The organism is Rhodococcus sp. BS-15 (assembly GCF_000813105.1).
Classification (GTDB): domain Bacteria; phylum Actinomycetota; class Actinomycetes; order Mycobacteriales; family Mycobacteriaceae; genus Rhodococcoides.
This window is the reverse complement of the sequence record NZ_BAOX01000003.1, coordinates 1-57,671: the sequence shown is the minus strand read 5'-3', so window position 1 is coordinate 57,671 and position 57,671 is coordinate 1. Positions and strand designations below refer to the sequence as shown.

Here is a 57,671-nt window from a genome sequence, read left to right as displayed (position 1 = left end):
AATCCGAAGCGGCCGGGTTCGCCGACCGCAATGAGGGGTGCTTGCAACGGCCCGGTGCCGCGAGCACTCGCAGCGAAACGACCTGTTGACGAAAAAGCGACCAGCGGAATGTGCAACTACTTAGGTTGCTCGTCCAGAGGTTGCTCGGGCAGACCCACGATGGTGCGGTATCAGACTCATGACTCTTCATGCGTACAACTATGTGGACATCGCCAGGACGATGTAATCTTTGGCCAAGTCAAGTGTGAGGAGACCGATGGTCAAGGTAGCGGTAGTCCAAATCGATTACGTCCCCAGAGTCATGACTAACCAGCTAAGACTCTGGCACCGGAGGAGCCACTATTTACGACCGAAGACCTCATTAACGGGACAACAGATGTCCGGCCTTTCTTGGATTCTCAAATTGGGATAGATATAACGGAAGCAATCGATTCTATTATCGATACAAATATCCGTGAGTACGAGGACTATATGCGGCTGAAAATAGGCCAGCTCCTCACGTTTATGATCAAAGAGAAGGCCGATATTGCAGTATTTCCCGAAAATTCGATACCCCCGTCCGCGCTGCCAGTACTCATTGGTCACAGAGATAGGATCGCGACCTTCGCAGGCTTTGGGTACATTCGACCCGAGGACGTAGTGCACCTGAAACAGTCGGGCGTAATTGACGCACATAAGTTCATCCAAAGAAATATTGCGGTGTTCGTTCCGGTATCTGGCGATCCAATAGTTGTTTCCAAGAAGCACGACGCGCAGGGCGAAGTTATGGATCCGGGAGAAGGGCGAACCGTAGTTGATTTCGTAGATTCGAAAGATAATCGAATTCGGGTTGGTCTTGCCATTTGTATGGACCATCTAAGGCAGAAAGGCGATGCTGAATCGGACATGGACCTAGTCTCGGCGCTATCAAAGTCGACGGCGGAATTTACTGGCCCGGTGCCGAGGAGGCCCACGGCCGTCGCGAATCATGCCGCGTTCGGCGGGTCGATTGTCTCCGCGGCATTCATGTCGGCCATCGACTTCGTAAACAGCAGGGGAACCGATCCGCTACCTCCAGGTGCGGAAGGAATACTGATCGTCGAGTGGAATGGCTCACCAACAGTTCCGAAGGGTCTGCAATCAGTTAGGAACAGTCTGACGGTGCGATCGGCTCTATTGTATGACGACAACGTCGCGTCGGATCTCGGGGAGCTCAAAGGAATCGCAAGCCTATCTGACATGATGAATGAATGGCCAAAAAGTAAATTTCAGGACCCGTCTTTTACCGGCCAGGTCGCCGGGGCGTTGGCATACGCTGAGTCAAATTCGTCCAACCCAATACTCGTAGACGCGCTGAAAAATCTGGAAAGACGTTCCAGGCGGGCAAAAGGTGACTCGGCGGACTGGTCCCTTTATACAAGGCATTTGCGACTTAGTGAAATTCGGTCCCCGATTGATGTAAGATATAAGGCACTTGACCGTTTGCGCAAGGAATTGTTGAGGATGGTCTCCGGCGGTGCGAGATGGGATCGATGCTTGACGAAGTTACCCGGACTCAGAACAGGATACGGCCTAAGCACTCAGACCGGAAGCTGACTGCACGAGGTGGACGGAACGGCGCGGTAGATGGAGCTGGAACAGATTCCGGTCGCCATGTCTTACTTGCCCTCAGGCTCGGCAACTACACCGGCGAAGATGCGGCCAAGTCGTTAAGCGATCAAGCTCACATACTTCAATTACTTGCCACCTACGAACCTGGGCAGGTTGAACTTCAGTATAGATTGTGGACCGAAAGATCGTCAGCGGGCGATTTGGTTCCGTTTTTCGATGTGTACCTAATTTGTGCGAGCGAGAGCGAATCAATTCAAACTGAGCTGATGGCCTCCATTGGGCAATTGATGATGATCTCGTTTAGGCAAGGATGGAGTGTTTCATCTCTTGAGCTGGTCGAGCCGCCGGCGCAGGATCATGTTTATGAACTCCCCCAATCGGGGAACGTTGTCCCAAAAATACAAGACGACTGGTCTTCAGTGGTCGACTATCTGCGTGTCTTGCCTGAGCCCTCCAGTCTAGTAATCTTCGTAACTCCCGTCGATGGACTGGTGCAATCAAATGTTCCGACTCCGCATCTCGACGTTGAATATTCCAGCGCAGAGGAAAAAGTTGCGAACAGTATTTACTTAAAAAGCGCTATGGCAGAACTCGATGCGGTTCGAGCGCTAGACCTCAGTACGTCAGTTACTAGTAACGCGGAAATTCAAACCTCGGTTCTTCGGGTAGTTGCAGGAAAGCTGTACGGGTTGACGCCACCGAATTCTCAGATTGATGGCACGCTCCGTTTAGGCCTGGCACCGTCTCAAGTGCTTCGCATTGCGCATCCTCCATACGGACACATTGAGGGTAGGGGTCTAGCGCAGCGGCGACGCTTCACTCGAAGTTTACGGCAAGTTCCGATCGCAACCTCCGGTGTATCACTTGGCACTGCGGTATCCGAATCTGCCACCGGCGACCAGGACGTGCACCCGCGACTGAGTGACGAGAGCCGTCTACAGCATTTGTATATCGTAGGACGCACAGGCTCGGGTAAGAGCAACTTACTCAAGCACCTTGCCAGGCAGGATATCGAAGAGGGCCGTGGCCTCGCTGTCATCGATCCGCACGGCGATCTAGTCGAGTATCTTCTCGGCCATGCGGGCAAGAGAAAAGACGAAGTACTTCTGCTTGACTTTGGCGACCCCGAATGTATCCCGGTGATTAATCCGCTGGATCTCGATGTTCACGATGCCAGCGAACAAGCTTTGGCTATCGAAGATTTTATTCGTTTGATCACTCGTCAGTCGTTCCATGAATTCTATGGGCCTCGTTTTGAGGCGCTCGTTCGGCTAACGCTGCGCTCGATGGCTTCGTCTGGCTACCCAATCGAAGAAAGGACGGTGGTCGAGCTTTCACGAATACTTCAAACCAAAGAACGCAGATTGTGGATAAAGAATTCGCTGACCGACCAAGATTTGATCAGTGAATGGCAAAACTTCGATCGTCAAGGTGATCAAGAGGTAGCGCAAGTTCTAAACTGGGCCTTGTCGAAGTTTAGCGAAATGAATGGGGATCATCTTCTCGGGCAGGTATTGGGCGGTGGACGTAGCACCGTCAGCATTGACGATGTCGTGTCGGAGTCGGGTATTCTTCTTGTGACTATTCCGGAATGGGAGATGAGCAGGTCGGCTTCAACCCTACTCGGATCGTACATTCAAGAATGTCTGCGCAAGGCAGTCTTCCGTCGTGCACGTCTAAATCGGGGAAAGCAACTTAAACCGTTCTACCTGTATGTTGATGAATTTCAGAACTTCGCAACAACAGATTTTGATGAGATGGTAGCTGAGGCCCGTAAGTTCGGGCTCGGGCTCACGCTTGCTAACCAAAATCTTCGCCAGTTAGAGGAGTTTTCTCGCTACAGTGGTACGTCCAGCCGCAGGCTGCTCGAAGCCGTAGTAGGGAACGTCCTAAACATGGCTGTCTTCGGATCGAGCCCGGAGGATAATCGATATTTTGCCGACTATCTGGGATTGAAGGCAGAGTCGCTGACGCGTCTTCCACGATACACGCCTGTAGTCAGCGCGCTGGTGTCCGGGGAACAGTCTCTTTTTACAGTCAAAGTGCCAAACGCCTCAAGTAACGAGGGGTATTCGGAAACTAGGCGTGAGATTCGTGAACGGCACAGGTTATTGGGACGCGTTAAGAACCGGAGCGACCTTAGTGCCGGGATTGTGGAGCGGGAATCCTTGATTGAGAGCAGCGTGGTGCGCGCGCGTGAGCAGCAGCGTCGGGCACGTAATGAACAGAGGAAGCCTGCCGCCACCGACCGATCGGCGACACCATCTTTCCTTGACGAGTGGCTAGAGAAGAGGAAGAAACTGAATCAGGAAACCGGAGCGGTGAGTCAGAACCAGAAATCGGCGCCTCGCAATAGCGATGGTGTTCGTTTAACTAAGCACTCGGAAATTCAGCCGGGCTCGGCTAGCACTAAGGGTCAGGAGTCTGAAAAACACAGTGCTGAATCGGGGGACAATGAATGACCTCTGATTTGATCTAGATCGATTCTGCAAATCGGAGTTATACATCTTAGTGGAAGGGTTGACATACATGGCGGCGGTACTATGGGGAATTCCGGTTGGCGTATTGTCGTCCATTTTCACCTGGTGGATACTTTGGCACGCGATTGCGCCTCGGGGGCAGTATTCTTCGGAAGTCTGCGTTTTCAGTCCGCCACCTCGAAACGGCGGACCGGATGAAATGAGAGTCAAATTCGTAAACCGGAGTAGAAGGCCGCTGATCGATGTTTCGTTTTCGGTATTTCTATTTGTACCTGGTGGTAATGAAGATGTAGGTAGCCAGTCTTTGGTCAGAGTGCCGATTTTGGTCGATGAGTTTGCGTTCATTGGCACAGCGAACAAGAATAGCCGCGTGTCCGGCGTATTGAATCTCAGCTATCGAACTTTGGTCTTGCGACCTGACTTAATGGTGCCGTCTGCGCTCAGGAGGTTGTCGGAGCCGCTTAGATCATTTTTTGAATCCGGGGACCTGGTGGGCTTCGTTGAGTTTTGCAACGTGAATACGCGGGCGTCTTTGCAGGTTGTTTGCTCCACCTCGGACGGCTTGACTGGGGCCAGAAAGGCGCTAGTGTCTCCCCGCTACGGCGGTGCCAGCTTTACATTTGGGAAATTTGAGCGAGGTCGATCGCTTAAGTCTACTATCGTAGATTTGGGTGGTTCTATTGATTGAGGAGGCTTTTGACGACAACTACCTGGTCGAATGCGGTTTAGGAGATCTCCCCAACTGGTTGCGGCCGCATTTTCTTGAGTTCGTTTACGAGACGTTCGAGTTACGCGTCGGCGACAAGCTATCTGAGGGGTTAACGAATGAACAGCTGGATGAATTTGAGAGCATTTTTGACTCAGGTACGCCAGGGGACGAACGCGCCCTTGAATTTCTTCAGCTAAACGTTCCGCAATATAAGGAGACAGTGGCCGAGATGTTTCAGCTTTTGAAATTAGAGATCAAGGTGTGCGCGAATGACATTTTGAAGTACGAAAACGGTTAACCCTAATCTGTACTTCACGCCGACGCGACGGTTGAGCGGCTGGAGACGGAGGTTCGTTCCTGTCACATTCGATGGAGCTGGTATTTGACGAAGGGGTAGAAGTCGACCGCGATGGGCGGCGGCAGGCACCAGTCGGCAATGCCGCTGCCTAGGATGCTCCCTGTTCGTCGAGCGCGTTTGGTGCACGTTCATGGACCGGCAATTCTCACCTCGACCCGGATCGTGACCTGCGACTAATGCTCGACTCGACTACTATGGAGCGGGGATCTCGCGAATAACGACCCGGAGTGGAGCGAAATTCGCTGACCCCTTAGCTGACCTGACGAGCCCATTCTGGACGAGGAGCTCCGTTTCGAGGCCTGGTGTGCACCACGTCCTCGGCCGTGACTATCACGTCGTCCACATGGGAGCTTTTACGACAACTACGCCGTCTGCGTCGCCGACGACGACGTGACGGGGGCAGACGACGACACCTCCCCTGTGCAACACATTCGTTCAGGCGGCCCAGTCCGTTCTTGTACGGTCCGGCTGGTTGCGCAGGGCTCGATGCCGGGGCTAGCGTCGAGTGCGACAGTTCCACCGGCAGTTCTGGTCACGAGACTGCTGATCGCCAGCACGGCGCAGACTCAATCGGCGCGGGTGAGCATCTTCACGTGCGGGATTCCCGCTTCCAGATACTGCTCTCCCACTCGAACGAATCCGAAGCGCCCGTACCAGTTTTCGAGGTGCGCTTGCGCGGAGATCTCGACCACCCCGGGGTATGCCGTCAGTGCGGCCTCGACGAGTTGTCCTGCATAGCCGCGGCCACGACCCTGAACGGCGGTCGCGACGCGTCCTATGTGGACCGCGTCGTCGACTAGCACGCGCAGGGTGGCCAACACTTTGCCGTTCTCGTCGTGGATCCAGAACAACTCCGTCGTCGGAAGCAGGTCTGCACCATCGAGTTCCGGCTCGTCGACGATCTTCTGTTCGTGTACGAACACCTCGACCCGAAGCGCCATGATGCGGTACAGGGTGCTCGGGTCTACGCCTGCAAGTGGAGCATGGTGGAGATTCGACATGGAGGTCCTTCTTCGATCATCGAGGTGGGATCAAGAGGTGAACTCTCTCGACCAGGTCCAGTGCAATGTCGGCATCGACGCCTTCGAACACCGCACTGTGGATCCCCCGCATGGCGCCGGTGAGCAGATGGGCTGCAGCGAATACATCTGTGTCGCTATGGATTTGCCCTACTTCCAAGGCGGACCGGAGCAACTGGGCAATCGCGTCGACGAAACTGTCGTGCCAGCGTTCTGCCGAGCCCTCGGATCTCGGTACTCCCAGATTGCGGAACAGGACGTGGGTTCGTGGGGTGTCGTAGATGCTCGCTGCCGCGATGCGAAGGAATGTCTGCAGCTGCTCGAGTGGGGTGCCCGGCCAAGTGGCGGCCGCCGATTTTTCGTGAATGCGGCCGATCAGCACGGTGGCGGCGTCGTCGACGGCGGCCTGGAAGAGTTCACGTTTGGTGGGAAAGTGGTGGAACGCGGTTCTCGGCGCGAGACCGCATCGGAGAGCGACACTTTCGATCGTGATGTCCGCATAATCGGAGTCTCGCAGCAGTTCCTGGGTGGCCTCGATCAGTCGGGCCGCTGCGGGCCCGGGTTCGTCGGTAGCCGAAGACCCGGCCCAGCGATAGAGCGTCGTGGTGTGGATGCCCAGCGAGGACGCCACGTCCGCCGGGCTCTCGGAACCGCCGAACGCACGGGCGACCGCATCCTGCCTATCGGCGAGTGTGAATCTGGAGACCCTGGCCATGGTCGTGACACTACATTCCTCGTCAGGTGCCGAGTTCGGCCCGAGCCTAGCGGAGCATCCGCGCGAGGGTGGGCAGTAGAACTCGCGCGGGGACGAGACCCGCCGCGATGGCCTGAACAGTGTTTCGTCGGCCCGAAATCACCTGCGGGCGAGACCGTCTGGCGTCGAGTGTGCGCATCGCAGTAGCAACGACCTCGGTCGGTGTTTGGTATGTGCCGGCTGCTGCAGCGGTGTCTCCGATGACGTCGAAGAATTCGGTGCGGGTCGGGCCGGGATTGAGCGCGAACACTCTGACGCCGTGTTGTCCTGCTTCGTACCACAGGGACTGGCTGAAACTGAGCACGAATGCCTTGGCGGCCGCGTACACCGCGAGTGACGGGACGGGCTGGAACGCAGTCGTGCTGGCGACGTTGACGATGGTTCCGTCCCCTCGGTCGATCATGTCCGGTAGGAACGCCGAGCAGATGTCCACGACAGCGCGGATGTCGACGGCAATGAGGCGCTCGAAGTTTTCGGCATCGCCGTCTGCGAATGGTCCCTGTACCGCGAACCCTGCATTGTTGACGACGAGATCGATCTGCTCGGGCACGGCCTCGCGCAGTCGGCGTCCGCTCGCTTCCTCGGACAGGTCCCAGGACACTGTGCGGCAACGGATTCCGTGGTTTTGCTCGAGCTCCTTCGCCAAGGTGGTCAGGCGGTCTTCGCGTCGAGCTACGAGTACGAGATCGGAGCCTCGGGCGGCCAGTGCTCGGGCGAACTCGGCACCGATTCCCGAACTTGCACCGGTCACCAAGGAGCGGCCCGGTCGGTAGCGAGAATCTCGGCGGTTCATCGGTCCGAACCGACGGGCGCGCGCCCGAGCTCGGCGGCCGAGCGGCGTGCGAACTCCTCGTACGACGTCGGTGCGTGACCGAGCAGAGTCGGAAGAACCGTCAGGTCTCCGGCCGGGAGGCCGTGGCCGTCGTAGTGGGTCATCATCGTGCGGTACGCCTCGCGTGCATCGGCGGGCCAATTCTTCATGTCGCGAGGGTTCGACGCGGCCTTGGCGCCGCGCACGAGGTGGCCGATGGAGTTCAGTTTCGTCGATTGCACTGCATGCCCGACGACCGAGGCGAGTGCGGGCAGCACGTTCAGTTGGTTCGTCAACGACGATGGGGGGATCCGAATGGCGGTGACCCGGTGGCCCAGCACATCGGACCAGATCTGCGCCATCTCGTGTCGTGTCAGTTCGACGGTGGACAGGTCGTAGACGCAGCCGGTGTGCGGGGATGGGTCGATGAGGATGTTCGCGGCTGCTTCGGCGACGTCGGCGACATCGACAACGCCCATCACGCTGTCCGGTGAAACCGGGTACGGCATGACTCCGGCCTGCAGGAATTCCCACACTTCCAGGTAGTTCTGCATGTAGTGCGACGGTCTGAGAACCGTAGTGGGAATTCCACTGTTCCGCAGTATTCCTTCGGCGATGTCCTTCTGGTGATGGTGCGTCAATTGATGCAGGTTCGGATGGATCACGGAATGGAAAACTATGTGCTGCAGCCTGTTTGCCGGTCCCAGTTCGATCATGTGATCGATGATGGGCTTCTCGTCGATGATCTGAGTGGGTGCTGCGTGGTAGAGGACGTCGGCCCCGGCCAAGGCCCTGCGAAGCGTGTCCTCCGATCTGAGATCGCCCACGACAACCTCGACGGCCCCGTCCTTGCGGGTGGTCGCAGCTTGCGCGCCGTTCTTGACCACCGCCCGCACTGGCACGTCCTGTATGGCGAGCTGTCGAACGAGCAAGCGGCCGACACCACCCGCGGCACTGGTCACTGTGATCATGAGGCCTCCTCGACGGTGCGCTCGGCGGATGCGGAGCGTTGTTGCGAATATTGCATAATGAATGCAGATAACGCAAGAGCGCTACGGCCCCAGAACTGAAAAATCCGGTGCAGCTGACCGCGCTGTGAGCGCGGCTAGCTGCACCGGATTCGGAGTGGAATCCAGCCTCAGTCGGTGGTCGTGCGTGTCGACTCCGCTGGTCGCTCGGCCGGCCGCGGTTCGATCGAACGTCGAGACCAGTAGCTGGCGAGTAGTGAGCCCGAGACGTTGTGCCACACCGAGAAGATGGCCGCGGGCAGGGCTGCCGCGGGGCTGAAATGCACCGAGGCCAGAGCCGCGGCCAATCCGGAATTCTGCATGCCGACTTCGATGCTGATCGCGCGTCGGCTGGCGACGTCGAGTCCGCACGCCTTGCCGATGCCGTACCCCACGGCGAGTCCCAGCGAGTTGTGCAGCACGACGGCCAGGACGATGAGGGCTCCGATGGACAGCAGTGTCGGTGCACTGGCGGCAACCACGAACAGCACCACCGCGGTGATCCCAGCCACCGACACCAGCGGCAGAGCGTCGAGCATGCGATCGATCACCGCGGGAAACAGCAGGCGCAGAACGACGCCCAGTACGACGGGAACCAGCACGATCTGCAGAATCGAGACGAACAACCCGCCCGCATCGACCGGCAGGAATTCACCGGCGAGCCACAGCACGAGCAGCGGCGTGAGAACAGGTGCGAGCAAGGTGGACACCGACGTCATGGCCACCGACAGCGCGGTATCGCCCTTGGCGAGGTAGACCATCACGTTGGACGCAGTGCCGCCCGGAGCCGAACCGACCAACACCATCCCTGCGGTCAGTGCGGCAGAGAGGCCGAGTAGATTGGCGATGCCCAGACCGAGTAGCGGCATCGCGAGAAACTGCGCGGCGACACCGAGCAACAGTGCCCACGGTCGTCGAGCGACGACGTCGAAGTCGGACAGACGCAACGTCATTCCCATGCCGAGCATGATGATGGACAGCAGCCACGGAACGGCCGGAGTGCCGCCGCTGAACGTGTCGGGAGTGATCAGGGCCAGTGCTCCTGCGGCCACGACGATCAGGGCGAACCACTTGCCGGTGAACTCGCTGATGGATTTCAGCTTGGGCATGCGGAGTCTCCTGTGCGGTCGGGGCACGGTCCAGGGCGGGCGCGCAACCCACCGAGCGTAGCGGCAGCCTGGACGGGCAGGTGCTCACGTTGCAGACACTCGAATAGAACAAGACCAATCGGACTCGTTCTGGCAGTATCGACCTTGACGTGAACCGCTGCCGGCCACAAGCGAAGGACGACGAACGCATGACGCCACCGTGAAGAAGCTCTCGACGGTGGCATTGCTGATCCTGTTGGGCGCAGCCGGGACGTACAACGGACTGTCGTTGGTCTCCGACCCCAGCGGGCGGTCACTGGGTTTGAACGTCGGAATGCTCCCCGAATGGCATACCTGGGACTACCGCATATCCGGGTTGTTCGTGCTGATCTTCCTCGGCCTCGGACCGTTGATCTGCGTGGCTGCCGTGCTCGTCGACGCCTCCGAAGCTGCCGTGTGCGTCGCATTGGTGGGGTTGGTGACCATCGCGTGGGTGGTGTGGCAGATCGTCGTACTCGACGTCGACGCTCCGCTCGCCCAAGTTCCCCTCACCCTGTTGGGGGTCGCATTGACTGTCCTCGCAATCGGCGAATTCCGTGCGCGTGCCCGTGATCGGAGCCGGCGGTAACCGGACCTGAGCGTTCAGTATCGAGTCGAGTGCGCGGGTTCCCGCGTGCACGGTGCGATCGTGAACGATCAGGTGCGCTTCGCCAGCAAAAATTGCAGCGCTACGAACCCCGCACCACGTCGTAGGCCGGCTTGGGGCTGAAGTCGGTGCGCAGTAGTCCGTAGTTCTGCTCGGAATCGGCGGGGTCGGTGCCCGAGTCGCGCAGCGAGTGCACGAAGACCGGGCCGACGTACGGCAGCGACGACGCCTTGGCCAGGCTCGAGCCGATGATCGCGGCCTGTGCGTCCTCGGTGACGGCCATGGGACCGTTGCCGGTGGGTGCGCCGAGTTCGGTGATCCAGATCTTCTTGGCACCGTCGCCGTTGGCCACCATCGTGCCGTATGCCTGATCCACCTGTGCCCATTGTCCGTTGGGGTCGTTCTCGACGGTGAAGGGGAAGGTGTAGGGGTGCATGGCGACGGCGTCCATGAATCCGCCTGCTCCGGCGGCGTACATCTGCTGCAGGAAGGTCACCGGCGCGGTGGTCCAGGCTCCGGCGTTGATGGTGGTCGCCAGCCCGGCGCTCAGCACGGTGGCTCCGGCGTCGGCGTTGTGGATCGCGGGGTAGGCCGCACGCAGCATGTTCGTGTAGCGGACGGCGTCGACGGGTGCGAAGAACGTCGGGATGTTCGGCTCGTTCCACACCTCGTAGTGGTCGACGCGCTCACCGAGGTGCGCCGCAGCTGCGCCGGCGAATGCGCCGAAGGCGTTGGGATCCAACGGAACTGCACCGGGCAGTGGTGAGGCGATGCCGCCCTGCGCCCATCCGGGGGTTCCGCCCAGCACGGCCAGTACCGAGTAGCCCTGCGCCGTTGCAGCGTTGATCACGCGATCGGTGTTGCCCCAGTCGAATACGCCCGGTGCTGTCTCGATTGCCGCCCAGTTCACGACCACCCGTACCCACGATGCACCGATGTCGCGTCCGGCACCGAGCTCGTTGTTCAGCGTTGCGTCGTCGAGCGTCAGAAATGGCGCTCCGCCGGTGAATCCGAGTCCGGCGGGCGGGGCCGCGTGTGCGACGGGTGCAGAGAGGCCGACGGCGATCGCGGCGGCTGCGGCAACGGTGAGCAGACGGGAGCGGAGGGTCATGGCGATCATCCTAAGGTGCTCGTGAGCGGGGGCGCTGATCAGTGCTTCGACGGTGGAATGGGGCACGCGGTCGTTCCAGCGCGCGGTGTTCAGCTCGTAGATGCGCTCACCTGCCTTGACGGCGGCGGTGCGGTCGAGCAGGTAGCGGCGGCACTCGGCGACGAACTGCTCGGTGTCGTCGAACGTGGGCAGCTCGAAGATCGAGTCGAGCGACCCGACGGCCGCCGAGGTTCCGACGACGGGTAGTCCCTTGCTGGCGGCGTCGAGGATCTTTACGCGCACGCCGCCGCCGGTGGCGACCGGGGCGATCAACGCTCGGCAGGTGCCGAGGAATTCCTGCAGATCGTCGACGAAGCCGAGATCGCGAACTCCGGCTGGATAGACGGGATCTTTGGCACCCGGGGCCTTCGCGCCGATGATGCACAGTTCGGCACCGTCGATGCCGGCAGAGATCGCCGGCCAGTACTCGAGCGCGATCTTGAAGGCTTCCTGGTTCGGCGGCCAGTCACGAGTTCCCATGAACACCAGACGCTTCGCGGTCTCGGACAGGTCCAGCTGCGGCGCGGGTTCGAGAGTGAGGTCGATCCACCGAGCGTCGCGCACGCCCTTGCTCCGGTACATCTGCGCTTCGTCGGCATCGTAGGTCCCGACGGCATCTGCCGCGCGGGCGACGCGAATCTCGTCCCGCAGGATGCGTGGTGCCTCGATACGGCCGATCAATCCGCGCGTCACCTTCCACACTTGCGACTCGGTGTTGACGGTGTTGATCGCGAACGGTGACCCCAGCTTGGACGAGCGGAGGAACGATTCGGCCATGTAACTGTGTTCGGCCACATACACATCGGAGGTGGATGCGTCGATGGCGTCGCGGAAGGCGTCGACGTCGTAGCGTCCGTGCACCACCGAACGCGTCGGCCGCAGCGACTTCATCAGCAACCCCACATCGACCGTGGGCTTGGGGACGCGCACCACGTCGGGGGCCACGTCGGTCTCCTTGGACAGGCAGATCGAACGCACCTCGAACGCCTCGCGGGCGAGCTGCATCATCAAGCGCGACAGCGCGATATCGCCGCCGTGCTCGGTGACGGGGTCTTTGGACAGCAGGAATGTCGCGCGTCTCATTGTGTCACTTCTTCTTTCACCGGATGCCGATACAGGGCGCGCATGAACCAGACCAGCAGCACGGCGTCGGTGACCACCGAGGCCACGGCCGCGCCGACGGCACCGAAGGGGAACAGGCACAGGACGAGAACCATCTTCAGCGGTGCCAGCGTCGCTGCGGCCATCACTCGTGTGCGGTCGCGGTGCTGCAAGTAGAGCACGGTGGTGAACACATGGTTCATCACTCGCATCACCACGAACAACGACATCACCACGAGGCGCCCGCGACCTGCGGGGAGGCCGGTGTGAAGAAGAGCAGCAGACCGGCTACCAACAGCAGGGAGCCGGCGGCGCAGCCGAGAACCGCGGTGTGCTTCAGGGCCGGTCCGGCGCTGACGAGTCCGTCTGCTGCACGCAGCTTCTCGTGGAAGGTGTTGCCGAAGGCCTGGCCGATGAAGGCCACCGCCCAGGCCGTCACTGCAGCGACGGAGTAGTAGCCGGCGATGGTGGAGTCGGTGAGGAAGCCGAGCAGCAGCACGTCGCCTTGGATGTAGACCGCGTTGGCGAGGTTCTCCGAGATCAGCATCGACATCTCGCGCCACGATCCGGGGATGCGCGGAGCAGCGACGCGCGTCCGGACGGCGGCTAGCACGGCGATGACGAAATACGGTGCGGCGTAGAGCAGGCTCGCGACGGTCAAATTCGGGTCGGGCACGGCGAACAGGTAGGCCGTCGCGAGCGCGATGGACGTGGCTTGGCGTGCTGTGTCCAATCGCTGGGTGAGATCGGGGCGGCCGTCGCGTAGTGCCCTGCTCTTGTACGCATTGAACACCAGCTCACCGCCGCCGATCACCAGGGCGAACCAGGCGATGTAGTTCACCTGCACCAGGCACAGGCCGCCGACGATGAGAACGGCCCCGACGAGCACGCGAGTAGTGCGCTCGCCCAGAAACTCTCGTTCGGTCACGCGGATCGAGCGCACGGTGAAGGGGTGATCCAGTGGTGCTGCGATGATCGCGGCGAGGGCGAAGGCCATCGCGTACTGGCCGTAATCGGAGATCCCCAGTTTGGCGATCAGCGCGATGGTCCACAGCAGCCCGATGCCGCGGCCGCCGTAGGTCCACAGAGCAGCGATTCCGGCCTTGAGAAGATTGCCGTTCATTGCGCCGCCCACACGGAGACGAAGTCCTCGACGACGAGCTCTGCGGTGTGGGAGATGCGAAGCGCCTCGACCTCGCGTCGAAGTTTGCCCAGCGCAATCGGATCGGTGATGAGGTCGGCGGTGGCGTCGGCCAGTTCGGCGACACCCCCGTCGACCACCAGGGCTCCGCTGTCGGACTCGGCGAGAGCGCCGACCTTGAGGCACGTCACCGGGGTCTGATACGCGATTGCTCGCGTCACGACCGAGGACGCGGGGAACGCATCGCCGTAGATACTCCGTTTGCCGTAGGGCAGGACGAGTGCGCGGATGGACGCGAAGAAGGCATCCTCGTCCGGTCCGTTCACTTCGCCGAGGATCTCCACGCCGTCGACGGGGTCGAGCAATTCGGTTCCCCGGCCGGCGATGCGGATCGCGATATCGTCGGGGAGGCTGTCGCGAAGTTGCTGAATCTGGTCGAAACCTTTGCCCCGATAGACCAATCCGAAGAGCCCGACCGCCAGCGGCCGATCCTCGGCGGGGGCGATGTCGGGCCGCGCGGGAACGAAGAGGGCGCTGGCCTTGGCTGTGGCGTCGGGATACTCGCGCGCGAGTGAATCAGCACCGGAGCGGGTGAGGGCGAACAGTGTTCGGCTCCCGGCCACCCGGCGTTCGAGCGAACGCCAGGCCGACCGAAGTGGGTAGTGCAGGCCGTGATTGAGCACTTTCTTACCGGCGAGGAATTTGGTTCGCGCGGGCCACCAGACCAGTCCGGGCGGGTCGTGCACCGTCGCGGTCACAACCGGGTCGCCGGTGAGTCGGGAGGTTGCCCAGAACGGCATCACCGAGCCGCCGCTGAGTTCGCAGTGCACGATGACGCGACCCGGATCGGCGTCGACGAGTTCCTGAATCGCTGTGCGGTGGCGCAGAATATCGCGCGCCGAGTGCGATCCGGGTCCCTCGTGGCGATACTCGATCACCTCGGCGAAGTGTGGCCGAACGGCGTCGGCGAAGTCGTCGGCATAGTCGCCCACGCCGCCCACCCCGGATCGGGGGGCGACGTAGACGAGTCGGCAGTCTCGCAGGATCATCAGTAGAACAGTGGCCGATACTTGGGGCGGTAGGCGAGAGCCTCGGGATCACGCATCGCTCGCACCTTTGCGGGCACACCGGCAACCACTTCGAGGTCGCCGACATCCGATCGCACCATCGAGCAACCACCGACGACGGCACCGCGGCCGAGGGTCACACCGCTGAGAAGCGTGCTGCGGCTGGCGATCCACACGTAGTCGCCGATGACGCAGGGCTCGAGGATCGGTGTGAACTCGGGGGAGTTGTGGTCGTGGTACCCGCCGATGATGTGGGTGTCGCTGGCGATGACGACGTTGCTGCCGATGGTGATTCCGCCACGGGCGTCGAGCATGCACCGGAACCCGATGGCGCAGGCGTCACCGATGGTGAGGCCCTCGGGATCGAGGATGGTGGTGCCGCGGAAGATCGAGGTGTCCTTGCCGATCGTTGCACCGAAGGCGCGCAGAAAGTTCTGCCGAATCCAGTGCGACGGAATGTAGGTGACGATCATGTTGAAGCCGAGTGTGCCGATGCGATTGCGCAGCTTCCGCTTGAACGTGATGTCCTGCATCTTGTAGTTCGACACGTCGTAAGTCTCGTTCTCGGGCTTTTCCACCGCTGTCATGCTGCAATCTCCTCGGTCATGTCGAACTCGATCATTGCTTGGACGACCTGATCGAAAGTCTTCGTCGGTTCCCAACCCAACAGGTTCCGGGCCTTGGAGGCGTCGCCGACCATTCTGGCCGAATCGGACGGCCTGAGCATCTCCGAGTCAGTGCGCACGTAGTCACGCCAATTGTCGATGCCCACCGCCTCGAACGCCGTCGATACGAAGTCGGCGACGCTGTGGGCCTGGCCGGTGGCGACGACGAAATTGTCGCCCTTGCCGTACTCGGCCATCGCTGCCATCGCGTTCACATAGTCCGGGGCCCAGCCCCAATCGCGCACGGCAGTGAGGTTGCCGAGTTCGAGCGTGGACTGGTTCCCTCGAGAGATGGCGACCGCGGCCTTGCTGATCTTCCGGGTGACGAACGAATCCGGCCGCCGCGGTGACTCGTGGTTGTAGAGAATGGCATTGGTTGCTCGAGTCCTCGTGATCGATAGACGTCGACCATGTGGTGACTGAGAGCCTTCGATGCACCGTAGGGCGATGTGGGTGCGATTCGGGTCGTCTCGCTCTGCAGCGAGACGCCGGATCCGGCGAAGATCTCGGCACTGGATGCGTTGATCAGCACGATCCGCTTTCCCGACGCCTCCTGCTGGGTGAAGCAGGCATCGAGCAGAGCGGCTGCAGAGACGCCGTTGACCCTGGTGGTCAGTACCGGGTCGTTCCACGACTTCCATACCGACGAGATCCCGGCGAGGTGAAAGACATAGTCGGGGGCGGTTTCGGTGATCAGTGCCGTGGCGGCTCGGTGGTCGCTGAGGTCGGTCTCGTGCTGTTCGACGAGTGGGTTCACCGGCTCCGGTGTGCCGCCAGGCTTGGAGACGCCGTGAACTGTCCAGCCGCGGCCGAGCAGAAGTTCGGCGAGGTAGCTGCCGTCCTGGCCCGCCACTCCGGTGATCAGGCGGTCGGGTGGGGCCCGGCGTTCACGCGATCTTGACGGTGTCGGGGGACTGTTCGACGAGGTCGTTGCGCACCATCATCGCGACCAGTTCGGGGAAGGCGACCTTGGGCTTCCAGCCAAGAGCAGCTTGCGCTTTCGACGAATCGCCGACGAGAAGGTCGACCTCGGCGGGCCGGAAGAAGCGCGGATCGATCTTGACGTAGGGCTCCCAGTCCGTGATGTCGACCGCTGCGAAGGCGTGATCCAGAAGTTCTCGAATCGAATGCGTCTCGCCGGTGGAGATCACGTAGTCGTCGGCCTCGTCCTGCTGCAGCATCAGGTACATGGCTTCGACGTAGTCGCCGGCGAAACCCCAGTCGCGCTTGGCGTCGAGATTGCCCAGCGAGATCTCGGTCTGCAGCCCGAGTGCGATGCGCGCGACGGCCTGGGAGACCTTTCGTGTGACGAATTCCGGTCCACGGCGCGGTGATTCGTGGTTGAAGAGAATTCCGGAGCTGGCGTGCATGCCGTAGGACTCGCGGTAGTTGATGGTCATGTAGTGGCCGTAGACCTTGGCGACACCGTACGGCGAGCGTGGCCAGAGCAGTGTGTCCTCGCGCTGCGGCACCTGCTGGACTTTGCCGAACATTTCCGAGCTCGATGCCTGGTAGAAGCGAACCTGCTTGCCCGCTACCTGCTCGTACAACCGGGTCGATTCGAGCATGTTCAGTACTCCGCCGCCGGTGACGTCGGTGGTGAGGCGGGCGTTCTCCCAGGAGTACGCGACGAAGGAGACGGCTCCGAGGTTGTAGACCTCGTCGGGATCGGCGACAGCGAAGGCGCGCATCAGCGCGGACAAGTCGAGTAGGTCTCCGTGCAGAATCTCGACCTGGGGTAGTACTCGTTCCAGCATGGGGGCTTTCGGATTGTTCTGTCCGCGAAGCAGACCGAACACTTTGTAGCCCTTGCTCAGCAGCAGCTCTGCGAGATAGAGGCCGTCCTGTCCGGTGATGCCGGTGATCAAAGCGCGCTTGTTCATCGCGACGCCGTCCTCTCGATTCGTTCTGCATTGATCTCGGATACTGCTGAAATGAGCTCGGCAGCGAAGCGTTCTTCGCTGAACTGCTCCACGTGTGCCTGGATCTTCAGTGGTTCCCAGGCCGTCCGTTCGAGAGCGGTGACCGCGTCGCGAATCGAATCTGGTTGTGGCTGATCGAAGTACACCCCTGAGACGCCTTCCTCGACCGTGTCGAGAAAGCCGCCCCAGCGGAGCACGACGCTGGGCTTGCCGTGGTAACCCGCTTCGATGGGGGTCAATCCGTAATCTTCATAGCTCGCGGCGATCAAACCGTTACACCCTCGGTAGAGCCAGGTCATTTGGCCCGACGTCAGATCGCTGAGCATGAGCACGTTGTCGGACTTCAGCTTTCGCAACCGGTCGGCCTCGGGGCCGCGGCCGACGACGATCAACTTGCGGTCGGTGCCGGCAAATGCGGCCATCACCTTGTCGACGTTCTTGTACGGCAGCAGCCTGGAGATGCACAGGTAGTAGCCGGTGCCGTCGAGCCACGTCGCTGCCTCGGGGATCGACTGTGGTGGTGCCGTCTCCACGGTGAACGGGGCAGGCACCACCGTCGACGGGATGCCGTACGCGTCGGTGATGCGCTGCTGTATCACGGTGGAGATGGCCAGGTAGCGATCCGCCGACAGTGCAGCGCGGAGGTCCCATCGACGTAGTGGCCACGAGAGGGCCTTGAGCGCAATGCGTTTGGCCGGGCTGCGACTTTCACCCAGGTACATCTGTGATTCGTACAACCAACGCGCAGGTGAATAGCAGTAGACAAGTTTGCGTCCGGAGGTGTGGAAGCCGTGCGCCCAGCCACTGGTGCTGGTGAGCACCACGTCGGCGTCGATCTCGATGGACGAGGATGCGAAGGGCAGCAGGGGAAGTGCGGCGCGGTGATTCTTGCGCAGGAAGCCGATGCGGTTCAACGTCGACGGGCGCACGTCGAGTTCGGAGAATTCGGGGAACGTCGTGGACGGTTCGAAGAGCGTCGTGTAGATGGGGGCGTCGGGGAAGGCGCGGGCCATGGCCAGGACGACCTTCTCGGCACCGCCGCGCTGCGTGAGGTAGTCGTGCGCAATCGCGACGCGGAGACCGTCGGTCATGTTGCCACCCGGATGCGACCGAATGAAATCAGTTGTGACACAACACTATCTGTATTCATGAGCTACCCATCGTGTCGGTCCGTACTCGAGTCGAGCTAGAGGGCATCCCGAACGCCTGTAGACGCTCCGGCGCGCAACGGTGCACGACGAGAGCGTCGAGATTTCAGGCGTCCCCCCGACGAGACGTGCGAACACTGGACATAATCCTGCCACGAAGAGTCATTCGTTCGCGCTATATGAATATCCGTTTCGGCAAGAAATAGATAGCATTAAGTGAGGTGGTTCACAAAGCAAAATAATTGATCGGTAAAACGAAACCGCGCCTTTGCGTAGAGTTAACGTAACCGCAACGATTGCACCGGGAAATGGGCGCACTTCACCCTATCAAAAGGGGCGTGCGGTTTGTGAATTATCAATCAATCGATCGAATGAATTCAGCGGGTGACGGTCGCTCCCACGTACGGTGTCCACGTGATCGTGCCGTACTGGAACGTCACCCGTACGCCGCCGCCGTACTGTGGCATCTCGTCGCTCGTTGCGGGCCCCAGGGTGGGATCCCAGGCGCTGAAGATGCCGCCACCGATGTTGCGGGTACCGCCGATGGCGGTGGAGAACACACGAAGGCCGAAGGGGCTGTCGAAATCCTGGTACGTGCCGTTGAACGGCGTGGTCGGGAGAAATCCGGTGGCGCGGATCGATTCGGCCACAGCGCGAGGAACGGCGACGAAACCGGTCGGCATCTCGTAGAGAACCGCGTCCTGTCGGTACTGCGCCCACGTATCGCGCACGGGGAACACCGGTCCCAGTACCGCTCCGGAGTTGTTCGGAGCAGCAGCGAATCGGTTGTATTCGGCAGTGCGTGGGATGTTGTTCTGCAGCAGGCCCATCAGGCCCCACAGCGCCGGTTTGGCACCCCAGTTGCTCTCGAGCAGGCCGAACGTGTCTTCCGGATCGTTGCTACCGGTCGCCTTGTCTCGCATCGTGTACAGGAAGATCGGGCCGGTGTAGGGCAGCTCGCGCCACTTCTGGATGAAGTCGGTGATCATCGCGTTCTGCTGATCTCCCGATACCGCGGTGGTGGGAACGCCGTACTCGGTGGCCCAGATCTTCTTGCTGCCGTCGCCGTTGGCGACCATGGCCGCGCGCATGTCCATGACCTGCCGGGCCGGTGAATGATCGACGTAGGGACCTTCGGAGAACTTCAGTGAGTATTGATACGGGTGGTAGGAGAGGGCGTCGAAATTGCCTGCTGCTCCCGCGGCGTACATCTGGTTGGTGAAGTCGACGGGGTTGACGATGCCCCAGCCCTGTTCGGCTGCGCCGAGGACTCCGCCGACGACCGTCGCAGCCGAGTCGGCAGCTTTGATCTTGGGGTATGCAGCCTTGAGCAGGTCGGTGTAGCCGGCCGCGTCGGGTTGCGGCCCGTAGAACATGGACCCGTTGGGCTCGTTCCAGATCTCGTAGTCGGCAACCTTGCCCTTGTAGCGGGCGGCGACCTTGCCGGCGAAGTCGCCGAACGCTGCAGGCGAGGCCGGGCGGGTGCTGATGGGTTGGTTGACCGGGGAGGTCGCCCACGGCGGGGTGTAGGCGATGATGCCCAGCATCGAGATGTTCGCTGCTCGAAGCTTGTTCACGACGCGATCGACGGCCGTCCAGTCCAGCTGATTCTGGGTGTATTCGACGCTCGACCACGGAATGGCGATTCGCATCGAAGTGACGCCCATTCCCGTTATGAATTGCACGGTGGTGTCCAGCTCCGCATCGGAGGCCCACAGCAGTCCGCCGCCGTCGGAAATGCCGACGCCGGGGGGATTGGGGGCCGCTTCGGCGCGTGATGGGCCGACGAGGTGGTCGGGCGAAGTGACTATGGACGTGACTCCGAAGGAGAGCCCGGCAGCGACTATCAAAACGGTTGTCGCTGACATTACTGCGCGAAAGCCACCGCGAAAGTGAACCATCTTCAATTCTCTCCACCAGGGGGTCCGTACCAACATTCGACGGGCCGGTTCGGGAATCATTGCACCTTCAATGCGGTTTTGTACAAATCACAAAAAGCGGACCGATAATTATGAAACTGCTGGTCGAGTACCTTCGGCCGAAAGCAAGCTTTTCGTTTTCGTATCCTCGATGTTGTCGCCATCCGGACTGGTTTCCGTCGTTTTTTCCCACGCGTAGACGACGAATGCGAGCATCACGGAAAATGTCGCTGTGGTGGAGGGATTGCTGACGACGGGAAAGTCGAGCTGCAGGGCGACCACCGAGAAGCCGATGAATGTGCCGCCGTAGAAGCCGAGTTCCCAGCGTCCCGATCGCAGCATTCGGTAGCCCACAACGGCACCGGCAACGAGAATTGCGGTGAAGGCGAGGCCGGTGAAAATGCCGCCGCGGTAGACGGTCAACAGTGGCGAGTTCGCGACGAAGTTCACCTCGAACGCGGTGGCCGGATCGACGAATTCGGGCCGGCCCCAACCAAGGCCGAACAGCCAGTGGCCCTGCATGTGACCGGGGAATTCGGCGAGTGCATCGCCGCGTGCGCTCGAGCCGGCGTCCTCGTTGCCGAAGGACGAGAAGACGCGGCTGCGCACGCTGGGTACTGCGAGCGCTCCGATGAAAGCCGCTACGAATGCGCCGACGATCGCCAGGCGTTCTCTGGTGCGCAGTTGTTGGAACGCGAACATCAGCAGTACGCCGAACACCACCGAGAACAGGGCTGCTCGCGACAGCGTCAGCACGATCGACAGGAACAGCAGGGTTGCGAGAGCCGTACGCAGGTATCCACGCAACAACAGGATGCACAGCATCAGTGCGAGGACGAAGCCGATTCCGGCTGCGTTGGGGTCGATGTACGTCCCTGCCAGGCGAACCGAGGTGGCTCCGGTGGGGCTGTAGACGAATCGCGTGCTCTCCTCTTCGGCGCCGTATCCGAGGATCGACAGGTAGCGAATCAGCTTGCCCGCGGGATCGCCGACGAAGATCAGCAACGCGAATGCAGCCGCGGCCGACGCTGCGTAGACGTAGATCCTGCCGAACACCGTCATTTCATCCCTCGGCATCCGCAACAGGCACACCACCACGAGGGTCGAGATCAGCCATTTACCGAATTCGAAGAAATCGCCGAGTCCGGTCGCCGTGACGACGACCGACAGCGCGGACAGCACGATGAGCGCAATGACGGTCGTTTCGGGCCATGTGATGCGGCTCACTGCCGTGCGGTGAATCACAGTGGCGAAGATTGTCGCGACACCGAACGTGAAGACCAACGGAACGGGTGTGCCCGGTACGTAACCGAAGGGGAGCGCGCCCAATGAAAAGGCAAGAGCGCGAGTCAAATACAGTGGATGACGTAGGCCGATGTACGCTCCCACGGTCAGCGCGACGAGGGCGAATGCGCCCAATTTCGCTGGAGTTCCGCCGACGATCATGGCGAATGTAACGAGAACGGGGATTGCCACGATGGCGACCCATCCGACCCGCTGCGTGATGCTCATGGGTCCTGATGTTGTCACGCTTTCATCTACTCGCAACATGTACGCCGTGCCGAATCCTTCGCTGCGCTTTATTCTTTCCCCTTGACCGACGGTTATTCGATAGGAGCACTCGTGGAGATTCGAGAGTATTGGCGGATCCTTCGCGCGGGTTGGTGGATCGTCGCTCTCGCGACGGTCATCGGCGTCGCCGGGGCTTATGCCTACACGTTCTTCACGACGCCTCAGTACCAGGCGTGTGCCCGTCTGTTCGTCACCACCGAAGGTGGCAGTTCCGTCGGTGAGGCGTACCAGAACAACCTGTTCTCGCAGGAACGCGTGTCCTCCTACGCCGGGTTGGCCACCAGTACCCAGGTTGCGCAGCGAGCCGTCGATCAGTTGCAGCTGCCGGGGTCTGCGGCAGATCTGCGTTCCAGGATCACGGCTACGCCGATCGAGAAGACGGTGTTGCTCGACCTGTGTGCCACCGATGCCGATCCCGCGGTCGCGCAGGCACTGACCAACGCAGTCGCCGGGCAGCTGACGCAGGTGGTGCAGGAACTGGAAACATCGCAGCGCGGCGGTGATCCCGCGGCCGGTGCCACCATCGTCGATCAGGGCGACGTCCCGTCGGATCCGATCGGCATGGGCCTGTTCGTCACCCTCGGTCTCGGCGGCGCTATCGGTTTCGTCGTCGGCCTCGCCCTCGCGCTGCTCCGTGGCCTGGTGGATCGCTCCATTCGCGATCGTCCACGCGCCGAGGACGTCTCGGGCCGCGTCGTACTCGGAGGCCTCCCTGCCGACGGGACGCGACCCAAGGTTCCGGTGGCGTCGATGGCGACGATGGGTGAACCACTGCGCATCCTGCGCACCAACATCCGGTTCCTCGGCGGCGGCTCGCCCCCACGCGTCATCACCATCACCAGTGCGGCCGCGGGCGAGGGACGCACCAGCACGGCCATCGATCTCTCCGCCGTTCTCGCCGAGGCCGGGCACACGGTGTTGCTCGTCGGCGGCGACTTGCGAAGCTCGACCCTGGGTAGCCGCTTGGGTATCGAACAGGACAGCGGCTTGTCGACCGTCCTCTCCGGCGAGCACAGCGTCGAGGATGCAATCCAGAAGGACGTGTTCGATGGTGTGTCGGTGCTTCCTTCGGGGCCGGTGCCGCCGAACCCGAGTGAGTTGCTCGGATCGGACCGCGCCCAGGAGCTGCTGAAGGAGCTGCGCGGCGACTACCGCTACGTCATCGTCGACACCCCGCCTCTGCTCGAGGTCACCGACGGCGCGATTCTCACTGCATTGGCCGACGGCACAGTGGTTCTCGCGCGTACCGGCCGCACCACGCGCGACAAGCTGCGACGTGCGATCAAGGTGCTCGACGGTGTCAGCGGAACCGTACTGGGCGTGGTGACCACCTTCGAACCCTCGGGTCGACGCCTGCTCGGTGGCAACTCCGCATCCTCCGAAGACTCCGACGAGACACCCGCTGCTGCAGAGAGTTCCATTGCCCCGTCCACGGAAGAAGCTCCGTCTGCGCCTGCCCACTCCGTCGCCGTCAGGCCGAAGCCGGCGACGAACGACTCTGCGACCTCCTCGGCGAGCAGAGGATAGCTTCGATGTCAGGTAGGTGGACGGTCCGAGTCGCGTCCTGGTGACCGCAGCCGTGGTGTCGATCTCCTGCTCGCAGCAGACTCCGATCGTCCTGCCGTCCGGCGCGCCGACGGCTCCCGTCACGGCCGCTCCGGTGACGTCCGAACCGCCGCCACCGTCCAATTTCGGTGGTACCGCGCCGGGTTCGTTGATCTCGGCCGAGCCGATCGAGGACATCGCAGCAGACATCAGCGAGTTGGGTGCCACTGCCACTCGCGTGGTGTACCGATCGACGTCGGGAGTCACCGGGGAGCCCACGGATGTCTCGGGCACCGTTGTCATCCCCGGTGGCACTGCACCCGACGGGGGTTGGCCGGTGGTGTCCTACGGCCACGGCACGACGGGTGTCCTGGAGGCGTGTGGGCCGTCGAGTTACGCCAACCTTCTCGGCAGTGCCCCCATCGTGGCGGCATTGGCGCTCAATGGCTTCGCAGTGGCGATGACCGACTATCAGGGGCTCGGGCTCAGTGGGTCGTATCACCCGTATCTGGACTCGAAGACGTTCGGCTACAACATGATCGATGCTGTTCGTGCGGCCAGGAATTTCATGCCCACTCTCAGCTCGCGTTGGGCCGCCTACGGTGTTTCGCTGGGCGGCATGGCGGCCTGGGCGGCAAGCGATCGCAATGCCGAGTACGGGGGCGGGCTCGAACTGGTGGGCACCGCGGCGATCGTTCCGGTATCGGACATGTCCGGCTTGGCCGATGCCGCTGCGAATCAGACCCTGACGCGGGCTCAGTACCCCCTGTTGATGTATGCGCTGAACACTTTGGCGATCAGCCATCCCGAGCTGAACCTCGACGATTACCGATCCGGCCTGGCGCGGGAGCGGTGGGACGACTTCATGGAGTGCGTGCCGCCGAAGTCGGACCTGGTGCCGGGTCTGTTGGCGGGTCTGCAGGCTGCAGACCTGACGCCGGTCAGCGTCGAGGCGACCGATCGTCTGCGCGGACTTCTGTCGGATATGGCTCTGCCTCAGCAAGGTTCGTCGACGCCGCTGTTGGTGATGTACGGCAGCGAGGACGATCTGATCCTTCAACCGTGGACCGAGAAGGCGTTGCAGCGCGCGTGTGATTTCGGCGACCTGGTCGAGTACGAGGTCTATCGGGGTGAGGGGCACGGCAACCTCGACAGCACTCGGTCGGTGCCGTGGGTCAAGGGTATGTTCGCCGGCCAACGGCCGATCAACACGTGCGAGTTGAATCGATGATCGCCCCCACGGGTGTCCCGACCCTCAAGGACTACGGCCGTATTCTGTTGTCGGGTTGGGCTGCGATCCTGGCCGCTGCCGTACTGTCGGCGGGCGTCGCGTGGTTGGCGACGCAGTTCGTCGAGCCCACGTACACCGCAGCGTCTCGGGTCTTCGTCACCGCTCCTGGTCCCACGTCGCCCAGGGCGTCGACCGAAGGAAACCGGTCTTCGTTGGTACGCGTCGAGTCCTACGTGGTGTTGGCAACGGGCGAGCAGGTGTTGCGCCGCGTCATCGCCTCGCAGGGGTTGTCCGTCGAACCCGACGAGCTGAAGCAGGACATCACGGTTGTGCCTACTGCAGGCTCTGCCTTGATCGAGATCTCGGTGGTGAACTCCGACGCGACAAAGCTCGGGACATCGCCAATTCCGTTGCAGTGCAGCTCATCAAGCTCGTCGGTGAGATCGACCTGGGTGCCAACGGAGCGGTGTCGGAAGTGTCGCTCATCGACGCGGCCACCACTCCCGATTCGGTCACCACACCCAAGCCGACGAGCAACATGATTCTGGGGGGAGTGATGGGCACGATTGCGAGCAGTGTGCTGGTTCTGGCATTCGGAATTGCACGCGACTCGATCGACCATCGCGATCAAGTAGAGAACATCGTGAAGCAGGCGACCGCTCACATGCGGACGCCTGCTGTAGAGGGGGTCCGATGACACTGTCGCGAACGCGTCGAGTAAGCCGAGCGAGCGGTGCCTGCGCACTGGCGCTGATCCTGGTGACGTCGGGGTGTTCCTCCGACGACCCGCCTGTCGATCCGTACTCGCTGTCGCAATCGGCAGCGTTCGGTGCCACGCTCGACGCCGATTACGGTGCAGCAGGCCCCGGTTCGCTCGAGAGTGCGCAACAACTGCTGACCATCGATCGCCGGGTCAGTGCTGTCTCCTCGATTGCCGCGCGAGTGGTCTACTCGTCCACCTCGGGGGTGGACGGTTCACCTCAGCGCGTCTCGGGCACGATCTTCGCTCCGGAAGGCACTCCGCCCGAGGGCGGTTGGCCGATCATCGCGTACGGACACGGCACCACCGGCGTGCTCGAGGACTGCGCACCGTCGGCCGATCCCGAGTTGCTCGGCAGCTCGCAGATCGTTGCAGCGCTGGTGCGCTCCGGAAACGTCGTTGCGGTGTCGGACTATCAGGGTCTGGGACTGGAGGGTTCCTATCATCCCTATCTCGACGCCCGTACCGTCGGCAACAACCTCATCGACTCGGTGCGTGCCGCCCGCAAGCTGATACCCGAGGCGTCCACGAAGTGGGCGGCGTTCGGCGGGTCCCAGGGCGGTCAGGCATCATGGGCTGCAAACGAACTCGCGAGCAGCTACGGCGAGGGCCTCGAGCTGGTCGGCTCGGTCAGTTTGGTACCGGCGGCAGATATGGTCGGTCTGGCGGAGGCTGCTGCGAACGGCACGCTCACCGTCGACCAGAAGCCACTGCTGCAGTGGGTTCTGGTCGGCCTCGCCCAGTCTTACCCCGAGCTGGACCTGGACGACTATCGCCGGGGCATCGTCGCCGAGAAGTGGGACGAGCTCTCGGCGTGCGGCGGCGTTCTCGCTGCCGACCGCACGTCCCTGGCGGCGCAGATCAGCGACGACGATCTGCGTCCGGCAACTCCCGAGGCGACGGCGAAGCTCGCGGACTACCTCCGGGAGATGAGCTTGCCGATGTCTCGCGCCACCGCACCGATGCTGGTTGTCTACGGTGGCAAGGACACGTTGATCTCGCAGTCGTGGACCGAGTCCGCCATCGCGGCCGGCTGCGCCAACGGGGACACGATTCAATCTGTGCTTCAACCGAATTCCGGTCACGCAGACATCGACGGTGCTGCTGCGTTCGGATGGCTGGGTGACCGGTTCGCCGGTACCGAAGCCATCAGCTTCTGCCCGCCTCCTGCGCCATGACCCCCAGAAGGTACCCATGACCGCCACACCCGACAGCACTGCGACCGCCGCCACCGCGGTCGCCGATACCGGTATCAAGCGACCTGCCCGCCTCGTCGGGCTCGACGGCCCCCGCGGATTCGCCTGCCTGTGCGTGCTCGCCGTGCACGTCGGCGGGCACTACTCGCCGCAGACCGTCCTGACCTACAAGCTCGGGGTGCTGGGGCAGGGGTTGATCTTCTTCTTCGCACTGTCGGGCTTCCTGATCTTCCTCCCGATGGTACGAAAGCTGTTCGCAGGCAAACCGATGCCGAACAACGTCAGCTACGCGATGCATCGGCTGCTGCGAGTGTTTCCGGCATACCTGTTCATTTTCTTGTTCGCCAACTACGTGATGCGTGCGGTGTTCGTGGAGAACGCCGCTGTGGCCGAACAGCATTTCACCGACAACGGTCTGGGCATCCTCACCGATCCGTTGACGCTGTTGGCCAATCTGACGCTGGTGCACACCTACATTCCGAGCATGATCCAGACCGGCATCAACCCGTCGTGGTCGCTGTCGCTGGAATTCGCGTTCTACATCGCACTGCCGCTGCTGACGAGTATCGCGTTCTTCCTGCGCAAGCGCACGTCCATCTCGGCACCGGTGCTGGCGTTGATCCCGGTGGTGATCATGTTCGTCATCGGAATCACCGGAAAACTGTACACCGCCTCGCGCGTGGGGCCGTCGGGCATCACCGATCCGAAGCTGCTGGAATGGGGACCCAACGAGATCGCGGTGCTCAGCCGTAGCTTCTGGTCGCTGGCAGACAATTTCACGTACGGGATGCTGGCGGCGGTGGTGTTCGTCGCGATCGACAACGGAATTCTCAAGGGTGCGATCGTCACCCGGATGCGGTGGTGGACGGGCATCGCGATGATTCCCACCGCGGTGATCTCACTGATGCTGATCGACGACAATTCGCGCTGGCAGACGTCCACCGTGTCCTTCGGTTCGGCGTTGCTCATTCTGTTCATCATCGTGCCGCTGGCACGCGGTGAGCAGTCGAAGCTCGCCGAACGGGCCGATTGGGCACCATTGAGCTACGTGGGCATGATCTCGCTCAGCGTCTACCTGTGGCACTTTCCCATCCTGATCATGTTGGGGCGCTTCGGATGGATGGCAGGCGACAGCCAGTTGGGGCTACTGCGGAACTTCGTGCTGGTGAGCGCGGTGAGCATCGCATTCGGAGCGGTAACGTACCGATTCATCGAGAAGCCGTCGTTGACGTACGCCCGTAGATTCAAGGCGAGCAAATAGATTCATGCACTCCGTCCGTAGGCTCGCCGCGCCGCTGGCCCTCATTCCTCTGCTCGCGGGATGCGCCGTTGTGGTTCCGCTCGGCGGCCAGGCGCAGGGGGCAGTGGCGTCGGTGGTGCGTGGTTCCGACCCGGAGCCGATGGAGATCGCGAATCCCGGTACCGGCAGCGGCTCCATCGTGAGTGCCGAGACGATGCCGAATCTACCGCTGCCGGTGCGGATGTCGGGCATCGACGCCGCGAAGGTGGTGTACCGCTCGGAGCAACCGGGTGTGGGCGAGCGCGAGGTATCGGGCACGGTGTTCACCCCGTCCGGTGATGCGCCCGAGGGTGGGTGGCCCGTCATCTCCTACGCCCACGGCACCACGGGTATCGAGCAGGCATGCGCGCCGTCGAGGTCCGCGTCACTGCTGGGGGCATCGGCGCTCGTACAGGGTTACACCACAGCCGGATTCGCGGTCGCCATCACCGACTACGAGGGTCTCGGGCATGCGGGCAACCACGCTTACCTGGACAACATCACCGCTGGCTACGACGTGATCGATGCCGTACGGGCACTCCGTACGGTCTTCCCCGATGTGGGTACGCAGTGGGCTGCGTTCGGTGGTTCACAGGGCGGCGGCGCTGCCTGGGCCGCGAACGAACTCGCCGATTCCTATGCGCCGGAACTGAATCTGGTCGGCGTCGTGGCTCTGGCACCGACCGCGAACATGGTGGGCCTGGTGGACAAGGCGGAGGCGGGCACGTTGACCGAGGACCAGGGGCCGGTGCTGCAGTGGATACTCGAATCACTCGCTCGGCGTGACGAGAATCTGAACCTCGACGATTATCGCAGCGGCAATGCCGAGCAGGACTGGGACACGCTCACCCAGTGCACGCTGGACAAGGCGGGTGCGCGCACCGATGCGGCGAAGAGGCTCGGCAACAACGACTTTGCACCCGAGTCACCGGCGGCGGCTGCGACGCTGCGTGACGAGCTGACGCGGATGGCCCTGCCGACGGGACCGGCGTCGGCACCGATGTTGGTGGCGTACGGGGATGCCGACACCTACATCGACGTGGCGTGGACCGATGCGGCGCTGCAGTCGGCATGCGGACTGGGCGATGTCATCACCATCGACCGGCAGGCCGGGCGCGGGCACGGGGACGTGAATGGCGACAACGTCAATCAGTGGTTGGCCGATCGATTCGCAGGTGCGTCGGCGCAGAATGATTGCACGTGAGTAGGGGGAGCGTCATGGGGTTTCGGCAGAACGCGAAGGTGCGGGCCAAGGACGTAGTGAAGAGGCGTCTGGGACGCGGCATTCCGGTGGAGGCGATCGACGAGCCGTATCTGGTGGTTGCGGTGCTGGGGCAGTCCAATGCACACGGTGGGGGCCGTGGATTGGATCGATCGGGGCTCGATGCGCCGCATCCACGGGTGCATCAGTGGGCAGCGTCGGGCCGTTCGAAGAACACCATCGTGGCGGGCAGCAATCCACTGTTTCACGAGGTGCCCTCCAAGGCAGTCGGATTCGGTCCGGCGTTCGCCGCGCTCCTCGCCGATGCGACGGGTAGGCCGGTGTTGTTGGTCCCGTATGCGCGCGGTGATTCGGGCTTCGCGCGGATCCACGGTATTTCCTGGGATCCGGCCGATACCGGGGCGCGAGTCAATCTGTTCTGGGATGCACTTCAGCGCATCCGAACGGGACTGGCGACGAAGCCCGGCAACGAGCTCGCGGCGGTGTTGTGGCATCAAGGTGAGAGCGATGTACCGCTGCTGACCGGGCCGACGTACGCGGAGAAGCTCGACAGTCTGATCGACACGCTGCGCGGCGAGTTCGGCGACGTTCCGTTCGTGGTGGGCCAGATGGTGCCCGACGAGATCGAATCGGGGGAGCCGAACTACGCCGTCATCGATGCGGTGCATGCCGATACTCCCCGACGTAAGGCCGCAGTGGCGTACGTGCCGGGTCCGCGGGGGCTCTACAACAGCGAGACCGAAAAGATTCACTACAACGGCGAGGGACAACGGGAACTGGGACGCCGAATGTGGGAGGCATTCGCCGACATGTCCCCGAGAGTCCTACGTTCGACCGACATCTCTTGACACCGGCTTTCGGCTTCTCGTTAATTGATTGCGCATCACCACCGCTCGGAGGGAATCGATCATCGCTACTGTCTCGCTTCGCAGAGGGGCCCGTTCCACGAAGTCGGCGCTTGGCATCGCGATGTCCGTCCTGGTGGTGGTCACTGCTGCGTGCTCATCCGGTGACTCGGACAATGCTGCCGCAGAAGCGCTCCCGCTAGCATCGTCGACTGCGGCGCAGGATCCCCGTGCGGTCGAGGCCGCGGTGGACGGCAACGGCGTGACGCTCAGCGGTGAGATCGACGGTGCTGGCGTGACAGTCGGGTCGACGGCGGGTGTCGCGGCCGCCGGCACCGTGATGCGGCTCGCTCCGGCGCAGTCGATTCCCACGTCCGAATCGTCGGCGCTTCAGGTCGGTGGGGGCGTCTCGGTAGTGCTCGGTGACGGCGAGCAGCCCAAGAAACCGATGACGGTTACCTTCGAGGTCCCGACCTCCGATGTTCGGTTCGACGACATGGGTGAAGATATCGACCCGGTCGTCGTCGCGGTGAGCAAGGCCGAGCCGCCGGTTTCGGAGCTGCTGCCTGCCGAGTGGGACGCGTCGAACAGGACATTGACCGCCACCACTACGCACCTGACAGATTTCTACAATGGAACCATCGACTACTCGACGCTGCGTGAAAAGGTCGCCGATAATGTCGACGGCTTCTTCGGCCAGAGCGTCGATGCGCCGAGTTGTTACGGCAACCCGGCAACGATCGGTGAGGTGACCTACGAGGCGGCTGCTCCAGAAGAGGACGTCGTATGGCCATGTTTGGCCGAACGAGGTGGCAGTCTTGCAGTGACTCTGTATTCGAATTCTCCGTTGGGTTGGACGGTGCGCTCGACCCCGGCCCCGCTCGAACGGCAGGAGCTGACGGATCTTTCGCTGTCCGCGACAGCAAACTCGGCGCTGTACGGCTCGCTGCTCGAATCCGATCTGGGTGATGGCACGTTGCTCTACCCGCTCGGATCGTCGGAGGTCGTCTTCGCGCCGCCGAACGTGCCGAGACGAATCGATCTGCGCGCACAAGCTGCGATGACGTTGGTCGACATCGGAATGCACGGCGCGTCGATGGTCTGGGGCGGTAGTGCGGCGATGGATGCAGCCGATCCCTTCGCCGTGGAGAGCGGGGCAAACTGCGTCACCGGTGGCGTCACGTGGGAGAAGATCGATGACGCATCCGATACCGAGGCGGGGGAACTCAGCCGCAACGCTCTCGACTGTGCGTCGACGGCAGGGTCCCTCGCGGTGAAGTCGGAGGCGCTCAATGTTGGGGGTCGAGCATTGAAAGCTCTGGGCAACACCATCACCGGCATCGCATCTTTGCCCAAGAGTGCGTCGCTGCTTGCCACCACAGTGAAGGGTCTGGCCGGTGAATTCAACGGAAAGAACTCGGCCACGGTGGTGATCCGCGCCAGAGGCGGGGATTCGGTGGATTTGACCGGTGTGCCGGACGAAGTGTTCACCATCGATTCGATGTCCATGGAGTCGATGCTGACCGAACCTGTGAAGCAGGGCCGGGCGATCGGTCCGAATCGCTACGCAATGACCGGTACTGAAAATCCGGCTGTTGCTATGACTTACAGGTGGGAAGCGACTACCGCGTCCGGAGTGAGATACGACCGCGAACATTGCCAAGTGATAGTCAGCATCGAGGGTCCGCAGGCTGGGCTGGAGGATTTGAAGTCCGCTCGATGCAGCAATGGAGTGTCGGGCAGTTTCAGCTATGGAGACGGAGCAAGGCGCTACCACATCACGGTGCCTGGTAACTACACGATCCGACTTCGCGATCTGGTCACCGGCCTGACCGCCGAGACCTCCTTCATCGTCGAGAACTGATCACTTCCAGGGTTGACCGGAATCAACAAGTCGCGCCGTCGTAGAGAAGTCTGAGTCGGCCCAATATTGCCCCGAAACAAGCAAGGGAGAAACTCCGTCTGATGAAACTGGTCAGTAGCGCGATGGCAGTAGTCGTACTGGTGCTGGCGGGCGTTGGCACCGCCGCGTGTAGTGCCGAAGACGGTGGACGCCAGGAGAGTGATCAGGCCTCTGGAATTGCTGATGTCGGGTCTGAACCAACCGTTGGCTGGCGGGCCGATCCGACGAATCTTGTCGGCGATTCAGCTCGTTTCACCACTTACTCGAATTCTTCGCCAGACGTCTCGGTCCTCGACGGAGGCGACGTTGTCATACCGATGATCAACCGAATCTACTCGGAGGACTACGTAATGATGGCATTGAATCGAGATAGCGGCGAGAAGCAGTGGGAGATCACCCTCTCCGACGCACCGTTCTGCGTACCGTATCCGGTTTCCGAGCGCCTGATATGCGTAGTCGAGGGCGCACTCACAGCGATCGACCCGGCGACCGGTGAGACTGTGCAACAAAATAGTGGTATCCGGAGTGCTCTGGTTGCAGTTGATGGTAGCGACTTGTTTGTCTTCCAGTCCGACCGGCCGGGCTACACCTCGGGTGGAGAACTGCTCCGCGTTTCAGCCGAAAATTTGGACAGTCCATCCTGGGTATCGCGAGTCGATGACGCGATCAACGCTGGGACACCGCGCGTCGCGGGTGGGCTGGTCTCGGTCGACGGGACTACATTCGACGCTGAGACAGGCCAACGTCTGCAGCCTGAAGGGTTTCCAACAGAAGCCGGCACTATCGTAGGTGCCAACTACATCTCCAAATCGCGCTTGTATCGATCCGACGGAACCGAAATCACAGGGTTCGACGATCAAGCGGTGCTGAGTCCGTACCGCAAAGTTTTTGATTGTGGCAGTGACAGCGTCATGCCCTTGCTCGATAGATACAACGCCTACTCGCCCGAATCTGGTGAGGTACTGTGGAATGCACCCTTCCTGAGCACAACCCCGGGCACGGCTGGTGTGATTGGCGGGAGGCTCGTTGCCGGTGACTCGTCCAAAGTTGTGGCTGTCGATGCCAGCACCGGACAGAATCAAACGGTTCTGGTGAACGACGGTGCGTCGATCTTGGGTACCGATTGCGAGAATGTTCTTGTTTACTCGGAATCCGCCGGACTTCAGTCGATCGATCCCGTGACTGGTGACGAATCGTGGGGACTTTCCGTCCCGGGACTGGAAGGAACGTCCTCGCAAGGGTATGACGTCGAACTCGTCGGGGGCAGTGTCGTCGCCACGGCGGATAAGGATCTTGCCTACTACTCGTTTTGATCAGTCATATAGGTGCAGTCTGGTCTGTGCCTAGTGGCGAGGGTGGCTGGGCGAGCGCTTTCAGCGTCTCCGTGAAGTGATCGGAGTCGTATTCGGTCCTACGTTGCCAGTGCGTGGCAGTAGCGAGGCGAGCCCATCGGAGTGCGATTATCCGTGACCGATGGTGGACATTAGTGGCTGAACCATAAGAGGTGCATGTGATTGCACAGCCCGCCCGCGGACCTTCTGCGGGTGAGTGGCAGCTATCGTATGCACAAAGATGCCGAGTTGATCCACCTGCGCTGCTCCACCAGAATCTCGACCTTGTTGGTGGTTTGTGGCCATGACACTGCGGCCTCTTCACCGTGAACTATCCCACCCGATGCGAATATCACTGCGGCGACACTTGGTAAATCTCCGGTAGAGAACTCGAACCCGTCACCCCAATCGCGACTAATGTAGCTGAACTCGACTTCGCGTCCGGAGACTAAGATTTTATCCGGAGCATCCACCGTCGGAGATAGCTGAAGTTCTTCGTATCCGGCCGCGCAGGTCACCGATTGGTCGGACGAATCGGGGAAGAGCCAGTTGTCTATCTCCTTTACCTCTACGGCGTCCACGATCCCATTGACACCAGCGCTGATCTGGAGGGTCTGTGTCGGATTTTCCGGCACGTCATCCGTAACGGAAGAACACGATGTTATTGAAATAACCCCTGCCATGGATAAGAGCAGCCGCTTTGTATAGTTCACGTTTTCCTTCCCCACCCTTGCGATTCGAGCAGCCGATGGTCGATTTGCCCGCAATCGTGGCGGGCTGCGCACGGCTAGGTAGCGCTATCTGGAACGGAAACACTACTGGTAAAAAGTCAGCTCTGCTAGTTCGTTCTGTCGGCTAAACGAATGAAACGTAGTTAGTGCTCGTATCGCTCTTACGCGTCAACGGTGCTCGGGAGGGAGCTGGTGCGGAGTGATGGCAACCCAAGCGGGGTGCCTCGTCACCTGGCAGTGCTACGGGTAGGACCAGGGCTTGGTGGGCACCTCGTCGTTCTCTGCAGTTCGAAGTAGAACGATCATGTCTGAAGGTCCACGTGCCTCACCTCATCTCGGCGGGCCGCCAGTCCCGAGATTGCCTCGGTCACTCGTTCGACCGACAATGCTTGACACAAGACGTGAATGTGGCACTAATAGGTGGTCGACAGTGACCGGAATGGGGCTTCCGGAGAAGTCGGCAACGCAGTGGACGCGTTCGCTTAATGCAGTAGAAACATGTAACGACCTGCGGGTTCGTGTCGATCAACATACTGTTACCAAGTGACACAATAAGTTCGACAAGATAATCTGCACGACGGGGTGGCACGGAGCTGTGTCGATCACGCAGGGGTTCGGCAACGCGTACGTACCGAGGGGAAATCAGTGTCAGTCAGCGATCTGGAAGCGCAGAGTTCTGTTGTCTCGCGGCGTGACGCACGACGGTTGCGCAGGACGACATCGCGTCGTGAATGGGAGACGCATTACACCGAGGGACTTCGTGTCACCGACACGGTGGTCGTTCTCGGCGCGGTGACGGCGGCGCAGATCATCCGCTTCGGCGAGATCGATTTTCGCGAACCATGGTCCATCGTCGGCTACTTCGGGATATCCGGAGTACTCGCAGTTCTGTGGCTGACGTTTCTCGCCATCTTCCGCACCCGCTCTCCGCGAGTGATCGGTAACGGTTCGGAGGAGTACCGCCGCATCGTGTCGGCCACGTTCCGGCTCTTCGGAATGATCGCGATTCTCTCCCTGCTGTTCCGTCTGGATATCGCCCGTCTGTATCTCGCGATCGCCCTGCCCGTCGGACTGGTCGGGCTTCTTCTGAGTCGATGGGTGTGGCGAAAAATAGTGTCGCGCAAACGTGCTCGTGGCGGATACCAGACCTCGGTGCTCATCGTCGGCAGTCGCAGCTCGGCTCTGTCCATGGCCAGGTCGTTCGAGCGTTCCCCCGAAGCCGGCTACAGCGTGGTCGGCATCTGCCTACCCAACTACGAGCCCGGCAACGACTCGTCGTTCACCATCGACGGCGTCGACATTCCGGTGCTCGGTGACGAGCACAGCGTCGTCGAGGCCATCGACACCTCGGGTGCAGACACCGTTGCGGTGACGGCAACCGAGCACATCGGTCATCTCGGCCTGCGAAAGATGGTGTGGGACCTGGAGAAGAAGAAAGTGGACCTGGTGGTGTCGCCGGGGGTGATGGATGTGGCCGGCCCGCGTCTGGTGATGCGACCTGTTGCCAACTTCCCACTCATCCACGTCGAGAAGCCGCAGTACAACGGTGCGAAGCGGTTCGGTAAGACGGCGTTCGACTTCCTCTTCGCCGCCGCAGTTCTGTTGATGATCTCGCCGATCCTCATCGCGCTTGCGGTGATCATCAAGCTCACCAGTAAGGGCTCTATCTTCTACAGGTCCGAGCGAATGGGGATGGACGGCAAGCCGTTCCAGATGATCAAGTTCCGCAGCATGGTCCAGGACGCGGACAAGCGAGTGCAGGAGCTGGCCGCTCGCAACGAGGGTGCGGGCGGGGTGCTGTTCAAGATGCGTGACGACCCGAGGGTCACCCGCGTCGGCAAGGTTATGCGCAAGTTCAGCCTCGATGAGCTGCCGCAGTTCGTCAACGTGCTCAAGCGCGAGATGAGTGTGGTGGGTCCGCGGCCACCGCTGCGCAGCGAAGTGGAGACCTACAACGGTGAGGTGCGACGCAGGCTGCTGGTCAAGCCGGGCATCACCGGGCTGTGGCAAGTGAGTGGCCGATCGGACCTGTCGTGGGAAGAGAGCGTGCGCCTCGATCTCTCGTACGTCGAGAATTGGTCGATGACAGGCGATTTGCTCATCATCGCCAGGACGGCCGTGGCAGTGCTCGGGAGTGAAGGCGCGTATTGATGCTGCGAACGGTCGGTATTGTTCGTATGATGCACCCATGACCACTGTTCCGGAGAATGCACCCGAATCGACCATGGCGCAGAAGTCATTTCACGATTTCTTGGCCGATCGCGTCGATCAGATCGCGCGGGTGCATCTCAACCGGTCGACGTCGCTCCATGCGGTGATCGCCGACAGCGTCGATGCCTATACATCGGCTTTCTCGGAGTATCACGGCACCGGGGCACCGTTGGATCTGCTGGCTCCTGAGGTGCGCGCCGAGTTGAGTGATTTTGTTCATCGCTGCGCCGAGGCAGTCGAAGAGCCGGAGAACCCGCAGTTTCCCGTTCGTCGCTGAGCCGCCTCGGCGTCGACGCTTGTTCGTTCCCGCGTAACCCCCAGCCTCTCGGGGCGGCGCAGTGGGCGGGGTGTGTTTACTATTCCCCTGTGCGCGCGTGACCTGAAGGCCTTGTGCTCCAGGCCGCTTGCTGTGATCAATGGTCACAGCATCTTGTCGCCATTGTTCAGAACGACCGACGGGGAACAGAACACATGCGAATTACAGTCTTCGGTACCGGCTATCTCGGTGCCACTCACGCTGCCTGCATGGCCGAGCTCGGCCATGAGGTTCTCGGGGTCGATGTGGACCCGGCCAAGCTTGCGAAGCTCGAAGCCGGCGAGGTCCCGTTCTGGGAGCCTGGCCTCGAAGAGGTGCTGCAACGCAACATCGCCGCCGGACGTCTGCGTTTCACCGCGTCGTACCAGGAAGCGGCGGACTTCGCGGAGGTGCACTTCCTCGGTGTCGGAACTCCACAGAAGAAGGGGGAGTTCGCGGCCGACATGAAGTTCGTGGACTCCGTGGTCCAGACACTCGCCCCGTTGCTGACCAAGCCGGCCGTGATCTTCGGCAAGTCCACCGTCCCGGTGGGTACAGCGGAGCGGCTCGGCCGGATGGCCCGCGAACTCGCGCCCGCAGGCGATGGCGTCGAGATCGCGTGGAACCCCGAGTTTCTGCGTGAGGGCTACGCAGTGAAAGACACTCTGCATCCCGATCGGCTGGTGTTGGGCGTGGACCGAGCCCGCCCGGGCCGCGCGGAGGAACTCGCCCGCGAGGTCTACGCGCAGCTGCTCGACGAGAAGATACCGTTCCTGGTGACCGATCTGGCTACTGCCGAGTTGGTCAAGGCATCCGCCAACGCGTTCCTGGCCACCAAGATCTCGTTCATCAATGCCATTGCCGAGGTGTGTGAGGCCGCCGGTGCGGACGTCACCGTGCTCGCCGACGCCATCGGCCATGACGAGCGCATCGGCCGCAAATTCCTCAACGCCGGCATCGGCTTCGGTGGTGGCTGCTTGCCCAAGGACATTCGGGCTTTCATGGCCAGGGCCGGAGAGCTCGGTGCCGATCAGGCTCTGACGTTCCTGCGTGAGGTCGACAACATCAACATGCGACGCCGCACGCGCATGGTCGAGTTGGCAAGAGAGGCATGTGGGTCTTTGCTCGGCGCTCGCATCGCGGTGCTGGGAGCGGCCTTCAAGCCCGATTCCGACGACGTCCGTGATTCCCCGGCCCTGAACGTAGCCGGTCAGATCCAGCTGCAGGGTGCTGCAGTCAACGTGTACGACCCCAAGGCCATGGAGAACTCCCGTGCGTTGTTCCCCACTCTCACCTACTGCAGCACGGCGCTCGAGGCCTGTGAAGGCGCTGATGTGGTGTTGGTACTGACGGAGTGGAAAGAGTTCAAGGCGCTCGCTCCGAGCGACCTGGACGGCGTTGTACGCAGCAAGACATTGATCGACGGCCGCAACTGCCTCGATCCGGAGCAGTGGCGTGCCGCGGGATGGAACTACCGCGGGTTGGGACGTCCCTGATTGCCGTGCGGCGAGATCGAACTCAGAAGTCATTCATTGGAATGATTTTCGATCATGAGTCAGTCGTCGATGTCTTGAGCCGACCTCGGTATCGATCTGCTGGATACTAAAAGTTAATTTACTTGCTTTGCGCTGCTAGAGGCGCGCCTCGGACCTTTGAGTATCCGAAAATGCAACTGGCTTATATGCAAATTCACTGTAAAGCAACTTTTCGGACTGTGAAGGTTCACATCCGCCACCCAATCACCCTGTTGCAGTGTGCTTTTGGGGACATTGCCGGATGTGCTGCTTTTGATCAGGTCACTCGCATCGCACGGCTGGCTCCTGTGTGGTAAACACCGTTCAGCGCTGTTATTTATTTGTGATCTGGGCCGCCCACATGGTGTTCGGACAAACCGCGTGGGACGATTTCTATTCGGCACCGATCACAGCTTGGATTGGTTCGGATCGGATTCATGCGCTTGCCGCTCGCGGGCGCTCGACTGCAGAGGAGGGGAGCACGTGGCAACTGTCGGGGCAGCACACCGCTCTCTCGGGGGTTTTCCCCGGCGAACGCAGGCAGCGAAGGCGCGCACGCTCACCTCACGGCACGTGTGGGAAGACCAGTACATCCGTCGGCTGCGGGTGACCGATGTCGTTGCAGTCGTGGCCTCCGTGGCACTCGCGCAGATCGTGCGCTTCGGCGATGTCGAAGTCACGGGCGTGCGCTCGACGGCGACGTATACGGGCGTCTCCGTCGTCCTTGCCGGGGTATGGATCACGTTCTTGGCGATCTTCCGGACGCGGTCCACTCGCGTGATCGGCAATGGAGCAGAAGAGTATCGGCGCATCGTCTCGGCCACGTTCCGTCTCTTCGGGGTCATCGCTATCGCCTCGTTGCTGTTCCGGGTCGGTATCGCACGGCTCTACCTCGCGATTGCGTTGCCGGTCGGGCTCCTGGCGTTGTTGCTGAGCCGCTGGCTGTGGCGCAAATATGTAACCCAGCTGCGGCACAACGGAGAATACAAAACTTCTGTTCTGATCGTAGGCAGCCGCACCGCTGCAGTGTCGATGGCGCAGTCCTTCGAGAACTCGGGCTCCGCGGGTTACGCCGTGGTCGGTATCTGCATGCCGGGGCACGAGTCGCTAGGTGATGATGTGGTCCACGTCGACGGCCTGGACATTCCGGTTCTGGGTAACGAACACGACGTACTCGCTGCGATCGATCATTGTGGTGCCGACACCGTCGCCGTCACTGCCACGGAGCATCTGGGGCACAAGGGCATTCGCAAGATGATCTGGGATCTGGAGAAGAAGGACGTCGACTTGGTCGTCGCGCCTGGCGTCGTCGACGTTGCCGGCCCACGCCTGTTGATGCGGCCCGTGGCCGGCTTCCCGCTGATCCACGTCGAGAAGCCGCAGTACAACGGCGCGGCTCGATTCAGCAAGACAGCCTTCGATCTGACCTTCGCGGCGCTCATTCTGGTGCTGATCTCGCCGATTCTGCTCGCGGTGGCGATCGCGGTGAAGACCACCAGTCGTGGTCCGGTGTTCTACACGTCCGAGCGGATGGGCATCGACGGTAAGCCGTTCTCGATGATCAAGTTCCGCAGCATGACGGCTGACGCCGACAAGCAGGTTGCGCATCTCCTCGATCAGAACGAGGGTGCCGGCGGGGTGCTGTTCAAGCTTCGCGACGACCCGCGGGTCACGCCAGTCGGCAAGGTGATGAGGCGATTCAGCCTGGACGAGCTCCCGCAATTCATCAACGTGCTCAAGCGTGAGATGAGCGTGGTGGGGCCCAGGCCGCCACTGCGCCGTGAGGTCGAGACCTACAACGGTGAGGTTCGTCGGCGATTGCTGGTCAAGCCTGGGGTCACGGGCTTGTGGCAGGTCAGCGGAAGATCCGATCTGTCGTGGGAAGAGACCGTCCGATTGGACCTCTCCTACGTCGAGAACTGGTCGATGGTGGGAGATCTGCTGATCATCGCCAAGACTGCTAGGGCAGTTGCTGGAAGCGACGGGGCTTACTGAGCGACATGCCGAATTTCATTGACAAGCCGGATCTGTGCCGGGTCTTAGAGGAGTGGGAACGATGAAGCGCGCGTTGATAACCGGCATTACTGGCCAGGACGGCTCGTACCTGGCAGAACTTCTCCTGAGCAAGGGATACGAGGTGCACGGCCTGATTCGGCGGTCGTCGTCGTTCAACACCTCTCGCTTGGAGCATCTGTATCAGGATCCGCACGAGGACAAGGCACAGCTGTTTCTGCATTACGGCGATTTGAGTGACGGAGCGCGTCTGGTCACTTTGCTCACCGAGATTCAACCGGACGAGGTCTACAACCTGGGTGCGCAGTCGCACGTCCGCGTGAGCTTCGATGAACCCGAGCACACCGGAAACACGACCGGTGTCGGAGCCATCCGGTTGCTCGAGGCCGTTCGTCTTGCCGGCCTACAGTGCCGCTTCTACCAGGCGTCTAGCTCGGAGATGTTCGGAGCAACTCCGCCGCCGCAGAACGAGGAGACCCCGTTCTATCCGCGTTCGCCGTACGGCGCGGCCAAGGTCTACGCGTACTGGGTCACCAAGAACTACCGCGAGGCGTACGGAATTTTTGCCGTCAACGGCATCCTGTTCAACCACGAATCCCCTCGACGCGGTGAAACATTCGTCACCCGCAAGATCACCCGCGCAGTTGCCCGTATCAAGGCCGGGCTGGAGCAGAACGTCTACATGGGCAATCTGGACGCCATCCGCGACTGGGGTTACGCACCGGAGTACGTCGAAGGCATGTGGCGGATGCTGCAGGCCGATGAGCCGGATGACTTCGTGCTTGCCACCGGCGGCAATTTCTCGGTGAAGGACTTCCTCGTCGTCGCCTTCGAGCGGGCCGGGCTGGATTGGGAAAAGCACGTCAAGTTCGACGAGCGCTACCTTCGCCCCACTGAGGTCGATGCCCTCATCGGTGATGCCAGCAAGGCCGAGGCAAAGCTCGGTTGGAAGGCCACCGTGCACACACCGGAACTCGCGAAGATCATGGTCGACGCCGATATCGCAGCCCTCGAGCACGAGGGTCGCCCGTGGATCGATCGCCCTGCTCTGCCGGATTGGGCATGAGCGCCGTGGCGACGGACGAGGGCATTACACCTGAGTTCACGCCGACCCCGCTCGACCGTGATGCTTCGTTCTATGTAGCCGGACATCGTGGACTCGTCGGATCGGCGATCTGGCGGCAGCTCGAGGAATCCGGTTTCAGTAACCTGATCGGTCGCTCGTCGTCGGAGCTGGATCTCAAGGATCGCGACGCAGTGTTCGCGTTCTTCGAGGAGACCAAGCCGAAGACAGTGGTACTAGCCGCGGCCAAGGTCGGCGGCATCCTGGCCAACAGCACGTATCCGGTCGACTTTCTTTCGGAGAACCTCCGCATCCAGGTGAACGTTTTGGATGCTGCGCTGGCGCAGAACGTGCAACGCGTGTTGTTCCTGGGGTCCTCGTGCATCTATCCGAAGTTAGCTCCGCAGCCGATCAAGGAGGAGTACCTGCTCACTGGACATCTGGAGCCGACGAACGATGCGTATGCGATCGCTAAGATCGCCGGCATCCTTCAGATCCAGTCGGTGCGTAAGCAGTACGGATTGCCGTGGATCTCGGCGATGCCGACCAATCTGTACGGGCCGGGCGACAATTTCTCGCCGAAGGGTTCGCACGTCCTGCCGGCCCTGATTCGTCGGTACGACGAGGCGCGACGCGACGGTGTCGAGACGGTGACCAACTGGGGTAGCGGATCTCCGAGGCGCGAATTCCTGCACGTCGACGATATGGCGTCCGCGTGCATCCACTTGCTTGAGCACTACGATGGGCCGGAGCAAGTGAACGTGGGCACCGGTGCGGACGCCACGATCAAGGAGATCGCCGAGATTGTGGCATCCGCAGTCGGCTTCGAAGGCGAGACCGAGTGGGATACCTCTAAGCCGGACGGCACACCACAGAAGCTGCTCGATGTGAACAAGCTCCAGGACGCGGGATGGAAGCCTCAGATCGACTTGACATCGGGCATAGCCTCGACTGTCGAGTGGTACCGCGAGCACGTAGAGAAACTGCGGACCTGAGGCGGCTGCTCGCGTCTTCCCTCTGATGATGCAACAACCGGTTGATTGAGAGGAAAATTTTGAGCGTACTGCCACTTCGTCTATGGATCACGCCCCGGGATATCTCCCGCCTCATGACCGCATAGGCAGCAACAGCATGACGATCCTGAACAATGGAACTCCGAACATAGGTAGTCGAAGTGTACCGCACAGGCGAGAATGCAGCCTGCCAAAGACCAGTATAAGAAGCCAAATGATCGAAGGACTTCGATGACCTCTACTTCGCTCAGCACACCGCGTCTACTCACCGATTACCCGGACGGGGAAGGTGCGGTTCGCTCGACTCGAATCTACGGTGCTTGGGCTGCGGCTTACCTTTTTGCGACGACGAAGTGGGGTTCTTACGCTGGATTTGCACCAATTTTCCTTGCAGACCTGCTTGTTGCAGCGGCATTTTGGCAGTTGCTGACATACCGAAAAGCGCTAACCTCAGATCAACAACGTCGACTTACTACGGCGCAGGTTGCGCTTCTGCTCGCACTTCCTTTGTGGGCGACGATACGAATCGTGGCGAGTGAAGCGTATGGTTTCAATACCTTCCGTGATTACGCTCCGTATCTCTACGCCGCGGTGTCACTGCTGGCTGCAGTGGGCGTGGCACGCTCAACGTATGTACAAAGACAGCGCACTGCCCAATTGATATGGGTGGCTTTGCTCTTCCATCTCATGTGGACAGTTTTAATTGTAGTAGCCCCCGAATTTCCCAATTCGATGCCAATTATCGGCAACGGGGTACGGATTTTTTCACCGCGTGAGGATATCGATAGCGCCTACCTCGGCGTGACTGCTACCATTGCGCTTCATAGGTGGTGTACGAACAGGAGCCGTATCAACCTTGGAGTTGCGCTTGTCGCGATTGCAACCGTATTGCAGATCTCGTCACGTGCAGGATTGATTTCCACATTTCTATGTTTAACGATTGCGGCTTACTTTATTCTGAAGTGTAATCGCGGATCGATACGGATCGCTATGGCCGCTACGCTCGGCCCTGTTGCTTTTATTCTGAGCTTTCAATGGCTCCTGCAGCTGCCGGCAATTGCTAGACTCGTTGCCACTGTTTCGCCGTCACTTGTGCCCGGTGCGCAGGATGGGTATGCGAGCGCGCAGGGCACAACAGAAGCCAGAGCGCGCGCATGGGGCGCAGTACTCCGGTACTGTAACGAGACTTGGGATTGCTCGGTCTTCGGTGCTGGCTTCGGTAGTAACTTTATGGCCGAGTCCGGTGCAGCGCGATTGCTGCTCGGTCCGTTAGCTGCAGAATCAGGTGTTCGAAGCCCTCATAATTACTTTATCGGGAGCTACGCACGGCTCGGTCTTATCGGCTTATTGATTATCATGGCCTTGATAATAGTCAGCTTATTTATAATCATTGCATCAAGACGGTCACTTATAACTGAAGAGATGGCCGTGCTCGTTGGCGCGACGGTTATTGCCATTATTCCCACAGCTCTATTCGGGGTCACGCTTGAGTCACCGTTTGGATCGATCCCCTTTTTCTGGGCAGTTGGAGCTTTGTTCGGGTATTCAAGACTAGTGGAAAGTCATAAGACGTCACAAAAAGAAGCACCACAAGAAAGTAAAGTCCAATGAGGATTCTTGTCTTGCATAATGACTACCAGCAAGCTGGCGGTGAGACCATGAGTGTTCAGGCTGAGATAGCTTCCCTGCAAGCCCGTGGGCATGATGTTAACATCTTGCAGATTTCAAACGATACTTTAAACTCGATGACCCGGAAGGAGGCGCTCGAACGAGTGCTAAGGCCGAAGTTCAGCTTCGACCTGGTCAACGACGCATTGCAGAAGAACTCACCAGAAATCGTTCACGCACAGAACTTGTTTCCGCTCCTAGGGGCCGGTGCTATAAACGCGCTTTACAGCAACCGGATTCCCTGGGTTCGCTCACTTAGGAACTTTCGCAAGCGCTGCCTTTCTGCGAATCTATTCCGCGAAGGTGAAACGTGTACGATCTGCAAAACCTCCAGAACGGCACTCAAAGGGATAGCTAAAGGTTGTTACCGGGATTCCAAAGCCCAGTCCGCCGTCGCCTTGGCCTATGCCCGCCAAGAGTATGCAGCGGAGCGTCGATATCCGCCGAAGGCATATGTTGCCGTGAGCGAACTAGTCGCGCATGAAGTCCAAGAAAGCCTGGTTCCAGGTATACCGCTCGTGATCAAGCCGAATGCGGTTCGAAACAATGCTAGTCCATCCAAGACGTCACGCAGCGGTGTCTTGTTTGTCGGTCGCCTCGAAGGCCATAAAGGCATCGACATTGCTGTTGCGATGGCGCGAGCTATGCCGGACGTGTCGTTCACATTCGTCGGTGACGGCCCAGAGTCTGGGGTTGTCGGCGCTGCGGAACTAAGCGGTCAAAATATTACCTGGTTTCGACGCCTTCAGAACACGAAGGTACTGGAACTTATGGCGGCTTCCCAACTAGTCATTGCGCCGTCTCGTTGGATGGAACCTTTTGGGCGGGTGGCGGTGGAGTCCATGAGTGTAGGAACCATTCCCCTTGTCGGAAATGTCGGGGGAATGCGCGAAATCGTAGAGAAATTCGATAAGTCGTTGGCATTGCCGGTGGACAATGTGTATGACTGGATATCGAAATCTCGCTGTATTCTATCTATGGATGAATCGGAATATAGACTGCATTCCGCGTCTTGTTTTTCTGCTTACCAGGAGCACTACACGGTGCGCACTAACGGGGTCTTGTTGGAAGAAATCTTCGAGAAATACGCGGTGGGCAATGACTAACTGTCAGTCGCGGCCCGCGCAGAGGTTGCGAATACTTGGTAACGCATTTTACCTACTGCTTGCACAGGTTGCGATGATGCTTTCGCCTGCAGTAGCTGTGATCATGGTCGCGCGGAACATGAGTGTGGCTGAATTTGCCGCTATTAGCTTTGCATTAGCTCTGGTCGCGGTTGCGGTATCAGTTATGACCGCCGGTATATCGGGATTGGCGATCAGAGAGATCACTTCTGGATTGGCAGTGGGGGTTGATGAAGCAAGTGGCACACTAAAGTCCATCATAGCGCTGAGAGAGATCTTTAGTTGTGTCGGGACAGTGGGTATCCTGATGTTCGCCTTCACCACTCAGTCGTCCATAGGCGTTGTCACCTTGACAGCGATACTGTCCGTCAGTCTTTTTTTTTCGTGCCGCGGATGCAATAGAATTTTGGCAGCAAGCCCATGAAGTAGTTTCACGGTTTGTAATTATTCGGGTAATTGTTCTCGTGCTATCAACCGTTGTTCGAGTCGTATTAATTCTAAACGGTGCCGGGCTGACACTAATCGCGTGGAGTTTGGTGGTAGAATCTGCAGCTTTAGCAACTACATCTTTGATTTACAATAGAAGGTCGTGTGTCCCAGTAAATTTTAGATCAAAAGCCGGGCATTCTGCGCTGATGCTTATAAAGATTTCATGGGTACTTTTGCTATCTGGGTTACTTGCGCAACTTAGCATGCGGATGGGCGTAATATATCTGGGCAGTTTTAGCCAAGATAGGGAGCTCGCCAATTTCGCGGCGGCGTCGCGGCTAACAGAGTTCGCATTTGTTCTCCCAGTTGTTGTTACGACCGCAAGTTTCCCGCGTTTACTGCGAACGCGCGCAGAGCACGGTAGAGAATCGCAACAGTACAGATCTGAATTACAGCGATCGTTAACCTCTGCCTTTTGGGTAGGGTCCCTATTTTCTATTTGCGGCGTCGCGGTCGGTCCTCACCTGATTCCGCTTCTGTTTGGGAACGAGTACAGCGCCGCCGTGCCGGTATTTCAGGTTACTGTAATCACTCTCCCATTCGTGTTTATGGGCGCGGTTCTCAGCAAATGGATTATAGCCGAGAATCTTTTGCGACTGTCGTTGTGGAGGAATCTTCTGGGTCTGATCTTGAATATTATTCTTCTTGTCTTGCTAGCGCCGCAGTTTGGTGCAATGGGAGCAGCGTCAGCTTACCTTAGTTCCTACATCGCTACCAACTATATTAGTTTCTTCTGGAGCAAGGATTCTAGGCTAATGGCTTACTCAATGACTACGGCAATATTGTGGCCAGTGTTCTTTCCGGTCAGTTTTATTCGAAATCGGAATGGGAAGCGGTCACGTGAATGGAGTAATGATTAATTTGAGAAATGTGCTGATCACAGGGGTAAATTTTCAGAATCAAGGTGCGTACATGATGTTGGTCGCCGTCGCCGACCAGCTCAGGCAGAGGGGGATCGGTAGGCCGGTTATTGATGTGCGGTGGGGGACCAGTCGTCAAAAGCGCGCTGAGGGCCTGAGCACGCTGGTTTCCATTGACGAGTTTGGTCCTATGAGATCACTATTTATGGAACGGTTTCCGGAGAAGGTCCGCGACCGCATTCCCGTTTTGACGTACAAAAGCATCGATGCCGTTATTGATGCGTCGGGTTTTGCCTTTGGTGATCAGTGGTCTCACGCGCGATTGCAGGCTCGCGCGGACAGGTTTGCGTTCTTTTCGGCTCGAGGTATTCCGGTCGTCATCATGCCTCAAGCCTTTGGTCCATTCGGAAAAACAGCAAAACCGGCTTCGACTGTAGTTTCGTCCGCCCGTCTACTGTATGCGCGTGACGCAGAGTCCTTAAAGTTTCTGAAGACGCTTCCGGTTTACAGTAAAGAGAAGGTCAAACTCGCAACGGATTTCACCATCGATCTCGCTGCGCGGGAGCCTGGCTCAGCGGTGGATTCGTTCGTCGGAAAAGTTTTAATAGTTCCCAATATCAATATTTACTCAAGAGGTAATGAAGTAGATTACCTCGACACGGTGAAAAAGCTTGTGTTGTCGTTTCAGGAAAGTGGACAGCAAGTTTGCGGTCTGGTGCATGACACTGGTCGGGATCGTGAAATATTCGATTTACTCAGCGACCGAGGTTGTAGGTTGCCAGTCTTGGAGGGGTTGGATGGATTGCAGTCGAAATGGCTGTTAGGAAAAGCATCGGCAGTAGTATCAGGAAGGTTTCATGCAACAGTGAGCGCACTTTCGCAGGGTGTGCCAACGGTGATTCACGGATGGAGTCATAAATACGAACACCTGGCGGCCGACTTCGATGCGTCTAGCCTGCTTGCTTCACCCTATGACTCCCAAGAATCTCTGCGAGTTAGTGCTGCCATGATGAGCGATAGCAATGTTTCCGCACGCCTTCGTGAACGCAAGCCGTTGCTGGTTCGAGGGATAGAGGAAATGTGGAACGAGATTGAATCGGTAATCAAAAAGGAAGGCTCTACACGTGGTCGCAACCATTAAACGAGTCCTGATTGAGCAGAGGGCAAAATTTCGCGCGAGTTCGGGGTTCAAAGGGCGTCTCTATCAATTGGTCACCGTCTACGCGTTCTCTCGAGAAGTTCGTGCCCTAAGGGCAGGCAGGTAAAGCACATGGAGCTGCGCCGTGAGGGTTTGGAACGATATTCTTTGCGCCGCCATACCCATATGATCGAGAAGGGGCTGGTGATGCGGCCTCGTCGCGCGGTCTTCGCTGAGTCATATATCGAAGAGACTGTTGGCGTCTTATGTCGGCTTGATGCAACGGTTGGGGATTCTGATCGCGACGCAGAATTTGTGTGGTTCATATCTGTCCTCGAATCTTACTTCGACGCTGTGTCTTTGGATGAAAGTCCAGCAGCTTCTCGTGCGTACTCGGTATTCCGCGGTTCTTTTTCCGCATTGGGACGTGCGGAGAGTTTTGATCCGCGTTCGGCTCCATTCGCAGTGCAGAGCGCTACCCGATCCGAGGTGGACCCTAGCGAATTTCAGGCATTACTTACGAATCGGTCCTCGGTTCGCTGGTTCTTGGATAAGCCAGTTCCACGTGAAGTGCTCGATCGCGCAAGCCTCGCCGCTGCTGAGGCACCCTCCGCGTGCAACCGGCAGCCCTATCGGATCATTATCCTTGATGACCCAGGGTTGGTTTCTGCCGTTGCGTCAATCCCCGGTGGTACGAAGGGATATGCGGAAAACATTCCATGTATCGCAGTTTTCGTTGGTGACCTATCTGCATTTTCTGAAGAGCGAGACAGGCATCTAGTATATATTGACGCTTCGTTGGCATCGATGTCGTTTATTCTGTCTGTCGAAGTGGATGGGCTTGCGTCGTGCTGTATTAATTGGCCCGATGTGTCGTCTCGAGACGCTAAGTTGCGTTCCGTTCTCAACATCAAAGATTTTGAGTCTGCAATTATGTTGGTTGCGATTGGGTTCGCAGATCCGCTGGGAAGTGTGCCGTCCTCACGGAAGAAGTCGCTGGGCCTTGTTCGTCAGTACAACGATTCCCTTGTCTAGAATAGCGACTACTTTGTTGCGTGTTGAAAGGATTAAAGTGCATACTAGGTCGGAGCGCGTATTTGTTGGCATGGTCCCTTTCGATGCCCTGTCGATCACGCATGCGGTTGAACGGCTCGTAAATGCCGCCTTAGTTGGTGTCGCGCTACCTGTCCGTCTTTCCAATTCTTACGTGGTTTCCTTGGCGTCTTCGGATTCGAAATATCGCGAGCTGTTGAATGGTCCGGGTCTGAATTTTGCCGATGGTGCGCCGGTCGCATACCTGATGAATCGTTGGTCGGGCAAGCAAGCTTCAGTGGGTCGTGTGCGAGGTCCATCCTTGTTCGTAGAGTCCCTCAAGGCGGGTGTCGACGTCGAGTTAAGGCATTTCTTCTTAGGTTCGTCCGAGGAGGCTTTGCGAAAGATGGTTTCGCGTGCTCAAGCTGAGATTCCTGGGATCATTGTTTCAGGTGCGTATTCGCCGCCGTTTGGCCCACTTAACGAATCGTTCTATTCAGACTCTAAGCGTCTCGTCAAAGACGCGGGCGCGCAGATTGTGTGGGTTGGATTGGGTTCGCCGAAGCAAGACTATGCTTGTAAAGAGTTGGCATTTCTTCTGGATGCTCCCTGTGTGGGCGTTGGGGCCGCGTTTGACTTTTATGCCGGTACCGTTCGCGAAGCTCCGGAGTGGGTGCAGCGGGTTGGGCTTGAGTGGTTGTTTCGGCTTTTGTCAGAGCCCAGACGTCTGTGGCGACGTTATCTATTTGGTAATATCATTTTTTTGATATCTGCTTTCAAGGGGAAGTATTTTTCGAGTAGAAGGTGATCTTGATAGCCGGGTGCCTGTGAGCGCTAGCAGGTGGGCGTGCTGAGTCTTGCGGGGCATTGGATTGCTTGCGTTTGCAGTCTTTAACAGCTGGCCTGATTCGGAAGGGTTGGCCCATGCTCCGGGGTGGTACCTGTCGACACTGATTACTGAGATACTTCGTGAGACTGCAGAGTGAACCGTCCCGGGTTTCTTGCCGCTCCTATGCTTGCAAAATCTCCGGGTGGAGTGCCAATTCTTGATTGTAGTAGACCTCCTCGAATTCGTCTGGTGTGAGGTAGTCGAGGGTGCTGTGGAGTCGGTTTTGGTTGAACCAGTCGATCCACCCCATCGCGGCGAACTCGACATCGTCGATGGTCTTCGTCGGCCCGGTCAGGAACGGGCTCCACTTCGATACCGCTTTGGTCTTGAACAGCCCAATTGTGCTCTTCGCCAACGCATTGTCGTAGGCATTTCCGACACTGCCGGTCGAAGCCGCAATACTCTCTAGCGCAAGCGTGTCCGCGAACGCGAGCGAGGTGTCCTGGCTGCCGGCTTCCATTGCCTCCAACACTGTGCACGAAGCGGTCACTGCCATTGTGCTGCAACGAGTTTCCGCGCGACTATCCATCGACGTGTAGAGTCCGGTCGATTGCGCCACTACTGCTTCGCCCATCACGGAGCTCCGGCTGGGTACTGTTGGGCAGCACTGTATTCGTCTAACTTCGAACTCCCATGGTCTTTAACGCTTCAAGTACGCGCGTCGCCAGATATGCGTGGCCTTTAGTATTCAGGTGCGAACCATTGGCGTTCCCATAGTACTGCTTACTATTTGTGTCCGTGAACCAGCTCGCGCCGAGAGGGTTTATGAACGGGACCTGCTCGGAGAGGGCGGCACGCAAGATCGGATTCGACACTCGCTTTAGGAGAGCTCCACCAGGCATTGGCTGAGACGGCCCCATCACTACGACCTGCACACCCGGCCACACGGCACGAGCAACATTGATGGTCTCGGTTACCTTGCCCGTCAGGCGTCAGGGTCAGCGCGGTGGTCGCTTTGTCCGCCCTGGATGAGAAGGACGTTCGGGGCGAAAGCATTTGGATCGGCGGCTCGTCGGTTGATCCGGCTGATGTAATCGTTGCGGTTCGCGCCGTCCGGTCCGCCTGCCCAGGTAAATCCGGTACCACCGATACCGTCGACTTCGCTTGGCCAGCCGAGTTCGCGAGCAACGATAAATGCGTATCCCTGTTCACGCGGCCGCGCGTTTGCACCATATGTATATGAGTCACCAAGAATCAGCAGCCTGGGATCTTCTGGGAGCGTGAACTGAGGCCCCGTCGGGTCAGGTGGCATAACGTACGTCGTAGCCACAGCCGTCCGTGCGGCTTCGGTTCGTTGGCTGTCGTAGGCGAGTCCACCCGCGATTAGCAAAACTGTCACCGCCAGTAGCGCCGCGAGAAGAAACAGTCTGTTCCGAGACGAGACTGATAGCTTTGGCTTGGTTCTGCTCTCAGGTGTAGCCATGCAGTGCATCATGCCGTAGAGCCCAGTTTGGTCGCATCTGCTATCGAACTTAACGAGACTTATTCTCCCGTTTCCCTCGACGCCGAAGCGGTCAAGTCGATCAACGGCGGCACCCCCGACGCCAACTGAAACGTCACAGTCGCAACAGGCGGCGCACTGGTTCTTTTCGACGGGATCATCGAGTGGTGGTGCCGTCCCGTCGGCAACTGCGACCCGGTGAAGAACCGCACGATGTTCGGTGCAATCGCATCGAACGGCGACATTCTGACGTGCGAGCTCAATCACTCTACCCGCCAGACGCTGCGTGACGTCGTGGCCCGCGCCGACGTGGACGACCACGACGCGCCCGCGCGATCTGCCGCAGCAGCGCTGTGTGATGTTGTGCAAGGGGGACTTGGCTGAATAAGTCGGCGAGCGGGGCATCACGAAGACAAGGTCGCGTGGAACTTGGCACCAACGAGCGTGTGGCGAGGACGAGATTACGATCCATGGTCAGACGAATGAAAAGGGCTTTCGTATCAGATCGCGTTCGCACCAAGCATCTCAGCAAGGGCCGGCGACGGGACAGCACCCACTCCGATGGTTCCGAGCCCCAACCAGGCCAGGGGCGCTCAAGTCGCGTGAGGTAAGTGCGAAATCCATTCTGCCCCGATTGCCAGTAATGCGCCGACCCCCAGCTCCCATACTCGTGTGAAGGTGGAGAAGTATGCCCACGATTGGTCGGTCGCGGTGTCGTGGAGTGCCCACACGAACGATGCGGCAACGATCGACCCCATCACCGCGGCCGAGATGACACGCTTGACGTTGCTGTGCCAAGACCGGCGCGCTACCAGCAAGCCGATAGCGAACATCAATGCCGGCCAGACGAAGTAGAACTGTTCTTCGACCGACAGCGACCAGTAGTGCTGCAAGGGCGAAACAGCCGCGTCTGCATTGAAATAGTCGGTTTCCTCGATCGCGAACCTCCAGTTCGACGCGAAGAAGAACGCCCACACTGCATCCATCCCTATCGATGCCGCGCGACTCGAGGCGTAGACCAACGCGCCGGTGGCGGAGGTCAGTACGAGCACGAGCGTCGCAATCGGCACGATTCTACGGATTCGGCGACGATAGAAACCGGCAAACGAGATCGAACCCGTCTTGTCGTACTCCCGCAGCAACAGGCCGGTGATGAGAAAGCCGGACACGACGAAGAAGACGTCGACGCCGATGAAACCCCCTTGCGGCCAACCGGCGAGATGGTCGACTATTACCAGCAGAACCGCCACCATGCGGAGACCTTGAATGTCCACGCGTTTTGTGGAAGCGGTGATTCGACGTCTGTGTCGGCGTGGGCTCGGCGACGGGTGGGTCGTGGTCATCCCCGTTCCTCACGGTGAGTCTGCAGAATGGAAACAGACAGGTCGGTTGTTCGGCGAATCGTAGCCCGTTGCCATCGCTTGTGCTGCAGTGTTCCGGGGATCCGGCCCATGAAACAATCCTGGTGTCGACTACGTGCGCGAATCCTGTGTTGCGCACCGGAATACCGGCCGTATTTCCAGCACCGCGCCTTGGTGTTTCGCCTCGCGACGATGGTGGGTGGCCGACGATACTCTGTTGCAATGAACCTGCAGCGAAAAATTCTGTTCGGTGAAATCGATCAAGTGCTTCGTGATGTCGTCCTGAATCGATTCGTCGCGAGTGGCGCAGTGCCCCGAAAGTTCCGAAATGCGTTGCTACGCAGAGCCGGACATGACATCCACCCTGCTGCATTGATGAACGCCGGGGTGTTTCTCGGTGCTTGGCGGGGGCTGGCCGTAGGGGAGCGTGCTTTCGTCAACTACGGCTGCTTTTTCGATCTGGGATCGGATGTGACGATCGGCCGAGATACCCGGATCGGTTATCAATCGATGTTTGTCACTTGTGGGCACGAGATCGGCGGAGAATTCGATCGTGCGGGCAAGCAGGAGAACCTACCGATCGTTATCGGTGCGGGTTGCTGGATCGGTGCGCGAGTCACGGTTCTGCCAGGTGTCAGTATCGGCGACGGGTGCGTCATTGCGTCCGGGAGCGTCGTTGCCTCGGACTGTGTACCCAACGGTTTTTATGCGGGAGTTCCGGCTGCGCGTAAGCGCTGCTTGCCAACTGATTTGGATACCGAAAGAATCTGAAACAGGGAACATGCAGCTTTCTTGTCTCGGCTTCATGTGGGGCGGCCGGTTTTGACCGAATTTCTTCGATGAACTTCCATGGAATGGCGCGGCAATCGGGAACTGGTCGCAAATAAAACCGCCGATTTAGCTTCTAATTCCATATGTGCTGCATTCGATTAATTCTCGCGCTAGGCTGCGGAAATACTGCTCCAAAGGCACTTCGGGGGGAATGGATGGGGTATGTGCCGATGAGCGTGGCTTATCACCGAGTTCGTTCCGATCGGTTGCATGCGACGGTGTTTCCGGAGGCCGAGTTCTTGAGGGAAGAGCCGGTACCCAAACGTGCCGTTCGCGCCGCACCCGCGCGCATGTCAGGCCCCTCGCGGGTCGGCCGCGCTGCCGAGCGCCACGGTGCAGTTCTCAGACTCCCCGAGCGTGCCTGGCTCTTCATGTTGGGCGGAACGTCTGCGCTGCCGCTGATGAACTTCACGGTCACTGGATTCTCCGTCATCTGTGTCGCAATCGGATTGGCCTACCTGCTGCCGGGACCGCGGCGTAGAACTGCTACTCCGCTGGTGTTTGCGGTGATCGGCACCGCTGCCTATTTCGCCTCCGCATGGGTCAACGAAACCAGCTACCTCTCTCCCAATGTCTTCGCCTTCGGCTCGTTCGCGTTGTACTTCTGCGGAATCACGGTGCTGGCAGGCGATATCGAGCGGATCGCCACGGTGCTGCTGGGCATCGCCTCCGGCTCGGTGTTCTTCTACGTCGTGATCGGCACCTTCCTCACCTCCGCAGGCGGTGTCGTCGATCTCTGGAAGTACGGGGTCGCACCCTCGGCCACCATCGCGGTGCTGTACGCCCTGGCAGCATGCCGAGTCCGCACACCGCAGGTGGTGACGGCACTGCTGGCGCTCGGCGCACTGAGCCTGGTGCTGAACTTCCGGTCGCACGCCGTGGTGTGTTGCGCAGCTGCGCTGCTTCTCGTGCTCTCGAAGTACCGCCGCGGCACTTTGTCTCTCATCACCCGGGTGGTGACTCTGGGGGTCTTCGCTGTGGGATTCACATGGACGCTCGAATTCGCGGCGCGTGAAGGACTGCTCGGCGGAGCGCTCCGCGACAAGGTGCTGATGCAGTCGGACGGCTCGGTGCCGATGCTCCTCGCGGGGCGCACGGAGCCGCCGCTTTCCCTCACCGCGATCGTGCAGCGACCGTTACTGGGATGGGGCAACGCGAACAACATCTCGCGCGATGCCTACGTCGACGCGCAGCACGCCGCCATGTCGCTGGGTTTCGACAGGTCCTTTCCCTACGAATACGCGTGGAAGCTCAGCGACGGATCGATATCCCTGCACTCGGTGCTGCTCGGATCGTGGGCCGAAGCCGGGGTGTTGGCCGCCCTGCTGCCGCTATGGCTGCTGTGGGCCTGCTACCGGCTCATCTTCGTCGCCGATTCCGCAGGCGTGTGGACCCCGTTGATGATGTACCTCGGGATTCAGACAATCTGGGATCTGCTCTTCTCGCCGTGGTCCTACAACCTCCCAGCAGTGTTCGCCTGCCTCGCATGCTGTTGCGTTGCAGTGCATTCCAACGGGCGGCACAACGACTCCACCAAAGACGCACACCTACTCATGCGTCTGCTGCGGGACAACCGAACGTCTCACAGTCGCAGCAGGACTGAGGAGAAGCGATGAACTCTCATTCCACCATCACCGTGGTGATTCCGACGATCGGCAGGTCGACCCTGGCCGATGCCGTGGACAGCGCCTTGACCCAATCTGCCCGCGTCCTCGAGATCATCGTGGTGGCAGACACCGCGGAGGAATTGACTCTGCCCGACGACGACAGAATCCGCGTCGTGCACACCGGACCGGGATCGGGCGGTGCCAATGCTCGTCAATATGGAATTCAGCAGGCAACGGGCGACATTATTGCGCTGCTCGACGACGACGACCTGTGGCATCCCTACAAACTCGAACGTCAACTGGCTGAGGTCTCGGGGGTAGACGGCAGCCGCTGGGTGGTCACCTGCAAGTGCGCCGTCCGGGAGCCCGGTCGCCGCGAGAAAATATGGCCCAGGACCCTCATCGGTGAGCACCAATCCGTCGCCGACTACCTGTTCACCCTCCATCGCTTCACTCTCGGTGACGCGATGCTGCAAAGCAGCACGCTGTGTTTTCCGCGGGAGCTCGCGTTCGAGGTTCCTCTCAATTACGCGCCGGAGTCCATCCACGACGAACCAGGATGGTTGATCGAACTCCAGCGCAAGGTCCCTGATCTTGCGATCAAGCATGTGCCGGAATGCTTTTCGATCTACAACGTGAGCGATAACTCTGTATCGCGCAGATCCGTGGACGTGTCCGAGAAATACATCGAATGGGGTCGCGAACACCTCCGTGATGCGACGGCCCGCGTGCGAGGAGACTACTTCCTGTTCAGTGCGGTGACTGCGGCCGCGTCGGCACAATCGCTCCGCGGAATCCGAAAGTCAGTGGTCAACGGCTTCTCGGAAGGCAGGCCAGGACTTCCCGCGATGGTCTACGCCGCTGCCAAGTTCGGTAGAACTGCGCTGTGGAAGGTGCGAGCCCATGCCCGCTGACGCCACGCTGAGTGTGATCACCATCAGCTACCAGGATCCAGGTGGGTTGTCCCGCACGCTGAGCAGCGTCGCGGAACAGACGTACTCTCCTCTCGAGCACATCGTCATCGACGGTGGCTCAGGTGACGACGTGGCGAAGATGCTCGAGGACGCACGCCCGTCGTACTGGCAGTCACAACCAGACGCCGGCCGCTACGACGCAATGAACCAGGGCATCGACCGAGCCACCGGAGACGTGGTGTGGTTGATGCATTCCGGTGACTGCTTCGCAGCCCGGGACTCCGCCGCGCTCGGCATGGCAGCTCTGAACGCAGCCGGAGCCGTCCGAGATCGATGGGGGTACGGCCGTGCCCGCATCGTCGGCGACCCACTCCGCGAGGGACTGGAGTGGGGATACAGCCCGTTCGAGTTGCGGAACTTCGCCCTCGGGATCCGGCCCATTCCCCACCAGGCGGCCTTGTTCGGGATGAACTTGGTCAGCAATCTCGGGCATTACGACGTCGACTTCGGACTCGCTGCCGACCACCTGTACATGCTGAGGGCAGCGCAACGAGAACGTCCGATCGTCATCGACGACGTGTTGTGCGAGTTCGACGCCAGCGGAGCCGGAAGCGTCCGTCCCCAACACGAACACTTCGCCGACATCCGCCGCGCCTGGGATTTCGCGGGGTATTACCCGTGGGGACGTCGAGATGTCACCGCTCTGGCATCCCACGTGATCGAATACGCCGCACGATCCAAGCAGCGCGCGCGGTCGATGCTCTCGCGTCGCACACGAGTTGGTGGTCGGTGATGGGTGGACGCCACCGCAGACCGAGCGAGATCGACGGTGACGACGACGTCGTCTCCGGCGCGGGCCTGGACGCAGTCGAACGCAGGGCCGTGATCCTCAGTACCCTGTTCCGAATTGTCGGCACACCCATCGTCGCCGTCGCCGGGCTCGTCAGCGCCGGGCTCGTTATTCGGGCCACCGGTCCCTCGGCCTACGGCGTGGTGGCTCTCGTGGCCACAGTCGGACTGCTGTTGCCCTTTGCCGATCTCGGGATCGGAGCCGTGGTGACGAGTGCGACTGCGAGGTCACGGGACCCCATCAACGACGCTTACGCGCTGGCAGTGATCCGCCGCGCATACCGAATCCTGGCCCGGGTGACCGTCGTCGTTGCAGGCGTCGCCGTTGTGGTGATGATGTTCGACGGGTGGGGCGCCTGATCGGAACCACCACCGGCCCAGAGGACAGGCTCGTCATCACCATCGCCGTTGCCCTGTTCGGTGTGACAATTCCGGCGGGACTGGGATTGCGCATCCTGATCGGCGTGGACCGCGCACAACTGATCGTCGTGGTGATGGTGAGCAACTCCTTGTTCGCATTGGTGGTCACCTCGGGAATGTATGCCACTGGCGTTCAGGGGATCTGGTACGTGCTGCCGCCGCTGGTCGGAGCCCTCCTCGGAAACCTCATGGGAACTGTCATCGCATTGAGAGTGTCAGGTCTGGGGTTGTCGGTGTTTCGGAAGGCGGCAGTGGCGCTGCCGACGAAAGGCCTACTCGAAGGATCGTTGTGGCTGTTCGTCGTGAGCGTCGGGATTCCGTTCGGGCTGCAAGCCCAGCGAATCGTGCTCTCGCACCTGTCCACTCCTCTCGAATTGAGCAGATACGCGCTGATGGCGCAGCTGTACGGACTGTGCTGGTCGGTATTCTCCACAGCAGCACTGGCATTCTGGCCGATCTTCGTCAAACGCCGTGCGGCTGCCGAACACACGGTCCGTCTCTGGTTGATGTCGACCTTGGGATTCGGACTAGTCGCGATGGTCGCGGCGATCCCATTGGTGTTACTCAGTCCCCGGCTTGCCGATGTGCTCTCGGGGAACACCATCGACATTCCGTCGGCACTCGCCGGAGCCTTTGCGGTTCTGCTCATCGCCCAATGCGTTCACCTGCCCTCGGGGATGCTTCTGACCAAGCCGACCGAGGCGCGTTGGCAGGCGGGATGCCTTGCCGCCATGGCCGCCGGTCACCAC

Annotated in this window: 49 protein-coding genes and 3 pseudogenes; 32 read left to right on the top strand and 20 right to left on the bottom strand. The window is 60.2% G+C overall.

Features of this window, described 5'->3' with window-relative positions; all coding sequences use genetic code 11:
* Positions 1 to 390 precede the first annotated feature (390 nt).
* The 3 genes from RHBS_RS01015 (at position 391) to RHBS_RS01005 (ending at position 5,077) form a co-directional block, all read left to right on the top strand.
* On the top strand, positions 391 to 1,575 hold the full coding sequence (locus RHBS_RS01015) for a hypothetical protein (protein WP_128644613.1): 1,185 nt from the start codon (positions 391 to 393) through the stop codon (positions 1,573 to 1,575).
* A complete protein-coding gene (locus tag RHBS_RS01010; protein WP_187298312.1) occupies positions 1,512 to 4,052 on the top strand; it encodes a type IV secretory system conjugative DNA transfer family protein in 2,541 nt (846 codons plus the stop codon). The genes RHBS_RS01015 and RHBS_RS01010 overlap by 64 nt, the downstream gene beginning before the upstream one ends.
* Before the next feature lie 689 nt (positions 4,053 to 4,741).
* Positions 4,742 to 5,077: a DUF5663 domain-containing protein gene (locus RHBS_RS01005; RefSeq protein ID WP_128644611.1), complete on the top strand. Its 336-nt coding sequence runs from the start codon at positions 4,742 to 4,744 to the stop codon at positions 5,075 to 5,077.
* A gap of 626 nt (positions 5,078 to 5,703) precedes the next feature.
* Here RHBS_RS01005 and RHBS_RS01000 read toward each other — a convergent pair.
* The 5 genes from RHBS_RS01000 to RHBS_RS00980 all read right to left on the bottom strand — a co-directional run bounded on the left by RHBS_RS01000 (position 5,704) and on the right by RHBS_RS00980 (position 9,837).
* The gene (locus RHBS_RS01000; protein ID WP_128644610.1) at positions 5,704 to 6,138 is read right to left on the bottom strand and encodes a GNAT family N-acetyltransferase; all 435 of its coding nucleotides are present in this window, start codon (positions 6,136 to 6,138) and stop codon (positions 5,704 to 5,706) included.
* A gap of 16 nt (positions 6,139 to 6,154) precedes the next feature.
* The gene (locus RHBS_RS00995; RefSeq protein WP_128644609.1) at positions 6,155 to 6,871 is read right to left on the bottom strand and encodes a TetR family transcriptional regulator; all 717 of its coding nucleotides are present in this window, start codon (positions 6,869 to 6,871) and stop codon (positions 6,155 to 6,157) included.
* Between the two features lie 46 nt (positions 6,872 to 6,917).
* Positions 6,918 to 7,703: an SDR family oxidoreductase gene (locus RHBS_RS00990; protein WP_128644608.1), complete on the bottom strand. Its 786-nt coding sequence runs from the start codon at positions 7,701 to 7,703 to the stop codon at positions 6,918 to 6,920.
* On the bottom strand, positions 7,700 to 8,692 hold the full coding sequence (locus RHBS_RS00985) for an NmrA family NAD(P)-binding protein (RefSeq protein WP_128644607.1): 993 nt from the start codon (positions 8,690 to 8,692) through the stop codon (positions 7,700 to 7,702). Before RHBS_RS00985 ends, RHBS_RS00990 begins: the two co-directional genes overlap by 4 nt.
* 167 nt (positions 8,693 to 8,859) lie before the next feature.
* On the bottom strand, positions 8,860 to 9,837 hold the full coding sequence (locus RHBS_RS00980) for a bile acid:sodium symporter family protein (RefSeq protein ID WP_128644606.1): 978 nt from the start codon (positions 9,835 to 9,837) through the stop codon (positions 8,860 to 8,862).
* A gap of 199 nt (positions 9,838 to 10,036) precedes the next feature.
* On the opposite strand from RHBS_RS00980, the gene RHBS_RS00975 reads away from it, so the two are divergent.
* A complete protein-coding gene (locus RHBS_RS00975; RefSeq protein ID WP_128644605.1) occupies positions 10,037 to 10,444 on the top strand; it encodes a hypothetical protein in 408 nt (135 codons plus the stop codon).
* Between the two features lie 1,159 nt (positions 10,445 to 11,603).
* Here RHBS_RS00975 and RHBS_RS00965 read toward each other — a convergent pair.
* The 11 genes and pseudogenes from RHBS_RS00965 to RHBS_RS00925 all read right to left on the bottom strand — a co-directional run.
* A pseudogene (locus tag RHBS_RS00965) lies at positions 11,604 to 12,695 on the bottom strand (glycosyltransferase); the annotation flags it as partial.
* Complete coding sequence (locus RHBS_RS30005; protein ID WP_237668913.1) at positions 12,692 to 12,943, bottom strand: polysaccharide biosynthesis C-terminal domain-containing protein; 252 nt, start codon at positions 12,941 to 12,943, stop codon at positions 12,692 to 12,694. The pseudogene RHBS_RS00965 and the gene RHBS_RS30005, both read right to left, overlap by 4 nt.
* On the bottom strand, positions 12,943 to 13,836 hold the full coding sequence (locus tag RHBS_RS00960; RefSeq protein WP_237668908.1) for a hypothetical protein: 894 nt from the start codon (positions 13,834 to 13,836) through the stop codon (positions 12,943 to 12,945). The genes RHBS_RS30005 and RHBS_RS00960 overlap by 1 nt, the downstream gene beginning before the upstream one ends.
* A complete protein-coding gene (locus RHBS_RS00955) occupies positions 13,833 to 14,903 on the bottom strand; it encodes a glycosyltransferase (RefSeq protein ID WP_237668907.1) in 1,071 nt (356 codons plus the stop codon). Before RHBS_RS00955 ends, RHBS_RS00960 begins: the two co-directional genes overlap by 4 nt.
* Complete coding sequence (locus RHBS_RS00950) at positions 14,903 to 15,508, bottom strand: acyltransferase (protein WP_128644604.1); 606 nt, start codon at positions 15,506 to 15,508, stop codon at positions 14,903 to 14,905. Before RHBS_RS00950 ends, RHBS_RS00955 begins: the two co-directional genes overlap by 1 nt.
* A complete protein-coding gene (locus tag RHBS_RS31355) occupies positions 15,505 to 15,954 on the bottom strand; it encodes a GDP-mannose 4,6-dehydratase (RefSeq protein ID WP_272913829.1) in 450 nt (149 codons plus the stop codon). Before RHBS_RS31355 ends, RHBS_RS00950 begins: the two co-directional genes overlap by 4 nt.
* 80 nt (positions 15,955 to 16,034) lie before the next feature.
* A pseudogene (locus tag RHBS_RS31350) lies at positions 16,035 to 16,439 on the bottom strand (GDP-mannose 4,6-dehydratase); the annotation flags it as partial.
* 34 nt (positions 16,440 to 16,473) lie between these two features.
* Positions 16,474 to 17,469: a GDP-mannose 4,6-dehydratase gene (locus RHBS_RS00940; RefSeq protein ID WP_128644603.1), complete on the bottom strand. Its 996-nt coding sequence runs from the start codon at positions 17,467 to 17,469 to the stop codon at positions 16,474 to 16,476.
* Positions 17,466 to 18,599, bottom strand: coding sequence for a glycosyltransferase (locus tag RHBS_RS00935; RefSeq protein WP_128644602.1), 1,134 nt, complete (start codon positions 18,597 to 18,599; stop codon positions 17,466 to 17,468). Before RHBS_RS00935 ends, RHBS_RS00940 begins: the two co-directional genes overlap by 4 nt.
* 434 nt (positions 18,600 to 19,033) lie before the next feature.
* Positions 19,034 to 20,524, bottom strand: coding sequence for a cellulase family glycosylhydrolase (locus RHBS_RS00930; RefSeq protein ID WP_237668906.1), 1,491 nt, complete (start codon positions 20,522 to 20,524; stop codon positions 19,034 to 19,036).
* A 141-nt stretch (positions 20,525 to 20,665) separates the two neighbouring features.
* Positions 20,666 to 22,087 carry an O-antigen ligase gene (locus RHBS_RS00925; RefSeq protein WP_237668905.1) on the bottom strand — a complete coding sequence of 474 codons (1,422 nt, stop codon included), beginning with the start codon at positions 22,085 to 22,087 and terminating at the stop codon, positions 20,666 to 20,668.
* Between the two features lie 111 nt (positions 22,088 to 22,198).
* Between RHBS_RS00925 and RHBS_RS00920 the strand changes: the two genes are divergently transcribed.
* The 9 genes from RHBS_RS00920 to RHBS_RS00880 all read left to right on the top strand — a co-directional run bounded on the left by RHBS_RS00920 (position 22,199) and on the right by RHBS_RS00880 (position 33,441).
* Positions 22,199 to 23,674 carry a polysaccharide biosynthesis tyrosine autokinase gene (locus RHBS_RS00920; RefSeq protein ID WP_128644600.1) on the top strand — a complete coding sequence of 492 codons (1,476 nt, stop codon included), beginning with the start codon at positions 22,199 to 22,201 and terminating at the stop codon, positions 23,672 to 23,674.
* 16 nt (positions 23,675 to 23,690) lie between these two features.
* Positions 23,691 to 24,923: a S9 family peptidase gene (locus tag RHBS_RS00915; protein WP_237668904.1), complete on the top strand. Its 1,233-nt coding sequence runs from the start codon at positions 23,691 to 23,693 to the stop codon at positions 24,921 to 24,923.
* A 415-nt stretch (positions 24,924 to 25,338) separates the two neighbouring features.
* On the top strand, positions 25,339 to 25,620 hold the full coding sequence (locus tag RHBS_RS30000; protein ID WP_237668903.1) for a GNVR domain-containing protein: 282 nt from the start codon (positions 25,339 to 25,341) through the stop codon (positions 25,618 to 25,620).
* The gene (locus RHBS_RS00905; protein WP_128644599.1) at positions 25,617 to 26,861 is read left to right on the top strand and encodes a lipase family protein; all 1,245 of its coding nucleotides are present in this window, start codon (positions 25,617 to 25,619) and stop codon (positions 26,859 to 26,861) included. The genes RHBS_RS30000 and RHBS_RS00905 overlap by 4 nt, the downstream gene beginning before the upstream one ends.
* Before the next feature lie 16 nt (positions 26,862 to 26,877).
* Positions 26,878 to 28,140: an acyltransferase gene (locus tag RHBS_RS00900; protein ID WP_128644598.1), complete on the top strand. Its 1,263-nt coding sequence runs from the start codon at positions 26,878 to 26,880 to the stop codon at positions 28,138 to 28,140.
* Positions 28,141 to 28,144: 4 nt separating this feature from the next.
* Positions 28,145 to 29,362 carry a lipase family protein gene (locus RHBS_RS00895; RefSeq protein ID WP_128644597.1) on the top strand — a complete coding sequence of 406 codons (1,218 nt, stop codon included), beginning with the start codon at positions 28,145 to 28,147 and terminating at the stop codon, positions 29,360 to 29,362.
* A 14-nt stretch (positions 29,363 to 29,376) separates the two neighbouring features.
* A complete protein-coding gene (locus RHBS_RS00890) occupies positions 29,377 to 30,228 on the top strand; it encodes a sialate O-acetylesterase (RefSeq protein WP_128644596.1) in 852 nt (283 codons plus the stop codon).
* Between the two features lie 121 nt (positions 30,229 to 30,349).
* Positions 30,350 to 32,089 carry a hypothetical protein gene (locus RHBS_RS00885; protein ID WP_128644595.1) on the top strand — a complete coding sequence of 580 codons (1,740 nt, stop codon included), beginning with the start codon at positions 30,350 to 30,352 and terminating at the stop codon, positions 32,087 to 32,089.
* A 101-nt stretch (positions 32,090 to 32,190) separates the two neighbouring features.
* A complete protein-coding gene (locus RHBS_RS00880; protein ID WP_128644594.1) occupies positions 32,191 to 33,441 on the top strand; it encodes a PQQ-binding-like beta-propeller repeat protein in 1,251 nt (416 codons plus the stop codon).
* Positions 33,442 to 33,683: 242 nt separating this feature from the next.
* Here the strand turns inward: RHBS_RS00880 and RHBS_RS00875 are convergent, their stop codons facing one another.
* Complete coding sequence (locus tag RHBS_RS00875; protein WP_128644593.1) at positions 33,684 to 34,172, bottom strand: hypothetical protein; 489 nt, start codon at positions 34,170 to 34,172, stop codon at positions 33,684 to 33,686.
* Positions 34,173 to 34,835: 663 nt separating this feature from the next.
* On the opposite strand from RHBS_RS00875, the gene RHBS_RS00870 reads away from it, so the two are divergent.
* From RHBS_RS00870 to RHBS_RS00810, 13 genes are all read left to right on the top strand, one after another.
* Positions 34,836 to 36,341, top strand: a complete 1,506-nt coding sequence (locus RHBS_RS00870; protein WP_374700510.1) for a sugar transferase — start codon at positions 34,836 to 34,838, stop codon at positions 36,339 to 36,341.
* Between the two features lie 37 nt (positions 36,342 to 36,378).
* On the top strand, positions 36,379 to 36,678 hold the full coding sequence (locus RHBS_RS00865; RefSeq protein ID WP_128644592.1) for a hypothetical protein: 300 nt from the start codon (positions 36,379 to 36,381) through the stop codon (positions 36,676 to 36,678).
* A 194-nt stretch (positions 36,679 to 36,872) separates the two neighbouring features.
* Positions 36,873 to 38,192, top strand: a complete 1,320-nt coding sequence (locus tag RHBS_RS00860; RefSeq protein WP_128644591.1) for a UDP-glucose/GDP-mannose dehydrogenase family protein — start codon at positions 36,873 to 36,875, stop codon at positions 38,190 to 38,192.
* A 501-nt stretch (positions 38,193 to 38,693) separates the two neighbouring features.
* Complete coding sequence (locus RHBS_RS00855) at positions 38,694 to 40,205, top strand: sugar transferase (RefSeq protein WP_128644590.1); 1,512 nt, start codon at positions 38,694 to 38,696, stop codon at positions 40,203 to 40,205.
* 61 nt (positions 40,206 to 40,266) lie between these two features.
* On the top strand, positions 40,267 to 41,289 hold the full coding sequence (gmd, locus tag RHBS_RS00850) for a GDP-mannose 4,6-dehydratase (RefSeq protein ID WP_128644589.1): 1,023 nt from the start codon (positions 40,267 to 40,269) through the stop codon (positions 41,287 to 41,289).
* The gene (locus tag RHBS_RS00845) at positions 41,286 to 42,281 is read left to right on the top strand and encodes a GDP-L-fucose synthase (protein WP_128644588.1); all 996 of its coding nucleotides are present in this window, start codon (positions 41,286 to 41,288) and stop codon (positions 42,279 to 42,281) included. The genes gmd and RHBS_RS00845 overlap by 4 nt, the downstream gene beginning before the upstream one ends.
* Before the next feature lie 249 nt (positions 42,282 to 42,530).
* Positions 42,531 to 43,910 carry an O-antigen ligase gene (locus RHBS_RS00840; RefSeq protein ID WP_128644587.1) on the top strand — a complete coding sequence of 460 codons (1,380 nt, stop codon included), beginning with the start codon at positions 42,531 to 42,533 and terminating at the stop codon, positions 43,908 to 43,910.
* Positions 43,907 to 45,073 (top strand): glycosyltransferase family 4 protein, encoded by a 1,167-nt coding sequence (locus RHBS_RS00835; protein ID WP_128644586.1) that lies wholly within the window; start codon positions 43,907 to 43,909, stop codon positions 45,071 to 45,073. Before RHBS_RS00840 ends, RHBS_RS00835 begins: the two co-directional genes overlap by 4 nt.
* Positions 45,074 to 45,191: 118 nt before the next feature.
* Positions 45,192 to 45,515, top strand: coding sequence for a hypothetical protein (locus RHBS_RS28640; RefSeq protein WP_237668902.1), 324 nt, complete (start codon positions 45,192 to 45,194; stop codon positions 45,513 to 45,515).
* Positions 45,490 to 46,440, top strand: coding sequence for a polysaccharide biosynthesis C-terminal domain-containing protein (locus tag RHBS_RS32010; protein WP_374700512.1), 951 nt, complete (start codon positions 45,490 to 45,492; stop codon positions 46,438 to 46,440). The genes RHBS_RS28640 and RHBS_RS32010 overlap by 26 nt, the downstream gene beginning before the upstream one ends.
* A gap of 10 nt (positions 46,441 to 46,450) precedes the next feature.
* A complete protein-coding gene (locus RHBS_RS00820) occupies positions 46,451 to 47,581 on the top strand; it encodes a polysaccharide pyruvyl transferase family protein (RefSeq protein ID WP_187298308.1) in 1,131 nt (376 codons plus the stop codon).
* A 129-nt stretch (positions 47,582 to 47,710) separates the two neighbouring features.
* Positions 47,711 to 48,613, top strand: a complete 903-nt coding sequence (locus RHBS_RS00815; RefSeq protein ID WP_128644582.1) for a nitroreductase family protein — start codon at positions 47,711 to 47,713, stop codon at positions 48,611 to 48,613.
* Between the two features lie 70 nt (positions 48,614 to 48,683).
* On the top strand, positions 48,684 to 49,418 hold the full coding sequence (locus tag RHBS_RS00810; protein ID WP_128644581.1) for a WecB/TagA/CpsF family glycosyltransferase: 735 nt from the start codon (positions 48,684 to 48,686) through the stop codon (positions 49,416 to 49,418).
* 202 nt (positions 49,419 to 49,620) lie between these two features.
* Here RHBS_RS00810 and RHBS_RS00805 read toward each other — a convergent pair whose 3' ends face one another.
* From RHBS_RS00805 to RHBS_RS00795, 3 genes are all read right to left on the bottom strand, one after another.
* Positions 49,621 to 50,073, bottom strand: coding sequence for an integrase core domain-containing protein (locus RHBS_RS00805; protein ID WP_128644580.1), 453 nt, complete (start codon positions 50,071 to 50,073; stop codon positions 49,621 to 49,623).
* Between the two features lie 351 nt (positions 50,074 to 50,424).
* A complete protein-coding gene (locus tag RHBS_RS00800; RefSeq protein ID WP_128644579.1) occupies positions 50,425 to 51,261 on the bottom strand; it encodes a hypothetical protein in 837 nt (278 codons plus the stop codon).
* Positions 51,262 to 51,533: 272 nt separating this feature from the next.
* On the bottom strand, positions 51,534 to 52,283 hold the full coding sequence (locus RHBS_RS00795) for an acyltransferase (protein ID WP_128644578.1): 750 nt from the start codon (positions 52,281 to 52,283) through the stop codon (positions 51,534 to 51,536).
* Between the two features lie 393 nt (positions 52,284 to 52,676).
* Here RHBS_RS00795 and RHBS_RS00790 point away from each other — a divergent pair, with 393 nt between their 5' ends.
* The 6 genes and pseudogenes from RHBS_RS00790 to RHBS_RS00770 all read left to right on the top strand — a co-directional run.
* Entirely contained in the window at positions 52,677 to 53,072 is a 396-nt protein-coding gene (locus RHBS_RS00790) for a DapH/DapD/GlmU-related protein (RefSeq protein WP_237668900.1), read from the top strand.
* 230 nt (positions 53,073 to 53,302) lie between these two features.
* Positions 53,303 to 54,748, top strand: coding sequence for a hypothetical protein (locus RHBS_RS00785; RefSeq protein WP_237668899.1), 1,446 nt, complete (start codon positions 53,303 to 53,305; stop codon positions 54,746 to 54,748).
* Entirely contained in the window at positions 54,745 to 55,653 is a 909-nt protein-coding gene (locus RHBS_RS00780; protein WP_237668898.1) for a glycosyltransferase, read from the top strand. The genes RHBS_RS00785 and RHBS_RS00780 overlap by 4 nt, the downstream gene beginning before the upstream one ends.
* Positions 55,643 to 56,446: a glycosyltransferase gene (locus RHBS_RS00775; RefSeq protein ID WP_128644576.1), complete on the top strand. Its 804-nt coding sequence runs from the start codon at positions 55,643 to 55,645 to the stop codon at positions 56,444 to 56,446. Before RHBS_RS00780 ends, RHBS_RS00775 begins: the two co-directional genes overlap by 11 nt.
* The gene (locus RHBS_RS29995; protein ID WP_237668897.1) at positions 56,446 to 56,862 is read left to right on the top strand and encodes a hypothetical protein; all 417 of its coding nucleotides are present in this window, start codon (positions 56,446 to 56,448) and stop codon (positions 56,860 to 56,862) included. Before RHBS_RS00775 ends, RHBS_RS29995 begins: the two co-directional genes overlap by 1 nt.
* Positions 56,850 to 57,671 (top strand): annotated as a pseudogene (locus RHBS_RS00770) (hypothetical protein); the annotation flags it as partial. The gene RHBS_RS29995 and the pseudogene RHBS_RS00770, both read left to right, overlap by 13 nt.

Bases quoted from the DNA above. Each gene is read 5' to 3' on its own strand.
- RHBS_RS01010 (WP_187298312.1), top strand. From the start codon at position 1,512: ATGCTTGACGAAGTTACCCGGACTCAGAACAGGATACGGCCTAAGCAC.
- RHBS_RS01000 (WP_128644610.1), bottom strand. From the start codon at position 6,138: ATGTCGAATCTCCACCATGCTCCACTTGCAGGCGTAGACCCGAGCACC.
- RHBS_RS00995 (WP_128644609.1), bottom strand. From the start codon at position 6,871: ATGGCCAGGGTCTCCAGATTCACACTCGCCGATAGGCAGGATGCGGTC.
- RHBS_RS00990 (WP_128644608.1), bottom strand. From the start codon at position 7,703: ATGAACCGCCGAGATTCTCGCTACCGACCGGGCCGCTCCTTGGTGACC.
- RHBS_RS00985 (WP_128644607.1), bottom strand. From the start codon at position 8,692: ATGATCACAGTGACCAGTGCCGCGGGTGGTGTCGGCCGCTTGCTCGTT.
- RHBS_RS00980 (WP_128644606.1), bottom strand. From the start codon at position 9,837: ATGCCCAAGCTGAAATCCATCAGCGAGTTCACCGGCAAGTGGTTCGCC.
- RHBS_RS30005 (WP_237668913.1), bottom strand. From the start codon at position 12,943: ATGTCGTTGTTCGTGGTGATGCGAGTGATGAACCATGTGTTCACCACC.
- RHBS_RS00960 (WP_237668908.1), bottom strand. From the start codon at position 13,836: ATGAACGGCAATCTTCTCAAGGCCGGAATCGCTGCTCTGTGGACCTAC.
- RHBS_RS00955 (WP_237668907.1), bottom strand. From the start codon at position 14,903: ATGATCCTGCGAGACTGCCGACTCGTCTACGTCGCCCCCCGATCCGGG.
- RHBS_RS00950 (WP_128644604.1), bottom strand. From the start codon at position 15,508: ATGACAGCGGTGGAAAAGCCCGAGAACGAGACTTACGACGTGTCGAAC.
- RHBS_RS00940 (WP_128644603.1), bottom strand. From the start codon at position 17,469: ATGAACAAGCGCGCTTTGATCACCGGCATCACCGGACAGGACGGCCTC.
- RHBS_RS00935 (WP_128644602.1), bottom strand. From the start codon at position 18,599: ATGACCGACGGTCTCCGCGTCGCGATTGCGCACGACTACCTCACGCAG.
- RHBS_RS00930 (WP_237668906.1), bottom strand. From the start codon at position 20,524: ATGTCAGCGACAACCGTTTTGATAGTCGCTGCCGGGCTCTCCTTCGGA.
- RHBS_RS00925 (WP_237668905.1), bottom strand. From the start codon at position 22,087: ATGAGCATCACGCAGCGGGTCGGATGGGTCGCCATCGTGGCAATCCCC.
- RHBS_RS00905 (WP_128644599.1), top strand. From the start codon at position 25,617: ATGACACTGTCGCGAACGCGTCGAGTAAGCCGAGCGAGCGGTGCCTGC.
- RHBS_RS00900 (WP_128644598.1), top strand. From the start codon at position 26,878: ATGACCGCCACACCCGACAGCACTGCGACCGCCGCCACCGCGGTCGCC.
- RHBS_RS00895 (WP_128644597.1), top strand. From the start codon at position 28,145: ATGCACTCCGTCCGTAGGCTCGCCGCGCCGCTGGCCCTCATTCCTCTG.
- RHBS_RS00890 (WP_128644596.1), top strand. From the start codon at position 29,377: ATGGGGTTTCGGCAGAACGCGAAGGTGCGGGCCAAGGACGTAGTGAAG.
- RHBS_RS00885 (WP_128644595.1), top strand. From the start codon at position 30,350: ATGTCCGTCCTGGTGGTGGTCACTGCTGCGTGCTCATCCGGTGACTCG.
- RHBS_RS00880 (WP_128644594.1), top strand. From the start codon at position 32,191: ATGAAACTGGTCAGTAGCGCGATGGCAGTAGTCGTACTGGTGCTGGCG.
- RHBS_RS00865 (WP_128644592.1), top strand. From the start codon at position 36,379: ATGACCACTGTTCCGGAGAATGCACCCGAATCGACCATGGCGCAGAAG.
- RHBS_RS00860 (WP_128644591.1), top strand. From the start codon at position 36,873: ATGCGAATTACAGTCTTCGGTACCGGCTATCTCGGTGCCACTCACGCT.
- gmd (WP_128644589.1), top strand. From the start codon at position 40,267: ATGAAGCGCGCGTTGATAACCGGCATTACTGGCCAGGACGGCTCGTAC.
- RHBS_RS00845 (WP_128644588.1), top strand. From the start codon at position 41,286: ATGAGCGCCGTGGCGACGGACGAGGGCATTACACCTGAGTTCACGCCG.
- RHBS_RS00840 (WP_128644587.1), top strand. From the start codon at position 42,531: ATGACCTCTACTTCGCTCAGCACACCGCGTCTACTCACCGATTACCCG.
- RHBS_RS00835 (WP_128644586.1), top strand. From the start codon at position 43,907: ATGAGGATTCTTGTCTTGCATAATGACTACCAGCAAGCTGGCGGTGAG.
- RHBS_RS28640 (WP_237668902.1), top strand. From the start codon at position 45,192: ATGAGTGTGGCTGAATTTGCCGCTATTAGCTTTGCATTAGCTCTGGTC.
- RHBS_RS00815 (WP_128644582.1), top strand. From the start codon at position 47,711: ATGGAGCTGCGCCGTGAGGGTTTGGAACGATATTCTTTGCGCCGCCAT.
- RHBS_RS00810 (WP_128644581.1), top strand. From the start codon at position 48,684: ATGGTCCCTTTCGATGCCCTGTCGATCACGCATGCGGTTGAACGGCTC.
- RHBS_RS00805 (WP_128644580.1), bottom strand. From the start codon at position 50,073: ATGGGCGAAGCAGTAGTGGCGCAATCGACCGGACTCTACACGTCGATG.
- RHBS_RS00795 (WP_128644578.1), bottom strand. From the start codon at position 52,283: ATGACCACGACCCACCCGTCGCCGAGCCCACGCCGACACAGACGTCGA.
- RHBS_RS00790 (WP_237668900.1), top strand. From the start codon at position 52,677: ATGAACGCCGGGGTGTTTCTCGGTGCTTGGCGGGGGCTGGCCGTAGGG.
- RHBS_RS00785 (WP_237668899.1), top strand. From the start codon at position 53,303: ATGAGCGTGGCTTATCACCGAGTTCGTTCCGATCGGTTGCATGCGACG.
- RHBS_RS00780 (WP_237668898.1), top strand. From the start codon at position 54,745: ATGAACTCTCATTCCACCATCACCGTGGTGATTCCGACGATCGGCAGG.
- RHBS_RS00775 (WP_128644576.1), top strand. From the start codon at position 55,643: ATGCCCGCTGACGCCACGCTGAGTGTGATCACCATCAGCTACCAGGAT.
- RHBS_RS29995 (WP_237668897.1), top strand. From the start codon at position 56,446: ATGGGTGGACGCCACCGCAGACCGAGCGAGATCGACGGTGACGACGAC.